The sequence below is a fragment of the Streptomyces sp. HUAS TT7 genome, assembly GCF_051550175.1.
Lineage (GTDB): Bacteria > Actinomycetota > Actinomycetes > Streptomycetales > Streptomycetaceae > Streptomyces.
Window position 1 is genome coordinate 112,753 of sequence record NZ_CP196175.1, and the last position, 57,671, is coordinate 170,423.

Consider the following 57,671-nt stretch of genomic DNA (forward strand, 5'->3'; position numbering starts at 1 on the left):
CGACCTCACCGGAGGCCGCTCCCAAGCCGTCAGCCGCATCGACACCCACTACACCTGCAACATCCACCCCCGCAGCGCCTACTTCAAAGCCCTCAACGCGAACGGCCTCGTCCCCATCACCGTCACCGACCTCACCCCGCTCACCATCCCCTATTGGGAACTGCGCGCCCGCTCCCACCTCGCCACCGGCATCGAAGATGCCTTCCTGACCGCCTACCGCGAAGGCAGCTTCCACTACCTCCTCATCACCGCCGACCGCACATAACCCAGAGGGCGCCAGCCTCCGGAGCTGCCTCTACCAACCGCCACGGTGGCCGTAGACCACCGCCACCTCACCCGCGACTACGATCGCAGGACACGCCACCCGGGCAGGCTTCCGACCTGCGCTGCCTTCCAGATCGACGTGACACCGCCGGGCCACAGCCACAGCCACAGCGGCTGACGGGTCGGCCCCTACTTGGTCGCCCCCGCGGGGATGCGAGAAAGCCCCGATCCTTGGCAGGGACCGCGTGGTTCACGTCCTGCGCCGCTGACGGCTACTACGCGAACGGCGCCAAGAAGGATGCCGCGGGACGTCCGGGCCGGATCCGTACGGGCGAAGGCGCTGACCTCGCAGAGCCGTGTCCAGGCCGACCGCCCCGGCACGCTCAACCGCACTCCGACGAAGCCGACTTCGACGAGCCGGGCAGGTCCGGGGCCCCGCCGGGAGCTTCCCCGATTTCCCCTGTGGGACGGACACCCCTGCGACCTCTGCCAGCACGGGCATGCGGTAGCGAACGGTCAGGGGGCATCCACTGACCCAGTGGTCATCCGAAGTCCGGCAGTGGGCCGCCACCGAAGAAGAACCACCACAGCAGGTGCAGGAGCTTCCGCAGGAGCCTTGCGAGCTGCGACAGGGTGTTGACCCAGAACGTCACGTCGTCCTTGTGGTCCTGCAGCCAGCGAAGCGAGCCGCTGTTCGCACGCAGCCAGGCCCAGGCTCGCTTCATCTGGATCTTCAACCACACCCAGAGGGAACCCTCGCGGACCTCGACGCGTGTGAGCGCGAAGTCCGCGGAGTCGGCGAGCCCATGTAGTTCGCGCTGGAAGCGTGAACCGAGCGCCTGGTAGCGGCCCCATAGACTCGGCTCCCGCGCATCGGTGATCAGGATGCCGATCTCCACGGTGTCGTTGCTCACGAACCCCTCAACGGCCGGTCCCTCACCGGTGCTGCGCGCCGTCACCACACGGGCGTCGCCGATCCCCTCGTGATGCCCGAGGGAAACCAGAGATCTGAAGTCCGAGTCCCGGAAGAACGGCTCCACGGGAGTGGGCGGTACCTGAGATGTGTTGCCAGGCGCCCGGCCCAGAGCCTGCCCAAGGACGTGCTGGAAAACCTCGGGAACTGCCCCGCTGATGGAGATCCCTCCCTCGATGGAGAGTCCCCGACGAGGATCGATCGTTGCCATGGTGTCCCCCCCCCAGCCCAGGAGTCGTTCCGTCTCAAGTCATCTCCAGAAAACGCCAGTTGAATCCGAATCAAGTGATGCGCGCGAGGCTTCACTTGATCCGTCGGGAACCTTGGGCGCGGCCAGATCCACGAACCGACCGGCCCCAGTCCGCCAGCCGCCGCAATCCGGGCGGCAAGGGAAGGGGGGGCCTGGGCCCTGAGCGCCCTCTTCCTCGCCGGTTTCACCAGCGCCGTCCGCAAAACCTGAGCCGCAGACGAGGGCCGGGCCTGCAGCCGAGAGCCCCGGCCCGACGGCCTCGGCCGCGCTGGTGCTGCTCATCGGCTGTGCCGGAGCGGGACCTGGTGGTCTATGCGCCGCCGGAGGAGGCCGGTGGGTGGAGGTCGGTGCGGGCGCCGCGTCCGGGGCGGTGTGTGTGGGCGGCGGTGATCTGGTCGGCGGCGTAGAGGGATTCGCCGCCGCGGCCGGGCCCTCGGCCTTCGGGAAGCAGCCCCCAGCGCGAGAGCTGCTTGCGGGTGGTGCCGGTGGCGGAGGAGCCGGTGTAGCCGAGGTATTCGGCGACCCGGCTCACCGGCCGAAGCTCCCGGCGGCGACCGGCGTAGCGGGCGAGGGTGTCGGGGTGCCACTGGGGCCGCCCGTCGACGTACCGGTCCGGGGTCGGCAAGGCCCCGGTGTCCTTGAGGGTGTCCCAGCCGGTGAGGCTCATGGGCAGCCGTGCCCCTCCATGAAGACGGCGAAACCGTCCTGGGTGACCGCCTGGTCGGCGGCCGCCGCAGCGACGATGTCCGCGGGCAGACGCGGGCCGTGCGCGGGACCGACCGGGTAGCAGTCCATCGGGAAGGTGCGCACTTCGCGCTCCAGCCACTGGGCGGTGCTCAGCGCACTGTCAGCGGGGAATCTCGCCCAGGAGGTCTGGATGGCGGACTGGTGCTTGGCGCCTTCGATGTCCGCCTTGGGGCCGTCCCCGTGGTGGTAGGCGAAGTTGGGGCCCTCGCGCACCAGGGCGTCGCGCTCCAGGCGGACCGCGCCCTTCCCGTGGCCGGGACAGCCGTGGAAGGCCAGGGCGCGGGCGCGGGAGTCAGGGCATCGACGTCGATCTCCTCGGGGCGGACCAGGACGTAGGTGAAGTCGTCCTCGCTCGTGCCGTCGGCCCTCGCAGAGCCGGCGCACGTCGTCGCGGAGCTTCAGCGCGACCAGGTGAGGCACGGCAGGGAGCCCTTTCAGTCCTCGTCCGCGAAGTGGGCGCGGAGCTGCTCGGCAAGGTCCAGGACGAGGTCGTAGTGGAGGCGGCCCTGGTCGGTGTAGGTAGTGGCCGGGCGGCACTTGTCGCGGTAGCGGGCCAGGGAGGGGTCGAAGACGTCGTCCGCGTCCTCGGCCCGGTCACTGATCGTGATCCTTGCGGTGCGCAGGAGTTCGAGGACGTGCAGGCGGTCGGCCTGATCGCTGATGGCGTCGATGTGGCCGGCGAGGAGCGGGGCGAGCCCGAGGTCGGCGTCGGCTTCGGCATCGAGGTCGACGGCTGACGTCGGCGACCCGCTCCGACTGCCGAGCGGGAGGGCCGTGGGTGTCGGCGTGCCGCTTGGTCCGGCCTCGGGTCCGGAGGGGAGTTGACTCTGGCCAATCCCGGGCCGTGCAGGGGCCATGCGAGGTGGTCGGGAGTATGTTCCAAGGGCACTCGTGGACGTCGCGCCGTGAGCCGGGGTTTCTGCCGTTCCGGCGGGCCCTGGTGACCGGTGCGGCGGTCGCCGCAGAACGAGGCTGCACCGAGAACCGGGCCAGAACCCCGCCCTGCCGGCGCCGACCGAAAAGGGGTCGGTGCCACCTTTATGAGGGCGGGTTCGAGGCCCCTCCCGGATGTCTTCCGACTGCGCCCATCGCCATCGGCTCTGCCGGTGACGCAGCGATTCCCTGCCTCGATGAAAGGGCATGGACGGAAGGTGAATCTGGGACCCCAGCAGGTAGTCGAACTGCCAACCAGTGTCTGCTGGTTGTGGGACGGCCGCCGCCCGGTCATGGACGGTGCGGCGGCGGCCGCCTGCGCGAGGAGGTGGACTCCCCTCCGCACTCTCCTCGCTCCCACCGTCCTCACCGGCGCCCGGGACTTGCGCGAGCGACCCCGGCTCGAACAACGCCGTGAGGAAGAAGGGCCGGAGCCGCCGTATGTCGGTGCGGCAGCTCCGGCCACCCCATGAACGGGGTGGACGGTGAACGCAGGCCCGGGCGCCAAGAGGGCGGCCGGCTGGACCGGTTGGCGCACGATGCCCAGTGCCGCCGCCCGGGTATCTCCTTCGCATCGTAGGCCGCAGGGGCGGTGAGGAAACCGTGCCGATCCGGCCGGACCGGCGGAGACTCGCCTTCGCGGCGCCGCCCTCGCACACGGCGCCGCAAAGGTCTCTCCAGGGCGTTCCGGTCCGCACGGGGCCGGTTCGGGACAACACCCTTTCCAGCACGAAGGCTTGCCCGGCCGCCCGGCGTGGGAGGGAGATACGGCCGGCCCGCTCTTCGAGCCCGTACCCACCGTCCTCCCGGCGCCCCCGGCCGGCCAGCCGCCGAATGGGCCCGTCCATGGGGCCGGTCGGCCTGTGCACGGAGGCCGAATGGCCCCATCCAGAAGGACAGGCGGCCCCGGTGCCGTACAGCCACAGCCGCCGCACGGGCCGCCGCGAAGAAGACCATGATGAAGACGGCCGCCATGATGCAGCCCGCCGCGTCCAGCGACAAGAGGGGCCGCATGAACTGCATCGGAGACAAGATGGGCGAGGGAGCCACCTTCGGCCTCCTCGGTGCCGCCCTGGGCCAGCCCGAAGCCGTCCTGGGCGGAGTCTTCGGCGGCCTCATCATCGGCCTCGCCCAATGCACCAGGCGACCTGACCCACTCCTGAACGAAGCGCCCCCGTGCCTGTAACAGGGCGAGGGGACGCTGCGTTTCCGGAGAAAAGCCCCCGCCGGTAACGGTCCTTCCTGCCCTCCACGATTCTGGTGCTGTCGTACAGCGTGTGCGGACGGACGGGCGGACCCCGCCCGTCCGCACGGTGTCCCGGGTCACCGGCTGCGGGGCGGCTCGCCCGTCGGGCTCCCGCGCGCGAGAGCCGTATTCACCGCATCGGCCCTGACCGCGCCAGAACCATCAACGGTGACAACTCCCTTGATCTGTAGGACGTCGGTCGCCTCAGAGAGCCAGGGCCGGGTGCTCCGCCCAGGCGCGAACGGGTGAGTCGGGGGCGAAACGGATCCGCGTAGGGCTGGACGATCCGCAGTTGGTGACCGCGCGTCACCCTGAGGCGATGCGCGGTCACCAGCTGCGCCAGTAGCCGTTCGCAAGGCATGGACATCCGAAGGACCGTCGCGGCGTTCGCTCTCGCAGCAGCCGCACCGACTCGTAAGTAGTGGTCTCGCCGCAGCAACTCCTGCATCGGCAGGCGCGTCGGAGAGTTCCCATCTCCTGCTCGGCGGGCCTCTCGTCAACCGCTGTCGCCGGGGCCGCGCAGGGTCTGGGCGTCGGCCAGTTCCCGGTAGGTGGCGCTGCGGTCGAGGAGTTCCTCGTGGGTGCCGGCCGCGATGACGCGGCCGGCGTCGAGGACGTAGATGCGGTCGGCGTTCTGCACGGTGGAGAGCCGGTGGGCGATGACCAGCAGCGCGCACCGCCGGGCGATGTCGCGCATGACCTGGCTGAGGGCGGCTTCGTTGATGGCGTCCAGATGGGAGGTCGGTTCGTCAAGGAGGAGCAGCGACGGCCGGGTGAGCAGGGCGCGGGCGAGGGCGATGCGCTGGCGTTCGCCGCCCGACAGGGTGGTGCCGCGCTCGCCCAGGACGCAGGAGAGGCCGCCGGGGAGCCGGTCGACGACGTCGGTGAGGTTGGCCAGGCGCAGCACTCCCCGGACCTCGGCCGGGTCGGCGCCGGGCATCGCGTAGGTGATGTTGTCCCACAGGGTGCCGTGGACGACGTGGGTGTTCTGGTCGACCAGGGCGATGCGGGCCCGGCACTCCCGGCGGGTCAGTTCGGGGGCGGGATGCCCGTCGAAGAAGACGGCGCCCGCCTGGGGTTCGTAGAACCGGGCAGCGAGCGAGAAGACCGTGGTCTTGCCGGCGCCCGAGCGGCCCACGAGCGCGACCTGGCCGCGATGGGGCACGGACAGGGACACGCCGCGCAGGACGGGCCGGCCGGGCAGGTAGCCGAAGTGGACCTCGCGGAGAGCGAGCGCGTCGGCGGTCCGGGCGGTGGCCTGGCGAGGGCGGCGGGGGCGCGCAGGAGGGCGCGGGGAGCCGGCGGGTTCCTCGGGGAGCGCCAGGGCCTGGTCGACGCGCTGGTAGGCGCCCATGCCGCGCTGGATGAGGCCGATGGCGCGGAAGACGGAGGAGAGCGGGACGACGAGGTAGGAGGCGTAGAGGAGGAAGGCCACCAGTTCTCCGAGGGACTCGGAGCCCCCCACTCGCATGCCGCCGATGACCAGGACGAGCAGGAAGGAGCCCTGGACGGCGAGTTCGACCGCCGAGCTCATGACCGCGGCCAGTTTGGCGGTACGCACACCGGCGTCGTAGGCGGACTCCACCCGGGTGCCGATCCGCCGGGCTTCGCGGGCCTCGGCGCAGTGGACCCGCACCATAGGCAGTGCGCCGAGGGCTCGTTCGAGGTCGGCGGCGATGTCGCCGACGGCTCCCTGGGTACGTTCGGCGGCGGCCCGGATACCGGACAGCAGTGAGGCGACGACGACGGCCGCCGCGACGACGGTGGAGGCGACGAGGAGGAGCAGGAGAGGGTCGATCCATGCCATGAGCGCCAGGGCGCCGACGGAGACCAGGATGCCGGTCACCAGGTCGACCAGGGCCTGGGCTGCCGCCTCGCGGATGACGGTGGTGTCGGCGGTGACGCGGGAGATCAGGTCGCCGCTGCGGTGCCGGCCGTACTCGCGCATGTCGAGGCGGAGCAGATGGGAGACCAGCCCGTGGCGCATGGTCCGGATCACCCGTTCCCCCATGCGTTCGAGCAGGAAGCGGCCGACCGCGCCGGCAGCCGCCTCGGCGACGAACAGGGCGGCCAGGAGCAACAGCGGTCCCAGCAGGCGCTCATGTCCTGCGGCGTCCACGATGCGCCGGGCGACGAGCGGCTGGGCCAGGCCCATCGCCGAGCCGGCCAGGGTCAGAACGGAGGCGACGGCGATCGCGGACCGGTGGCCGGCGGCCAGACGCACCATGGTGACGACCGCCCCGGGCGCGCCCCGGCGACCGCCCTCGGCCGGGTCCGGCGGCGGAGTGTCGTCGCCGGACCGCGGGTCGGCGTCCGTGGCGACCTGCTCGGTCACGGCGTGTTCCGGGAGGCAGGGGGGACGCTCATCAGGCGGCTGAAGTAGTCGTCGGGGACGCCTTCGCCCATCGGGCGGCCGTCGACCTCGATCCAGGCGTGGGCACTGAAGGGGGGCACCACACGGACGCCGGTGCACCAGGTGGGCCAGACGCCCCACAGGCGGCACAGCAGCGCGGCGCCCAGGGAACGCGGCAGGCAGCCGCGCGGCCCGGCACAGAAGAGGCTCACCGCACACAGCGCGTCCCGGGCGGCCTGGGCCTGGCCGCGGGTGGCGGGCGCGGCGCCGCGCCGCAAGACGGTCAGCAGGGCCAGGATGCGGCGGGGCGGCAGCCGGGCGATCAGGTAGGCCGCGGGCAGGACGACGCGGGCGCCGAGGCGGTGCGCGCGGGGGACGCCGGTGGGGCGGGCCAGGGCGCTGGGGGTACTCATGCCGAAACCTCGCTGCGCTCGCTCATGCGGCCAGCCCCGAGGCCCGCAGTTGTTCGGTCAGCGCGGCGACGTCCCGCGCGGCCTGCGAGCGGTCGATGTCGAACTCGGCCATGAGCGCGTCGACCGCGTCCTCCTCGTCGCCGCCCTCCAGCAGGGTGTGGACGACGAGCGTGCCCGTGGGGTTGAGCTCCCAGTACTCTCCGTTGCGCTGGTCGAGCAGGACGGTTCCGTAGGTGGTCTCGGTGGTGCAGATGTCGGCGCTGAGCCGCACGGTCATGTGCTGTGCCCCTTTCTCCGCGTCAGGCTTCGTAGCCAGACCTCGCAGGCGATGGTGGAGTAGAGGATCGCGTCCTGCAGCCCGGGAGTTGCCGGGCGGCGGGCCAGGGCGCGCAGGACCTTTTCGTCGACCAGGCCCATGCGGGCCAGGTGGGAGTCGTCCCAGAGGGCGAGCAGGTCGCCGCGGTGCTCCCGCAGCCCGTTGGAGGCGTCCATCGAAGCGTGGGCCTTGTTGGCGCGGCGCAGGCACTCGTCGGGGACGATGCCGCGCATGGCCGTGGTGAGCAGTGGTTTGTAGGCCCACGGGGTGACCCGTTCGCGGGGCCGGACGGCGAGGGACGCCTCGATGACCCGGTCGTCGAAGAAGGGCGAGGCCATGGGCACACCCGCGCGGGCGGCCATGCCGTCCCACAGACGGACGACGCGGGTGCAGTCGCGGATGGCCTCCAGATCGGCGTGCAGGCCGCGGTCGGGGTGCAGCGGCCGCGCGGTCGCCGCCAGCTCGGTCATGGCTTCGCGGACGAGCCCTTCGGCCTCGGGAGTGACCCAGTCGAACAGGCGGGGCGGAGCCGACCAGCCCAGGGCCCCGGTGACGGTGAGGGGGAAGGGGTCGCGCAGGTGCGTGGCGGCGTCGGCCAGCCACCTGCCGTACGGCCGGGAGTCGGCCAGGGTCCTGGCCATGCCCGACAGGGGCCAGTCGAAGAGGACCTTGAAGCCGCGCAGCTGGCGCAGGGCGAACAGCGGGCGGCGGCGCAGCAGTTGGTGGTAGTAGGCCTCGGAGCACCAGGCGATGTGGTCGCCGCCGATGCCGGTCAGATGCAGCCGGCTGCCGCGTTCCCTGAGGCCGGGCAGGTGGTGAAGGACGCGGGCCCGGTCCATGACGCCGATGGTCGGCTCGTCCATGGGGTCGTCGATGTCCAGCAGGTCGGTGTAGACGAGCGGGGAGTCGTCGGCGTCCCACACGACGTGCTCGACGTCGGGCAGGTGGTCCGCGGCCCTCTTTGCCCATTCCAGGTCGTCGTCGGCCGGGTCGCGACCGGGCCAGGTGCTGGCGAGCACGCGGGCCGGGGAGCGGTCGGCCAGGAAGCACACCGAGGTGGAGTCCAGGCCGCCGGAGAGGTCGCAGCTGACCACGCCGCCCTGCCGGGTGCGGGCGTCCACCGCTTCGGCGAGCGCCTGCCGCACCAAGGGAGCACCGACGGCGAGGGGCTGCACCGGCTCGGGCGGTGTCCACCAGCGGGAGGTGCGCACCGTGAGCCCGTCGGACGCGAGGTGGAGCGCCTCGCCCGGGGGCACGGCGGTCACGCCCTGCCAGACGGAAGTCTCGTACAGGGGGTGGGGAACGGGCCACAGCAGGCGGACGGCCAGCTCACGGGGGTCGGGATCGGTGCCGACGGCCGAGGCCAGCAGGTCGGCGGCGGTGGCGGCCACGGTGACCCCCGCGACGTTCGCGTGGAAGACCAGCCGCAGGCCGGAGGCGGTGCCCTGGATCCTCACCCGGCCGTCCAGCGAGGCCACCAGGTGAAAGCTGCCGGGCAGGGTGCGGGCCAGTGTGTCGAGTCCGGCGAGGTCGTCCAGCCGCTCGGCGTGGCGCCGCAGGACATCGGGGTCGACGGGGCAGCAGCCCACCACGGCGAGCGCGGCCCTTCGAGTGGTGGCGGTGACGCACTCGTCATCGGTCCAGCTGCCGGTGATCCACGGCCTGCCGGAGGGGTGGTCGAGTGTCCGGATACCGGGGTGGCGAGGGAGGCGGCGGGCCGCGGCTGACGCGCCCCCGCAGTCCGGAAGGACCGCGAAGTACGCGCCGCCGCAGCCCGTGCCCGCATAGTCACGCGATGAGGGCATGGCCTGGGATCAGTCGCCCGGCCTCAGTTCTTGCTGAGGACGATGCGGTCGTTGCCGTGCTGCTTGAGCAGACCGGTCTTCGTCCGGAAGCCGCCGCGGCGGACCAGAGTGGGAGCCTCGTACGTCTTCTTCATGACGTCTCCTCCGGGGAAGAAAAGAAAGGAAAACCAGCCCCGCACCAGGCTCAACTCCCGCCAGGCGCAGGGTGGTTCACCGCTTGCGAAGAACGTAGCAACCCATCCCCTGGGTGTGACAATACGTATATATTCGCATCTATGTGTTCGATCGCACATTTATGCATAGATAGTCAGTTTGGCTGCCACGGGCTGGAGGTCGGCGTGCGCCGATGCTGTATCCGCACAGCCCCGCGCCCATGCGGACGGCGTCCGGCGCATTGCCCCCCCTTTCTTCGGTTCCGTGATCGGACCGGACACCGTGCGCCGCAACGCGCGACTGGTCCTGGCCGAAGCCGGGACCAGTCGCCCACGGGAAACCGGGGGGCTCGGTTCACAACACGTGTCGTCCCGGACAACGCCGCAGCACCCGTAAAGGTCGCTCCCGGTCCGGAAGCGGGCCCGTTCGCGCCGTAGCAGAGCCAGGTGCCCCACGAACACCTCGAAGGCGCCTACACCTTGGGGCAGTGGCTCTCGGATCACCGGCGGGCGGCGCGCCCGCCTGGGCACACGCCACCTGCCGGCCCCGGACGCACGGGCACACTCCCCCCTCGAAGCGGCCGAGGGCGTCGCCTTGCATGCCACCGACCCGGCCACCGTCTACCTCGCTGCCTCCGCGGTCAGCAGGGCAGTCCATGGGTGGCGGATCCCGCGACGGGCTCCGGGGTCGGGCACTTCATTCAGGTAGGCCCGCAGGTCAGCGATGGTTTCCGGTGCCACGGAACCAGAAGCGTCCCGCAGTTGATCGAGACAGGATGGCATGCGGGAGGGTGAAAGGGCAGGCGTGGACTCGCTCGGTGCTCATCCGGATTCGACACCCACATGATCACCAGCGGCCATGCCTGCACTGTTTCCAGGGCCGCCCACCGCGACGAGCCGACAAGTCGTCACATCCCGTGCTCGGCAGGCGAACCACCCGCATCGAGACTTCTCAAAGACCCTGGACCTGAAATCGCGACCGCTTACAGGAAGCAGCGGAGCATAATTCCGCCACGCATAAGATCGCGCCTTCACTCCGCTGCTGGCCCTGGGGCAGCTCAACCGTTCAAACCGCCGACGGCAGTACCTGAACCTGCTCCTGATCCACGCCGTCATGACCAGGATTGTGCGAACGCACGGGGCCGCGGCAAGCCCTACCGTGCCGCGAAGGCTCCGACCTTGAAGTCGGTGCCGCAGACGCTGAAGACGCCGCCCGGAGAGCCGTTCGCCTTCATCACGTTCACCGTGGTGCTCACGTCCTTGGGCAGCGCGACCTTGACGTGGGACGCCTGCACCGGGCAGGTGTAACGGGCCGACTTGGTGCCCTCGCCGTTCACGTCGTTGTACAGCACGTCCGCCACCACCGCGGCGCCCGCCGGGACGTCGACCGCGTCCGAGCCGTCCTTGGAGTTGTCCCCCGAGACCGGGCTCGCCTTGCCCTGGTCGTCGGCGGCGACCACGGTCGTCGGGCCGACGATGGTGCAGGGGGCCTCCGAGGTGTTGGTGATCTTGAGGGTGGCGTCGGCGGCCTGCGCGTCACTGGCGTGGCCCGAGGACTGGAGGAACGTCACCGAGGTGTTCTTGGTCGTGCAGGCCGCGGTGACGCGGCCCCCGCCCGTGCCGGAGGACGAGCTGCCTCCACCGCTCGTGCTCGTCCCGCCCCCGGACGACGCCGAGGACGAGCCCGCGGCCGACGCCGAGGCCGCGGCGGAACCCGACGGGGCGGCTGATGACGCCCCGGTGTCGGCGGCGCCGCCGTCCTTCGTGCCGCTGCCGTCGTTGCAGGCGGTCAGGGACAGGGCGAGCGTCGCGACGGCGCCGACGGCGAGCAGGGCGGGACGGGTGGTGGTGCGCATGGCTGGTTCCCCCGGTTCTCGTTCGTGGGTCGCGATCCTGCACGAGGTCGTTTCCCCTTACACGAAAGAAGGTGTCGCGGCGCGCTGGCAGATCACTAACGAGCGCCGGCGGCGGCGCTAACGCCCGGCTAACGCTCCCGGATCCTGGCGTGTGCCGCCGCGTGCCGGCGCCGCAGTTCGGGCAGTGCGTCCTGGTCGGCGATGCGCAGTAGGGCGTCGAGCGCGGTGACGGCGCCCGCGTCGTAGCCGGTCTGCTCGGCCTCAAGCGCGGCCTGCGCGAGGCGGCGCCGCCCGGCCGTGGTGTCGCCGAGCCCGGCCAGCGCCTCGCCCTGCCAGGTACGCAGGAGCACGCGCCGGGCGACCGCCTCGTGCTCGGGGCCGAGGCCGAGCGCCACTTCGGCCGCCTCGTACGCCTGCTGGTGGCGGCCCACGCCGAGGTGGATGCGGGCCAGGTGCTGGAGCGCGAGCATCCGGGTGTGCGCGTCGTCGGCCTCGGTGGCGAGGGCGAGGGCTCGGGTGCAGGCCGTTTCGGCGGCGCCGGGTTCGTCGTCGGGGAGGGCCGCGGCGAGGTTGACCAGGGCGGTGGCCTCGCCGAGTACGTCGCCTGCGCGGGCCGCGAGTTCGGGCGCGACACGCAGGTGCCGGACGGCCTCGGCGGTGCGGCCCTCCTCGGCGAGCACCCAGCCGAGCAGGGTCAGGACGCGGGCCTCTGCATAGGGGTCGGCGCAGGCGCGGGCGTCCGCGAGGGCGGCCTCCAGGGTGGGCGCCCAGTCGGCGAGGACCCGCCAGACCACCAGCGGCCACTGAGTCACGGCGATCCGCCAGGCCCGCTCGGGCCGGTTCTCGGCGCGGGCCGCAGCGGCGATCAGGGCGAGGTCGTCGCGCTCGGCGGCGAACCAGCCGAGCGCCTCCTCGCGGCTGGTGAAGTCCCGTACGGCGGGAGGCTGTTGAAAGTCATCGGGCTGTACGAAGGCGGGCTCCCCGCCAGGTTCCGCGGCCTCGGACGCGGACAGCGCGGTCGCCACGCAGTGGTCGTACAGGCGCAGCCGGGCGGCGGTGCGGGCGGCCGGGTCGTGGCTCTGGCCACGCGCGTAGAGCCGGACCAGATCGTGCAGGGCGTAGCGGCCGGGGGCGGTCTCGGTGAGCAGGTGCGCGGTGACCAGGCGGTCGAGGGCGCGGGCCGCATCCGGCGGGGTCGTGCCGGCGAGGGCGGCGGCGCTGAACCGGTCGACGTGCGTGCCCGGGTGATGGCCGAGCGCGGTGAACAGCTGCGCGGCGTCGGCGGGGAGGTGGGCGGTGGTGAGCCGCAGCGCGGAGGCGACGTCGATGTCCTCGGCGGCGAGCAGCGCGAGCCGCTGGCGCTCGTCGGCGAGCCGGTCGGCGAGGGAGGCGAGGCCGAGGGCGGGGAGTTCCACGAGCCGAGCGGCGGCGACCCGCAGCGCGAGCGGTAGTCCGCCGCACAACTCGGCTGTGCGGCGGGCCGCTTGGGGCTCGGCGGCGGTGCGGTGCTCGCCGAGGACGCAGGTGAGCAGGGCCACGCTGTCGTCGGTGGCGAGGACGTCGAGGGCGAGGACGCGGGCGGCGTCGGAGGCGACGAGACCGGTGAGGCGGGCACGGCTGGTGACGACGGTGACACAGCCGGGTCCCGTGGGCAGCAGCGGGCGTACCTGGGCGGAGGTGCGGGCGTTGTCGAGGACGACGAGCAGGCGCAGTTCGGCGGTGAGCGAGCGGAACAGGGCACCGGCGGCGTCCGCCGACTCAGGTATCCGGCACGGTGGAACGTCGAGAGCGACAAGGAACTCCCGTAGCAGCTCGGCCGGTTCGGGGTCCGAGGTGTCGCTGAACCCGCGCAGATCGGCGTAGAGAGTCCCGTCTGGGAATTCGGCGCGCCGGCCGGCCGCCCAGTGCACGGCCAGTGCGGTCTTGCCGACCCCGGCGGGGCCGGTGACCACGACGACCGGCCCGTCAGGTCCGGCCGCGGCCGCGGTCAGCGCGGCGCTCTCGGCGGTGCGGCCGTGGAATCCGCGCGGGGTACGGGGCAGCAGGTCGGGCCGGAACTGCGCTGGTTCCCGGGCGGGTTGGGGCGTATCGGCCGGGACCGCGGGGGCACTGTCGGGGCCGAGGGCGAGGGTGAAGGCTGCGGTCAGCTCGGCGCCCGGACCGACGCCGAGCTCGTCGGCGAGGACCCGGCGGGCGCGGTGGTAGGCGTCCAGGGCCTCCGAGGAACGCCCCGCGTGGTGCAGCGCCTCGACCAGCCGGGCGGCCAGCGGCTCGCGCAGCGGATGGGCCCCGGTCTCCGGCCGCAACAGCTGGACGGCGCGCTCGTGTTCACCGCCCACGACGTACGTGTCGGCGAGCAGCTCGACCGCGGCGAGCCGCGCCTCGTCCAGGGTGTGCGCGGCGGAGCGCAGCAGCGGCGACGGGTAGGCGCCGACCAGCGCGGGGCCCTGCCACAGGGCGAGCGCCTCGGTGAGCAGCGCGGCCCTGTCACCGGGGTCGGTGGCGCGGCGGGCGAGCGCCACAAGACCCTCGAAGCGGTGGGCGTCGAGCAGCATCTCCGGCAGTTCCAGGTGGTACGCGTCGCCGCGCGTGCTCAGCTCGACGCCGTACGCCGATGCGTCGACGCCCGCCAACAGTGCCCGAAGGCGCGAGACATGACCTTGGATCACGGTGCGAGCGTGCAGGGGGGGTTCGTCGTCCCACAGCGCCTCGGTGAGTGTGTCGACGGAGACCGCGACATTGGCCCGCAGCAACAGCATCGCGAGCAGGCTGCGCCGCTTGGCGGGCCCGAGCGGCAACGGCCCGTCGCTCCCGCTGACCGACACGGGGCCGAGGACCTGGAACTCCATGGACAGAACCCTATCTTCCGGGGGCTACTGGGGATCGGGACGTCTCGTCGTACGGATACAGCGCAAGACGTCAGCGGTGCGCAGCAGGGCGAGCAGGGCATCGCGGCCATGCGGTGGCCTTGAGAGGTCGATGACGGCGCTGCGCTTGTTGCGATTCAGGTTGAGTGCCGTGCCACCCATGCTGTGGTGGCGCCGCGGCGGGTAGTGGCGCGTCATGTCGCCAGTGGGCGGCTCGACTTTGATCACGTCAGCGCCAGGTCGCCGAGTTGCTGGGCAGCGTACGGAGCCGTGATCACGCCGGCCAGTTCGATGACGCGGGCCCCGGCGAGAAGTCCGCGGCCGGACGGGCCGCCTGGTTCATCGGACATCTTCCGGTGCCTCCTGGGGGGTGGGGCGGGCGAACGGTGGTGCGGTACGGGCGGCGGCGGACACGTGGTGCCGTGCCGATGGGGTCTCTCCTGCTCGAGCGAAGCCGAGAGCTTGGGGAAGGCGGGGGCCCACGAAGATCGGGGAGACACCCCCTAGCGCCACTGGAGCGCGGCAGACCCGAGCGGGGTACGCCGGCCGGGCTGGGGGACCGTGCGCCCGCTGTACGCGAACGGTGTCGCCGGTTCGGTGAGCGGGCCGAAGTCGGTCCCGGTGGTCGACAGCGCGGCGAGCGCGTGCCCGGGCCGGGGCAGGGGCAGGTCGAGTACGTCCTCCCGTGCCAGCAGGCCGAGTTTCTGCACCCAGTGACACACCCCGGCCAGGGTCACGCGGATTTGCCAGGAGCCGCCCTCCGCCGCGCGTCGGCGCAGGACCGTCGCGACGGCGGCGGCCCCGAGGTAGGCGGCGAGGTAGTCGTTGAGCAGGTACGTCGGTGGCAGCGACGGCCGGTCGGTCCACTCCTCGATGGCTAACCCGGTTGCCGAGCAGGCGAGTTGGTCGAACCCACCGCGTTCACTCCAGGGGCCTTCGGCGCCCCAGGCATGGTATTCGAGGGTGATGAGTCCGGGGCGGCGCCGGACGAGCTCCTCGGTCGACGCGCCGTGCCGGGCGAGTCCCCGATAGGCGTTCACGAAGACGTCCGCGTCCTGGAGCGCGTCGTGGAAGGCCGCACGGTCGTGACCGTCGCGCAGGTCGCAGTAGGCGTTGCGCTTGCCGCCGCCGGTCATCGCGATCATGGGGTTCGGGTCGGGGCGGTCGGGACGCGACAAGTGCAGCACGTCGGCGCCGAACTGGGCGAGGAGCCGGGCCGCGACGGGTCCGGCGATGACGTGAGTGAGGTCGAGCACCCGTACGCCCGCGAGTGCCTCATCGGCCTCACCGATCGGCTCCAGAGGCCGGAGCGGTCCGTCACCGACGCGTTCGATCTCGACGACCGGGCGCTGCGCGACATACCGCCCCGCGGGGTGCGCGAGCCACTCGTCACGGCTGCGCACCACGCAGGCGACGCCGCCCCGCGCGCAGATGGCCTCCTCCAGCGTGAACGCGTCCCAGCCGGCCGCGGCCCGCGCGATCCCCACCTTGTCGAGCACGCACCCCAGCACGGAGTGGACCGCGTCCCGCAGATGCGGATAGGTGGTGATGATGAAGATCCACCGGCCGTCGCGGGCCCGGTAGAAGTCGTTGTTGCCGAGCAGCGCCGGATCGTCGAGCAGGACACCGATCGGGCGCCCCGACAGTGTGGTGTGATACGTGGCCATGAGCTGGTCGATCGCGGCCTCGGCCCGCACTTCCACCCGCTGGTGCCGGTGGCCGCGTTGTTCGCCGAGCGCCGCCGTCTGCCGTCCGAAGACACCGATCGCGGCGGACATGGCATCGGCGAGGCGGTGCACCGAGGGCACCAGGGGGTCGGCCCCGACGACGGTGATGTCCTCGGCTCCCCGGGCCGGATCGGGGTCGCCGAGGGTGTGCAGCAGCCGGGAGACGATCTCGCCCGTGGGCGGCAGCGGTGTCGTCGGGTCTGTTGTGGTCAGCGTGTTCGAAGTCATGCCGGGATGGTCGTTCCCCGCACCACCCGAGCACCTGGATTCACGGATATCCGCGAATGGATGCGGACATCACGTCCGCGTCTCCTTGATGTGCGCGAGGAGCCGGGCCGCAGCCCGGTCCAGACTCAGCCGCTCCGAGCGGCCGCGACGCCGGTGAATCAGGGCGAGGGCTCCCGTCACGACGGGGCCGTCGGTGACGGGGATCGCGAGTGCGCTGGCCTCGGGGTCGGCCAGACCCTCGCTGCGGCTGATCCGCGACGCGCGGATCCCCGGAAGGGCGGAACGGAACTCCGCGACTGCCTCGGGGTCGTGGCGGGCGAGCTCGTCGAGCAGCCCCTGGCGCTCCGCCCCGTCGGTGAAGGCCAGCAGCAGCCGACCCGCGGCGGTGCGCAGCAGCGGGCGGGCGACGTGGCGGTCGGCGAGCGGCACGAGGCGGGGAATCTCGTCCTCGCCGCCGCGCGCGAGGTACACGGCGTCGAGCCCGACCCGTACCGTGAGCAGCACCGGGGTTTCCGCGACACGGCTCAGTTCGTTGAGCTCGGCCTGACTGATCCGCGGGACGACCCGGCCGGCGATGAGGTTGAGGACGTGCGGGGCGGGCCCGAGCCTGAAGCGCCCGTGCTGTTCCAGCAGAAACCCCGTCGCGACAAGGCCGTTGACCAGGTCCTGCACCGAACTCGCCGGCGCCCCGACCGTCCGCGCCAACTCGGCCACGGTCATCCCGCCCGGCGCCCGCGCGGCAGCCTCCAGGATCCACGCGACCCGGTCCACCGTACGGTGACGCCGCCGTCGGCCGTGCTCGCTCATCCCGCCCCACCTCGTCCTTCTTGCTACGCCGCCGGCCACTGGCGCCGACACGGCCCGTCGATCCTTTCCCGCACCACCCCGGCGAGCAAGCCGGCCCCGGCCCCCGCAGACGTAACCGGCCCGGCAGCAGAAGGTGGTTCACGCGAAGGCGGAGGGACCGTCTCCAGGGCGAAGCCCTCCGCCTCGGCGAGCTCATCGAGGTGACGGCACGTTGCGCAGTGGACTTCCCGGGCTCCGTCGAGTCCCTTGCCGAAGAACCCGCCGCCACACCCGCGTCGAGGCGGACGCCGACAAAGGGACATGATCGTGAGACACGTTGCCGTGGCCCCTGGATGAGACACACTGGAAACACGCAGGCCGCCGTCACGGAACGGGACATTCCAATTGAGGGCCTACATCACCTGTGGGATCTCAAGTTCGGCTGCACGTTCTCACGGCTGACTTCATATCGGCTGCATTTGTGAAGCGGCCGTGAGACAGCGCAGGTCAATGACTGTGCCCTTCGGCGCGGCCTAGCCCGAGGCGTGGCGGCCGTTGACAACGGCGCGTACGGCCCGGTCGCCGCGAGGGTCGGCCATCAGGCGGGCGATGTCCCACCACCGCAGCAGCAGCGCCGGGTAGTGCGGCGGGATCGCGTCCATGAAGTCCTGGTCGAACCGTGCGCGGACGCTCTCGTGGCGCAGGGCGGCGCGGATGTCGTCCAGAGACGGCGGGGCGTGGCGGACGGCGGGTGGCAGCGTGGCCTCGTACGCCGGCGCCAGTTTGCGGCCGGGCTGGGCCATGATGTTCCCGCCCAGCGCGGCGGCTACGTCGTCCTCCAGTTTCTCCTGGGCCTGCACGGCACGCTCCCACCAGTGGTCCCGGAAGGCGACGACGGCCTCGGGGTCGGCCAGGTCGAGGGCATCGCGCTGCTCGTCGAACTCCGCACACTCATCGCCGGGCAGGGCTTCCCGGATCGCGCCGGGAGTTACTCCCGGGTGTCACTGTGCGGTTGCCTCGCGCAGCACCGCCCCGGCTCCGGGCCGCGCACCGTGAGCTGCGTCTATGCCACCCGCAGTCCCGCCAAGGACCGCAATCTGGCCCGCTGGTGGTACCAGGCGCCCGGTGGAACCTCCCGGGTCGGCGGGGGCTGGCGCGGGGGCCGGACGGTCAAGTCCTGGACCGAGATCAGTGCGCCATGAGGCGCCTTGTCGTATCCCCGATTCAGTCGGGAGGAACTTGGAGGGAGGTTCTTGGGTCTGATGGCTTACCCAATCCGGAAACGGTGATGGGGACCAGAGCATGCCAGGAAATTGACGACCGGGCTCAGGTATCGGAGACGGGGCGTCGAGGGACCCGCGTGACACGGTGAAAGCTGCACTGCCTGAACCCAAATCCCCAGAAGATCGAAGGTCCGATCCGCCGGAAAGATACCCGAAACCGGCGCCGTGCTCTGCGGCGGCTTTGTGATTTGGTCGACGCAACCTCCAGAGTGCGGAGCGATGCCCAACGAGGGCATTCAAGGGGATGAGTTGGGCACCTACATCACGCTAGAACGTACGACAAGGACGAACATGGGATCGCCTACGGGAAGAGATCTTCCTATGGCGACGGAGGCCCTGTAGTAGTCGCCGGAGTTACGACCGGCCAAGGAGGACGGGAAAGCGGTCCGCATCGGGCGAAGGGGGCCAGGTGATCGGACACCACAGAGTCGGGAGGTATGCGCAATGCAGAACGCCGAAACGGTGCTGGGTGTCCTCCGTGAACGCGGCAGGCGTGGCCTGCCGTGCAACGAACTGTATCGACAACTCTTCAATCCGCAGTTGTATCTGCTGGCCTACGGGCGTTTGTACTCCAACAAGGGAGCCATGACGCCCGGGGTCACCGGGGACACCGTGGACGGCATGTCGCTGGGCAAGATCGAGCACGTCATCGACGCGCTGCGCCACGAACGCTACCGGTGGAGCCCAGCCCGCAGGGTCTACATCCCGAAGGGGCGGGGCAGCACGAAGCTGCGGCCGCTCGGCCTGCCTCCCTGGAGCGACAAGATCGTCGGCGAAGTGATCCGCCTGCTGCTTGAGGCGTATTACGAGCCGACGTTCTCCACCTCCTCGCACGGTTTCCGGCCCCGACGGGGCTGCCACACCGCCTTGCGTGAGGTGGCTAATACCTGGACGGGCACAGTCTGGTTTGTCGAGGGAGACATCGCCCAGTGCTTTGACCGGCTTGACCATTCGGTCATGCTCCGGATTCTGGGCGAGAAGATCCACGACAACCGGTTCCTTCGGCTGGTGCGGAACATGCTCAAGGCCGGATACATGGAAGACTGGGTCTGGAACGCCACGCACAGCGGTAGTCCGCAAGGCGGGGTTGTTTCACCGATCTTGTCTAATATTTACCTGCACAAGATGGACGAGTACGTCGAGAAGGTTCTTATCCCGGAATACGCCCGGGGCAGGATCAGGAAGCCGAACCGCGCCTTCTTCAGGGTGCGGTCGGCTATGCAACGCGCCCGCAAGCGCGGCGACCGCATCCAGTGGCGGGAACTGCGCAAGCAACTCCGCAGCATGCCGAGCATGGATACTCAGGATCCCGGCTATCGGCGACTGCGGTATGTGCGCTATTGCGACGACACCCTGCTCGGGTTCGCTGGACCAAAGGCAGAAGCCGAGGAAATTAAACAACGGCTGGCGCAATTCCTGCGTGACGAACTCAAGTTGGAGCTGTCGCCGGAGAAAACCCTCATCACGCATGCCCGCACCCAGGCGGCGAGGTTCCTCGGCTACGACATCACCGTGCACCACAACGACCGCAAGATCACCGGCGGACGGCGCTCCGTCAATGGGGTCATCAGATTGCGCGTCCCTCGTTCGGTGGTAACTGCCAAGCAGGCCCAGTACATGAAGCGCGGCAAACCCGCGCGTCGGCCCGAACTGCTGAACCAGGAAGACCACATCATCGTCAGCACCTACGGGTCGGAGTACCGCGGCATCGTCCAGTACTACCTGCTGGCCGGCGACGTCTTTCGACTCGCCAGGCTGCAATGGGTCATGGAGACCTCGATGCTGATGACGCTCGCCAACAAGCACCGCTCGTCGGTGTCGAAGATGGCCCGCAAGTACGCGGCCACCATCGAGACTCCCTACGGGCCGCGCAAGTGCTTTGAGGCCCGCGTCGAACGCGTCGGCAGGAAGCCGCTGGTCGGACGGTTCGGAGGGATCCCGCTGCGACGGGAGAAGAAGACGGTCATTAACGACCGTCGGCTGGCCCCGGTCAACACCAAACGCAAGGAGCTGGTCACCCGGCTCCTCGCCGGACGGTGCGAGTCCTGCGGGCGGATCGACGAGGTGGAAGTCCACCACGTCGCCAAGCTCGCGGACCTCGGACGATCGGGAAACCGGCCGCCGTGGGCAGATCTCATGGCCGCACGGAACCGCAAGACCCTTGTGGTCTGCGGAAGTTGTCATGCGGACATCCACGGCCAAAGGCCCGTCGCAGCACTCACGGAGTAGTCACTGGAAAGCGACGTGCGGTGAAAGTCGCATGCGTCGTTTGGGCTGGGGGCCGTTGGAAAAGGACCTGCTCAGCAGGCACCTCGCCGACGGCCCACCAGTACCCTGGGGATCCGGCGGCCACGACCGCGTCGGGCCCGGCCTCCCCGCGGGCAGCCGGATCTGCGCCGAGTTCAACTACGGCGCCACCACCCGGCCCTGCATCACCCTGCGGTAGACCAGCCTTACCCTTTCGGCCTGGCGCGTGGTCTCGGTGCGGTTGCTGGCACTGCGGCGACCGCTCGTGCAGCGCCGCACGCACCAGGAGGTCGGCGATCGGCGCGCCGGGCTGGGCCGCTTCCCGGCGCAGGGCTTGGCAGGTGGGGCAGTTCTTCTTCACCCGTCGCTTCCCGGAGTGTCACGTCTGGTCTGGGTTCAGGCGCAGCCATGCGGTGAGGGCGGCGTGCAGGTCGAGGACCTGGGCGCGGTCCAGTGGGGAGGCGCTCGGCGCCTCGGCACGTCGCCCGCGGCGGTCAGCCGCAGCCTGGCCCGGCTGCGCCGTGCGGTGGGCGATCCGCTCCTGGTCCGCGCCGGCCAGGGCATGGTCCCCACCCCCAGAGCCCTCGAACTCCGCGAGGAGGTCAGTGCGTTGCTGCGCGGCTGCGACAACGTACTGCGGCCGGGTGCCGGATTCGAGGCCGTCCACCTCCAGCGCACCTTCACCGTGCAGGCGACCGACCTGATCCTGGCGGGCGTCGCTTGCCCTTTGACCGACCGGATCCGGGCGGCGGCCCCGCACGTGGACGTGGTGTTCCTGCCCGAGGCGCTGGAGGACGGGCCCGCGCTGCGCCAGGGCACGGTGGACGTCGAGCTCGGCGTCCTCGACCACCTGGAGCCGGAGATCCGCACCCGGCACATCACACAGAAACAGCTGGTGGGGATCGCTCGTGCCGGGCATCCCTCGCCCTCATGCTGTTCACGACGCGGTACACGGACGCCGCGGTGAACCACCTGCGCGCGGACGGCTTCAACGTCCGCGACGAGGACGTGGCTCGCCTCTCACCGTTCGTGCGGCACCACATCAACATGCTCGACCGGTACTCCTTCCAGCTCCCTGACCTGCCCGGCGGCCTGCGACCACTGCGTCATCCGGACGCCGCCGAGGCGTGAGCCGCAGGCACCGTCGCGGAGGGCCGAACGCTGTTCTCCGCACTACACGGCTCTGCGGTCGGGGGCTGGGGTGCGCGATCGTAGGCGCTCTCCCTGCGGCCCGAACATGATCAGGTATTCGACCGGTCCGCCGCGTCCGGCGTTCGCGACTCCGTGGGCAGTGCGGGTGTCGAACTCGGCCACGTCCCCGGCGCTCAGGACGAGGTCCTGCTCGCCGAGGGCCAGCCACAGCCGCCCGTACAGGACGCACAGCCATTCGTACCCGTCATGGGAGACCTGCCGCGGCCGCGCCGGCGGCGCCTCGATGGCGGGCAGGACGTGCTTGTGGACGTGCAGGCCCCCGACATACCGGGTCAGCGGTAGCACCGCCTTTTCGTTGCCGGAACGCTGCGGCACCGGGGTGCGCGGTCCGGCCGCCGCGGCGGGTGCGGTGCCGACCAGCTCGTCCAGGGAGACGTCGTACGCCTTCGCGAGCTGCAGCAGCACCTCCAGGGTCGGCTTGCGCCAGCCGGTCTCGATCCGCGACAGCGTGCTCAGCGAGATGCCGGTCGCACGGCTGACGCCGGTGAGTGTGGCGCCGCGCTGCTCGCGCGCGGTCCGTAGCCGGGGGCCCATGGCCACCAGCGTGTCAGCTATGCCGTCGTCCGTCACCGTCGCCCCGCTCCCTGCGGACGTGCCGCCTCCACCGCCCTGTCCTGCCAGTTTGCCAGGATGGCAAGAGTGCTCGCGCCGCGCGACCGTCGCGCCGCATGATCGGTGGGTAACCGCGGCCGCCCGTGAACCGAGGAGAAGCGATGCACCAGCCCGCGCCGTCCGCCGACCTGCGCCACCGCACCATCGAGGCACCCGCCGGGCGCCTGCACCTGGTCGAGCAAGGCACCGGACCGCTGGTCCTGCTCGTCCACGGCTTCCCCGAGTCCTGGTACTCCTGGCGCCGCCAACTCCCGGCCCTCGCGGCGGCGGGGTACCGGGCCGTGGCGCTCGACGTGCGCGGCTACGGCCGCTCCTCCAAGCCGGCCGCGACGGACGCCTACCGGATGCTCGACCTGGTGGAGGACAACGTCGCCCTGGTGCGCGCCCTGGGCGAGGAGAGAGCGGTGGTCGTCGGGCACGACTGGGGCTCCAGCATCGCGGCGTCCTCCGCCCTGCTCCACCCCGAGGTCTTCCGCGCCGTCGGACTGCTGAGCGTCCCCTACGCGCCGCCCGGCGGCCCCCGCCCCAGCGACATCTTCGCGCAGATGGGCGACGACCAGGAGTTCTATGTCTCGTACTTCCAGGAGCCCGGCCGCGCCGAAGCAGAGATGGAGCCCGACCTCCGGGGCTGGCTCGCGGGCTTCTACGCGGCCATGTCCGCCGACACCATGCCCACCCAGGGCGAGCCCGACCCACACTTTGTGGCCCGCACCGGCGGCAAGCTGCGCGACCGCTTCCCCGGCGGCAAGCTGCCCGCCTGGCTGACCGAGGACGACCTCGACGTGTACGCCGGGGAGTTCGAGCGCACCGGCATAACCGGGGCCCTCAACCGCTACCGCAACATGGACCGCGACTGGGAGGACCTCGCCCAGTACGGCGGAGCCCCGATCAAACAGCCGTCCCTGTTCATCGGCGGCGCCCTGGACGCTTCCACCACCTGGATGGCCGACGCGATCGACGCCTACCCAGCCACCCTCCCCGGCCTGGCCTCCACCCACATCCTGGACGGCTGCGGGCACTGGATCCAGCAGGAGCGTCCCGAGGAGGTCAACCGCCTGCTGACCGCCTGGCTCGCCTCCCTCCAGGGCTGAATCGGCGGGTGTGCCGGCCGGCCTCCCTCGCAAGAGAACCCCGGTCGGCACACCCGAGGGCAGCGCCCGGCCGGACTCGGGCCAGAGCAACCTGTTACCGAGACGCGAACTCACCTCACACACGGGTCACGTCCGTGAGGTCTTCCACCTGGTCCGGCCCGCACTCGCAGAGCCTCCGTCGTAGGCGCATCCGCGCGTACGACGAGCACTTTGAACCGTGGCGGGTGGCGCGCCGATGATGTGGGGAGGCTGACGACGGCCGAACCCCGGCTTGAAGATGCAGGTCATGCCCGGCTCGATCTCCTGGGTGGTGTGGGGTGTTACGTGAATTTCGGCAGTCTGCCCAGCAGCTCGACAACGCTCAGTGGGCGGCTGGCGGGGCTACGCAGCCGGTCTCGGGGTAGTGGCCGTTGACCTCAGCCCGAACGCAATCCTTGGTGACGGCCCCGGTGACGCAGGCCGTGTTGCCGATCCAGATGCCGTAGTTGCTGCCTGGCGGCGTAGCGCTTGAGTCCTCTGAGTCAAGTCAGGGGGCTGTGAGGCGTTGGGCAGCGGGGTGGCTGTAGGGGTCGTAAGGGGTGGCGTTGTGCCAGCAAGCCCATATGACACGGAGCCATGCGCGGGCGACGATCCGGGTGGCGTGAGGGTTGCGTTTTCCGCGTGCGCGGGCGTTTGCGTAGAGGCTGGCGGCCCAGGGTGATTGCATGCGGGAGTTGTGAGCGAAGGCAGTGATGGCCTTGCGGGCGCGTGTGTTGGCGGCCCACCGGAAGTAGACGCCGCGTGTTTTCCCTGATGCCTTGGTCACTGGTGCGGCTCCGCACTCGGCGGCGGCTTGTTCGGCGGACTCGACGCGGTCAAGGACCGGGCCGACCTCGGCGAGCAGCTGTGCGAGGTTGATGGTGCCCACGCCGGGCAGCTCGGCAAGAAGGACGGTGCGCGGGTGCCTGGCGAGGCGGTCTTTGATGGTCGTCTCGAGCTGGGCGATGGTCGTCTGCAGGCTGCGCAGGAGCTGGACTTGCGCGGTGATGAGCGCAGTGAGGACGTCGGCGGGGAGGTTGACGGGGGCGACGGGAGCAGAGCGGAGCCGGGCCAGCAGTGCGGATGCGGACTTGCCGCCGCGGTAGGCATGGCGCTTGCAGAAGGCGGCCATGCGGGCTTCGCCGAGTCGGGCGGCGGACTGCGGGGTGGGGTAGTCGGTCAGGAACTTCAGGGCGATGTCGGAGACGAGCGAGCAGAACAGGTTCTTGGGTCCGGGCCAGTGCTGTTCGAGCAGAGCGCCGAGCTGGTTGCCGGCGGCGGTGCGTGCACGAACGTGATCGTCGCGCAGGCGCACGAGGGCTTGGAGTTCTCGCAGGCCGCTGTCGACAGGCACGAGGCGGCGCAGGCGGTGGCCGTCGGTGCGTAGGTAGTCGGCGAGTTTGTAGCTGTCGCCGGGATCGGATTTGGCGCCGGAGGCGCCCCATCGAGGTCGGGCGGCGTGAAATGCGGTGGGGTGGACGGGCACGACCGGGTGTCCGGCCTCGAGCAAGCGGTCGACGACCAGCCCACTGGAACGTTCGATGATGACGGGCAGTTCAGCCGGGGTGCCGTGGCTGGACAGTCGGGCCAAGGCGGCCGAAAGGTCGTCTTCGCTGTGCTGGAAGGCCCAGTGGTCGATCACGATGCCGCGGTCATCAATGACGGTCACGTCGTGGCTGGCGCTGGCCCAGTCCCATCCGACGAACATCAATCTCGTCCCTTCTGCCGGAGTTGCTGGTTGACTCCGCAGGTGACGAGACCCGGCTGCCGGTTCCTCATTGTTCGGCCCTCGGTGGGGCATGTCCTTGACGCCGGTCTGGGGCCTCGGCGTGTCAGGGGCGGCAATACTCAAACTGGCCGTCGAGCGCGGCACGGCAACGAGGCCGTCCCCCGACACTCACCGGGGAATCACGGCCCATGGGTTGGGCCGCAGCATCGATACTTCCCCAATGAGGCAACGGACGATTTCGCGCCGGGTCTTACCCTCCTTGATCCGACGCTCGTAGTAGTCCTGCGTGCGCGGGTCGACCCGCAGCCGGGTGAACACAATGGGATGGAGCGCGGCATTGGCCTGACGATCGCCACCACATCAAGCAGCTGCGGAGCATGACGCTTGACGAGGCGAGCCAGGCGAGCGTCCACATCCCGGATCTGCTCGGAGAGCTGGCCGATCCGGCACGCCAGCAGACCCAGCTTGATCCGCGTGGCCTGCAGCACCCCCACTTCACCTCCCTCTTCCGTGCCGCCCGCGTCCTCTTCCGTGCCGCCCGCGTCGGCGAACCGAGCGCAGGCCCGCCCGCTCAATACGGCTCGCGCCGCGTTCTGGGCATCGAGCGGATCTGATGTGCCGCGCCGACGGCGATCCGCCCGGTCCATCCGATTCACATCGATCACGTCGATGCCCTGGGCCAGTAGATAGCGCGACAGGGACGTCCCGTAGGAGCTGCTCCCCTCCACTCCGGCCCGCCGCACCGTTCCGGACTTCCTGGCTCACGTCAGCAGGGCGCGGTATCCCGCCGCAGTGGCCGGGAACCCCGCAGTGGCCAGCGCTGTCCCCATCACGGAGAGCACCGCAGCCACATGGGCATCCCGGTGCGTGTCCACCCCCCACCGCCTCCCCCACCGAGCGACGACGACGGGCTGCACTGCAGGCGGCGTACTGGACGTGGTCGAACTGGGCATGCCGATCCCCTTCCGGTCCGACGGCGCGTCGAGTTGCCGGTACCGGGCCACGCCGGACGGTCAGAATCGTGAGACGCCACAACGAACGGCAAACCCCTATCGGGCCACGCCCGGCCGGCCCGGCACCGAGAACGCACCATCCCCGACCATCGGGGTCGCTGTCATGCCCTCGTCCATCCAGCCGGTCGCGCCGCGCAGGGCGCAGGCGGACGCGCTGTCGGCCCGCGCGTAGGCGGCCGGTGTCCCCAGCAGGAGCAGGAGCAGGGCGGTGACCAGCGCGGGCAGCAGCGTGCTGCGTGCTGCCGTCCATGCAGGAACGGAACGTCTCTTGGTTTCGCGTCCCCTTGATTAATGGCGTGTGACATTTCACAAAAGGCTGAAGGGGTACACCTCTGCCGAAAGCTGTCGCCGGTCCATAACATCCGCTGCCATGGACTTCGAGGTACGGCACCTGCGGGTGGTCTGCGCGATCGCCGAGGCCGACAGCCTCACCAAGGCCGCCGCCTCACTGTGCATGACCCAGCCCGGACTCGGCGCCCAGCTGCGCCGCATCGAAGCCATGCTCGGCGGGGCGCTCTTCGACCGCCGACAGGCCGGCGCGGTCCCCACCGACTTCGGCGACCTCGTGCTCGCCCGCGCCCAGTCCATCCTGCCCGGCATCGACAGTCCGCTCGCCGAAACCGCCCGCCACACGTCCCCCGTGCACCGTCTTCGCCTGGGCTCCGCCGGTGCTCCCCTGTCGCCCATCTCACCCTGGCTGCAAGGGAGTTGCTGCCGAGCGCCGAGGTGACAACCCGCTGCCACCACTCCCCTGTGCCGCTCCTGGACGACCTGGCGGCAGGCCGACTCGAAGCAGCCGTCCTCGGTGACAACCCCGACCAGGAACTCCTGCCGCGCGGCGGCGTCGTCCTCGCCCCGCTCGTCACCGAGCCCGTGTTCGCCCTGCTTCCGCGGCCCACCCGCTGTCCGACCGGGAGCACGTCTCCCTCGACCAGCTGCTCGACGAGGACTGGGCGGTCCCACGCCCCGACCGGGACCGCACCCGCGAGTACTGGTCCTCCGTCTGCGCCGCGACGCACCGCGTCCCCTTCACCCCGTACGAGGCCGAGGGCAGGCAGCTGATCGAGGTCGTACGTGCCGGACTCGCCGTCACGCTATGCCAGGCCACCTTCATCGAGGTCCCCGGTGTCACCGTCCGCCCCCTGACCGGAAACCCCCTCTGGTACCGCCACATCGCGGCCTGGCACCGCGCCGGACCGCTCGCCGCCCATGGCGCCGAGATCCCGGCCAGGCCGCGAGGGCTACTACCTGGACGCCTGCGCCGGCAATCCCGCCTACCCCCGCCGGCGCAGGCGGTTCCCCCACCTGGCGCGGGCGGCCCGGGCATGCCAGTGCTTCGCATAGCCCGCCGACACGCCATGAGCACGTACGAGGAAGGACTCAACCTGCGGGCGGCGTGTTACCACTGGCTGGGGTCGTCCCGTGGACGTATGTTTCGCAGCGGAATACGCCTGGCCGGGCACAGCAAGGTGCCAAAGGAAACAGGAAGGGAGTGCCCGCGATGACCGAGCAGCGCACCGTCACCGTCTTCGGCGCGACGGGTAACCAGGGAGGCTCACTCGTACGGGCGATCCTCGCGGACCCGGACAGCGGCTTCGTGGTCCGCGCGGTGACCCGCCGGCCGGACTCGGACCGGGCCAAGGAGCTGGAGCGGCTGGGAGCTGAGGTGGTCCGGGCCGATCTGGATGACGAGGAGAGCCTGGTCGCGGCACTCAACGGCTCGTACGGGGCGTACTTGGTGACCAATTTCTGGGAGGACATGGACGCGGCGCACGAGAAGGCCCAGGCCGCGGCCCTGGCTCGGGCCGCGGGGCAGGCGGGTGTGCAGCACGCCATCTGGTCCACCCTGGAGGACACCCGCGAGTGCATTCCGCTGGACGACAACCGGATGCCCACGCTCCAAGGCACCTACAAGGTCCCGCACTTCGACGGCAAGGCCGAAGCCGACCACTACTTCACCGACGACGGTGTACCGACCACCTTCCTGCGCACCACGTTCTACTGGGAAAACCTGTTCGGCGCGTTCGCCCCGCAGCGAGGCGAAGACGGCACGTTCGAGCTGAACTTCCCGATGGGCGGCAGCAGACTCTCCGGCATCGCCGTTGACGACATCGGCAAGTCAGCTCTCGCCATCCTCAAGCGCGGCACCGACTTCATCCCCGCCACCGTCAGCATCGCGGGCGAGCACGTGCCCGTCGCCGACATGGCCGCGGCCATGTCCGAGTCACTCGGCCAACCCGTCCGCTACCGGCCTCTGACACCGGACGCGTTCCGTGCTCTCCCCTTCCCCGGCGCCGACGAAGTCGGCAATATGTTCCAGTTCTACGCCGACTGCGAGGCCCGCTTCACCGGCGCCCGCGACCTCGACGCCGTCCGCGCCCTCAACCCCGCCCTCCAGGACTTCTCCACCTGGCTGGCCGCACACCGGGACAAATTCCACTTGAGCTGAAGGCTGCGAGCACCACCAGGTCTTCGCGCCCAACCCGAAACCGGTCCACACGCCATGAGCATGGATCCGGCCCGAACCGCCGCCAACGGCCGTTGCCCGGCACGCCGTTTCGACCAGCTGCGGCTCGAAGCGGTCAGGTCATCAGGACCGCCGTCATGCTCCCGCTGGCCGCGCCGGCAACCAGCGCCAACATCACGAGCCGCACACGCTGCACCCGTCCGGCACCCATCCGGCCGACTCAGCCAACTCCCCAGCACTGCGCCACGCACCAAGTCGCACCGCGCGCCGTATTCGTCATCGGGCCACCGCCGAGGAATCACCGGCCGACAGGTACGGGGCGCTCCAGCTCGAAGCTCGGGCGCCGTCGAGCCGAAGGCGCTCCACCGTGTTGTTCTGTGCGTTCACCACCGGAGCCGACCAGACCGGTGTGCTGGGGATCGACCCGCAGACCAACGCTCTTCGCGGGCCGTTCCGGTGTTCGTCAGCGTCAGGCCCACGAGCCCCTCGCGGTTTGTGTCCACAGCCGAGGTGGCTCACTTGATCACCGGCCTGGAGACATTGCGGGCGCCCACGGGGTCCACGGCGTCCACGGCGTCCACCGGAGAGGCCAACCGGTTGATCGCCTGTGCGGCGGCTTCCTGTTTGCGGCGTGATCGACAGTGCGCCGAGTAGTCTGCCGGCGTCCTTGCAGGCATCCCCCGGAGGGAAAGCCATGTTGACGGTCCGTCGTGTGCTGGTCATGGTGCTCGCGCTCGCCCTGCTGGGCACGGCCGACTTCGCTCTGTCCGGCGCGGCTGCCGTCGGTCCCGCCTCGGCGGATCTGCGGATCGCCTCCAAACGCCGCTATTACAACAACAACCTTCCGTACGGGCAGAGCGAAACCATCACGCTCTACCTGTACAACGCCGGACCGGACACGGCCCGCGGTGTCACCGCCGATGTGGGGTACGCGCCGTCGATGGACTACGAGCGCGCCGCCCCGTCGGTCCGCAGGGCGAGTGTCCTCGACGTCCGGCCGTCGGAGCTGCTCACCACGGGAGCGGTGCGCTGGGGAGACCCGAGTTCGGCCTCCCCCTGCGTGATCCCCTCGAAGGGCGACTTCCTCACGTGCCCGCTGCCCGATCTCGGCCCGGAGGAAATGCTCGAACTGAGCGTGCGCTTCCCCATGACGCACGACACGTCCTACCGGGACCGCACGGTGGATGCGACGGTGAACTCCGCCACTGCTGACCCGAATTCGACGAACAACAGCACCCACTACACCATCACACCCAACCACGGCTCGGACCTGAGCAATACGGCGTACTGGAACACCCCGGGAGACCTTCAGCAGCTGGACCCGCCCGGCGCGGAACTGACGGCGGTCGCCCTGACGGACCTGCGGATCGCCTCCAAGCGGCGCTACTACAACAACAACCTTCCGTACGGGCAGAGCGAAACCATCACGCTCTATCTCGCCAACTCCGGGCCCGCCGTTGCCCGCGACATCAGGGTGCGCGCGGAGTACACGCACTCACTGAACTATGACGCGGCAGCAGCCGATCCATCCGTGCGCGGCATGACGGTTCCGGTGGGCGCGCCCGTCAGCGAGGTGCTCACCGATGCCCGGGACGTCGACTGGTCGCCACCCGAGAGGACGGCGGCATGCAAGGTGGACGGGTGGAAACTCGACTGTCCACTACCGGACATGGGCCCACAGCGGGCTCTGGAGCTGCGGCTGACCTTCCCGATGACCCATGAGTGGTCCTACGACGACGATGACCTGACCGCGTCGGTCACCACGAGCACCAGCGACACTGACCCGAACAACAACTCCACCCGGTACACGTTCACGCCCAACCACGGAAGCGATCTCAGCAACAAGGCGTACTGGAACACCCCTGGGGAGCTGGACCAGCTCGACGGATCCGACATCGGGGAATCCGGCCGTCCCTGCGAGAACGGCTGGAGCGCCGACACCACCGCGATCGTCTACGAGAAGAACGGCACCAGGCCCGTCACCCAGACCCTCTCCAACCTCCGCAGCACACTCGGCAGTTCGTCGTACCAGGTTCCCACCCTGGACAAACGGGGATTCCCGGCCTCCGCCCCGGCCACGCTGACCGACGTCACCAAACCGGCCCGGACCGACGGCTACCGCCTCAGCTTCTCCCTCGACGACCATCCCGACGACGAACAGACCTACGTCGCGGCCCCCGACACCCTGCTCTACCTCGACCCGGTCCACCACCCTGGTCTCGGGCCCGGACCGCCCGAGCCGTTGATGGGGCGGTGGCTTCCCGTACGGATGCTCTGGCCCGGGGCCATGGTCCGCGGCCTCAGCGCCAACCGCAGGCAAGTCACGGCGCACATCACCCGGCTCCGCACCGTCGAATCGGGCGATGTTGGCTCACTGCTTCAGCCGACCGTGCTCAGCCGCAGTCACAGCTACGTCGTCGGCACCGCCGACCGCGGCGGGATCTTCACCCACAACGGCGGCCCCCAGCAGTGCGGACCGGCCAAGGGCCCCGCCCTCCTCGCCGGCCTCCAGCGGCTCGCCAACCGTCTGGTGGCCACCACACCGCCCCCGACCACCACCACGCCCCGCCCCCGCCCGCATCTGCGCCCCCGCCCCTACCCCGCGCCCACCCCGCCACCCCGCCGGGCCTGTCCCCCGCCGCTGCCCGTGGGCGTGCCCCGCCGAGACGAGGACGGCAATTGGCTGATCTACCTCTACGAAGCGGCCACCCCCGACGTCGTGGCCAACGCCCGCGCCGCCGTCGCCAACGGAGCGCCCTGGCGGCTCACCTACTCCCCCGGTGTCGACCGCAGACGCCTCTCCCTGCGCGGCTCGCCGGCTCAGAGCCAGCTGTTCAACCTCTCATCCGCGGAAACTCAGGGCCCACAGGGCAACCGCCTGGGCCAGCTCGACCGCGACGAATACCCGCCCAACATCGCGGCGGAAGGCGGCGTCACCGCGCAGGTCATGTACATCGAGGCCACGGACAATCAGGACGCCGGACGCCTGATGGGCCAGCAACTCCAGTGCTACACCGGCGCCGGCTCCCAGGGCGGGGACACGGCCCGCCCCACCGACCCACCGGCACGCGTCACCGACGGACGCGTCCGTATGCAGCCCGGCGACACCTTCCGCTACGCCATCATCGACGAGGCATACGAGGTCGTGGAATACCTCGGCGACGGCTACACCGACGACACCCAGATTCCCCCACCGCCGCCATCCTGAACTCCCTGCCAGCACCAACTGACGACCGAGGTACGAGCATCAGCAACGAGACCGGCAGGATCATGCCAGCCGCCTGAGAAACGGATGCCCCGGCTCTTCACAAGAGCCGGGGCTCTCCATTCCGGCGATGCTGTATGAGGTCGTCTTCGTGGTGGCAGGACAGTTCCCGGGTGTCTTCGGCCGCGGTGACGGCATTGAGGCGGTACGCGTCGGTGGGGGTACTGGCGGCGGCGAAGCGGTCGTGGCAGGGACGTCGTTGAGCGGGGTCGGGTCGGCCTGCCAGGCCTGAAGCGGGGTGGCGCCGTGCAGGCCGTCGGGGCGGTGCTCGGTGTTCCGCCAGCTCACCCAGGTAGCAGCTCCTCCGCGATGGCCTGGAGCCTCATCGACGGTACAGCGGTGGGCTGTTGGACGGGGCGGCGGGTGGTAGCGACGGTGTCGTGACCAAGAACGAGAGCGGCGGCCAGGTCGAGTACCGATACGGCGCTGACACCTCTTCCGGCCCTGGTTCTTCCGGCCCTGGTCTACGGCAGATGGCGGACGGGGCTTGTGGAGCCCAGCCCCGGTCAGCACGCTTGGCTCCATGACCCCACCCGACCCCGCTCCGGTCCGGTCTCCCGGCGCGGCCCGGCCGCCCGGACCCCACCGGGCACTGCTGGCGGGATCCGTCGGCAACTTCATCGAGTGGTACGAGTTCGGCGTCTACGGCTATCTCGCCACCGTCATCGCCGCACGGTTCTTCACGCCCGAGGGAGGCAGTGAGACCGAAGGGCTCGTCAGGACGTACGCGTCCTTCGCGCTCGCGTTCTTCTTCCGGCCTGTCGGGGCCGCCGTGTTCGGAAGGCTCGGCGACCGAGTCGGCCGCCGGCCCGTGCTCGTCCTGGTCATCTGCCTGATGACCGGCGCCACGACCCTCATCGGCGCGCTGCCGACGTACGCGTCCGCCGGCGCCGCCGCGCCCTGGCTGCTCACCGTGCTGCGCGTCGTCCAAGGGCTGTCGGCAGGTGGGGAGTTCGGGGGCGCCGTGGCGGTCATGACGGAGTTCGCGCCGCCGGGGCACCGGGGACGCTACGGGGCGTGGCAGTCATTCACCGTGTCGATCGGTCTGCTCGCGGGCGCCGGCACCACGGCGCTCCTGGCGACGGTTCTGACCACCGAGCAACTGGACGGATGGGGATGGCGACTGCCGTTCCTGCTCACGCTGCCCCTGGGACTCGGCGCCCTGTGGCTGCGTCTCCACCTGGACGAAACACCCGCCTTCGCCGCCTCGGCCGTGACGAAGGAGAGCGAAACCCTGAGGCATCCACCCGCCCGTCCACCCACCGGAGAAACGGTCAAAGCGATCGCGCTGGGCGTTGGACGGCTGACGGGATGGTCGGCCGCCGGATACACCTTCCTGGTGGTCCTGCCCTCCTACCTCCAGCACACCGCGAACGTCTCGTTCCAGCAGGCGCTGCTCGCCACCGTGCTGGCGAACGTCGGCTTCGCGGCCACGATCCTGCCCTCGGGCGAGCTGAGCGACCGGATCGGACGACGACCGGTGATGCTGGCCGGTGCGCTGCTGGTCACCGTGTTCGCGCTGCCGCTACTCAACCTGGTACAGGACCCCGGCACACCCTCGTACGTGAAGGGGGCCCTGCTCCTGGTCGCGGGCGCCGCGGTCGGCCTGATGGCCGGGCCCGGGCCGGCGATGCTGGCCGAGATGTTCCCAACCACCGTGCGCTACACGGGACTCGGGCTGGCGTACGCCCTCTCCAACGCCGTGTTCTCCGGATGCGCCGGCCTGATCATCACCGAGGCCATCCAGCGGACCGGGGACGCGGACATCCCCGCGTACTACGCCTCGGCCGCCTGCACCGTCAGCCTTGCCGCGCTGCTCACACTGAGCGGAGACGCCCACCAAAGGAGCCTGCGGTGAACGCCCGGCGCAACAACGGCCCCCCGACCAAGGCCCCGTATACAGCCGACTCGCACCCGGACAGACCCCGGACGAACGCCCTGCGGGTGATCGGCCTGATGTCCGGAACCTCGTACGACGCCATCGACGCCGCCGCAGCCGACGTGGCCCTGGAAGGCAACACGCTGGTCCTCACCCCGCTGGGCACGATCAGCACACCGTACGGAGACGAACTCCGCACGGAACTGGCCCGGTCACTCCCACCCGCCGGCACCGACCTGGCCACGGTGTGCAGGCTCGATACGCGCATCGGGCAGGAGTTCGCCGCGCTGGCCGTCCGGGCCGACGCCGAACTGTGCGACGGACGGGCCGACTTGATCGCCTCGCACGGGCAGACGGTCTACCACTGGGCCGAAGACGGCCGGGTGCACGGAACCTTCCAGATCGGCGAACCGGCCTGGATCGCCGAGGCGACGGGCCGCCCTGTCGTGTCCGGCTTCCGGACCCGCGACGTGGCCGCCGGGGGCCAGGGCGCGCCTCTGGTGAGCATCGTCGACGTCCTGTGGCTGCGCGGCCGTCCAGGCGTGCCCGTCGCGCTCAACCTCGGTGGTATCGCGAACGTGACGGTGGTGCCGCAGGGAGCGGCCGGCTCGCCGCTCGCCTTCGACACCGGCCCCGCCAACGCGCTCATCGACGCGGCCGCAAGAGAGCTGGCGCGACCCGACTCCTCAGGCCCGGCCCCCTCCATGGACACCGGCGGCGCGCTCGCCGCACGGGGCAGCGTCCACCAGCCACTGCTTCACCGGCTGCTGGCCGAGCCGTACTACGCGCTGCCCGCCCCCAAGACGACGGGCAAGGAACTGTTCCACTGGCCCTATCTGCGCACCGCGCTGGCCGCGTGCGGGCCGGTGCCCGTCGAGGACGTCCTCGCCACGGTGACCCGGCTCACCGCACGGACCGTCGCCGACGCCCTCCGGCCCTTCGGCACCACGGAGGTGATCTCTTCGGGCGGCGGAACCCGCAACCCGGTGCTGATGCGGTGGCTGGCGGAGGAAATCGCCCGGCACAAGGACGCCGGCCCCACCGTGCTGCGAACCTCGGACGAGCTCGGGCTGCCGTCGGGCGCGAAGGAGGCCTATGCCTTCGCGGTGCTCGGCTGGCTCACCGCTCACAGCCTCCCGGGAACGATCCCCACCTGTACGGGCGCGCGCCACCCGAGCATCCTCGGCTCGATCACCCCCGGCAGACCGGGCCGCGGGCTACCGCAGCCGCCGACGTCACCACCCACCGAGCTGGTTGTCCGCCCCTCACACACACCCGACTGACAGCGCCCCCGGTCCCCGGCACGGCACCGGTCGGCGCGGCGGGTATGGCGATCCGGGACCCGGTCCGGGGCCCGACGGCTGCGGGGTTCGGCCACCGGCTCGGCCACCGGCTTCGCCGGCGTCGACATCAAGGACGCCGACCACACCTCCAACCCCATCCATCGCGGCCACGCCCAGCCCCGCATCATCACCCTCAAGCCCGGCGACGCCGCCGTCTTCGACCTCTCCTACACCATCGACACCAGCGGCAACAGTCTCGCCCACCCCACCAACATCCAGGTGACGCCCCCGAACGAGACCCACACCGTCACCCTGAACTGGCCCACCGGCGCAGGACAGATCAAGGGCGCCTACACCGACGTCGAGGTCTACCCCACCCACACCACCAACTAGTCCGTACTTAGCGGGTCGTCGTTCAAGTCTGTGGCCGGCGGGTGGGGGTGACACGTCATGCCGGGGGTGTGCCTTCTACCGGTGTGGCGGGCCGCAGCAGGGTCCGGCCTGTCCAGGAGGCAGGGGTGCTGGCCGGGGCCGAGGCCGCGCCGTTATGGCAGTGTCTGGCCGTCCAGTGATCGAAGGACTGGCCTGCCCGGGTGGGAGTGAAACGGGTGCGGCTCCTTCGGCGGGAGGGGTTGAGCTGCGGTGTGCCAAGTCCGCTGTCCGGAGGAACGCTGAGAATGAGTACCCATCGAGTCGTGCAGGTGGCCGAGGCGAACGGCCCGCTGGAGCCGGCCGAGCGTGAGGTGGCGCAGCCGGGCTCCGGCCAGGTCAGGATCGCGGTGGAGGCGTGCGGCGTCTGCCACTCCGACGCCCTGTTCGTGGGCGCCGGAGTGCCGGGCATCTCGTTCCCCGAGGTGCCGGGGCACGAGATCGCGGGCCGCATCGAGGAGTTGGGCGAGGGTGCCCGCGACCGGGGCTGGCAGGTCGGCGACCGGGTCGCGGTCGGCTGGTTCGGGGGCAGCTGCGGCCACTGCCGGTCCTGCCGGGAGGGCGACTTCATCGCCTGCCGGAACCTGAAGGTCCCCGGATGGGCGTACGACGGGGGGTTCGCCGAGAAGGTGATCGTGCCCGTGGACGCCCTGTCCCGGATCCCCGACGAGCTGGCGGCGGCCGATGCCGGGCCCATGGCCTGCGCGGGCGTGACCGTCTTCAACGCCCTGCGCCGCAGCTCCGCCTGGCCTGGCCAGCTGGTCGCGGTGCTCGGCCTCGGCGGCCTCGGGCACCTGGGAGTGCAGTACGCGGCGGCGATGGGCTTCGAGACCGTGGCGATCGCCCGCGGCCCCGAGAAGGCAGGCTTCGCCAAGCAGCTCGGCGCCCACCACTACGTCGACAGCACCTCCGCCACCCCGGTCGGCGAGGGGCTCAAGTCGCTCGGCGGCGCCGATGTCGTACTGGCCACGGCCGGCAACTCGGGGGCCATCACCGCCACCGTGAACGGCCTGGCCCCGCGCGGGGAACTGGTGGTCATCGGAGCGGACACCGAACCCCTGGCCATCAGCCCGGCCCAGCTCATCGCGGGAGTGGCGGTCGTCCGGGGCCATGCGTCCGGCACCTCGCAGGACGTGGAGGACACCATGGCCTTCAGCGTCCTGCACAACATCCGCCCGATGACCGAGATCGTCCCGCTGGACCGGGCCGCGGAGGCCTATCAGAAGATGCCGGCCGGCAAGGCACGCTTCCGGATGGTGCTGACGATGGACTGACGACCCATCAATGGGCACCGTTTCAGGGCCAGTTGGTGAGTCCGGGCAGCCCGGGCCACCGCCCGTTCCCCGGGGCGCCCGGAGGTCCGACCTTCAGGATCCCCCATGACGTTGCGCACGCCCCGCCGGACAGCTGTTTGCACACATGCGCAAACAAGGGTCTTTGGTCCCTGGCCGGGGCTCCCCCGCCCCGCTTACCATGGAGACACCCGGTTCACGTGAACCGGACACACCACGGAGCCGAGGAAAGGAGGCGGGATCATGGACATCAGTCCGAGTCCGAGTCGCGACCGACTCCTCGCACGCACGCGCCCCCACCCGTCTCCTTCCGGCACCCGCTGACGCCCGCGAATCCGCCGCGCCCGCGCAGCCTCTGCCGCCGCCCGCACCACGGGAGGCCGCCATGGCTTTCACCTACGCCGAGCCCACGATCCGGCTCAACCTCGACGGAATCCCCACCACCTACCTCCTCGCCACCCCGGACACCGGCTCTGGCCTGGTCCGGCCCCTGCCGTACGGCCTGGTCTACGACCCGCGCGTGCACACGGCGTACGTCCTCGCCCAGCAGGGGCACCGAGCCGCATGGCTCGCCCACGCACCTCGACCTGCCCCGCGACGCCGCCCGCCGGATCGTCGCGCTGGCCCGCCCCACCCCGGTGCCGCGCCCGCTCACCGACAGGGTCTTCGGCATCACCTACTGACACCAACGACACACCCCTTATGGAGGTGACAACATGACTCATGTACACACCGCAAACACTCCGCACCGTCCCGGCGGCACCGCCCACGACCACCGGCCGGGCTTCCGCGACGCCCTGGCCGCCCCCGCCGCTGAGCGCCGGTACCGGCGGACCCGTCCCGAACTGCGGACGCCCGCCCCCGCCTGCGCGACCGAGCAGCCCAAGGCCCCCTGCCATCGCATCGGCCGCCTGGTGGTGGACGGTGGCCGCCGCCGAGCCTGGGTCGATGGCCGCCAACTGCGCCTGACCTGCATGGAGTTCGAGCTCCTCGCCCACCTGGCCGCCAACCCGGGGAGGGGATTCACCCGCTCCCGGCTCATGGAGCTGGTCTGGCAGCGCAGCGCCCCGGGCGACCTGGAGACCGTGGACACCCACATCGACCGCCTGCGCGACAAACTCGGCACCGCGCACCGGCCGCTGATCCGTACGACGTCCGCCACTGGATACGCCCTCGCCGCCGACGCCTCGGCCCCGGCGGCGTAACCGCGTCACCGCCGCCGGAGCCCGGCGTGAGCGTTGCGCGGCGATCCCGCGCAACCATGCCCCCATCCCTGGCGCCGCCCTCGGGCGGCACGAGTCCAGGGATGAACTACCCGGCATCCGGCTGCGGTTGATGGCTATGACGTAGTCGAGGGCACCTGCGAGCGGCTCGCCCTGGCCTCCGGCAGGGCGTACCAGCCGATGGGCGAGCCGAGGTCACCGCGGTGGTGGTCCGCACCACGAGCCGCGATGACGGCCAATGCCACCGAAGACAGAACGGCTGTGGGCACTCCCCCGAATGTGAGACAGGGCCGAAGCCTTACAGACCCGTCAGGTGCGCGAAAGGTGCCGGGAGCCGAGTTCGGACGGTTCGGGAGTCAGGATTGCAAGCATGGCTGAGCAGGCATCCGCTTTCCGTACTTGATCGATTGGACGAAACCAGCCTCATTCTCCTCAGCTGCTGCTTACCCGGTTCGCGGCGTCACGCGACCCGGCGACGGCCACGAAATACCAAGTATTCGGTCGTCAGAATCGAGCGCCAGGAAAGGTTTCGCGGCTGTGAGGTAACGGCCCGCGAGCGTGAGCGCATACACCTTGCCGTGAAGGCCAAAGCTGTCGGCGAAGTCCCGGACCACGGAAAGGAATTGGTCCGGGTTCTCCACCTGCGGCATTCGGCCGGAACCCTCAAACAGCCGGAACTCGGCACCGGGTATCGCGCGTACGCTCGCCCGTACTCGACATCGACCACCTGCTCGCTCGCGCCCCACGCGACGAGCGTCGGCGAGCCGTCCTTGGCGAGGCGGTCGTTCAGGGTGGGATCGACCATGGCGTACACCCCGCATAGACCGACTGGCGGCATTCGGTGGCTGCCCTGCATCGATCCCCGTCGGGACAGGGTGAGGGCCGCGCCGGGCCTCCCGCTCGGTCGAGTCGCTACACCGCTGGTTGCAGCAAGTGGTGCGCCTCACCCAGGAGGTTGACATGACCGCTACCGCGCTGGTCTGACGACGCGCCCAGCATCGCGCTCCTAGCCTCGTGGCAGTTCGCCAGGGGCCGGCGCCGTCACTTCGTGGCCGACGCTCGCCCGAAACCACGTGCACAACGAACGGGAGTACCGATGAAGGCGAGTCTGAAGAGGGTTCTGGTGGCCGGTTCAGCCCTGGCAGGGCTGGGTGTGGCGGCGCTGGGCATGCCGGCCAGTGCCTCAGCGAACGGGGAGCTCCAAGTCACCGTCCACACCAACTACTCCGACAACATTCAGGTGTGGGGCACGAACCAGTACGGCAACGCAGTCCACACCGACTGGGTCGCGACACCGCACGCCTGGACCCGGGTCAACGGCTGGTGGTGGCGTGGCAGCGTGTCCATCCACAACGTGGGCCGCCACAACGGCCGTACGATCGACCAGTGGACGTCGTGCAACATCGTCCCGGGCGGTACTCCCCACTTCGCGGACTGCTGGGCCATCTGACCTCCGCAAGGGACAATGCCGTCAGACGGAGCGACGCTTGGGGCACCGCAGACCGTGCGGTGCCCGCTGCCGGCGTCGCTTCGGAGCCCCGGCGGCATTTCCTGCCCGTGCCCGCCAGAACCACTCCGGCGTCGCCGACCGTCGACGACTGCGCGCCAGGCTACCGCCGGGCCACGAGGCGGCCGCCCGGTCACCGGGTCAGGACGGTGGGCATCCGGCCATGAAGTGGCAGGGCGCCCTCGGCACCGGGCCACACCGTGACCCGGACCGGGGTGCCCAGGTCGGAGAGGGATAGGGCGAAGACGGCGTGGGTCGCCTTTTCAAAGGACCCGCACCCAGCTTCAGTTGCCACGGTTCGCACTCGGATGTGGCTGCGCGAGCCTCCGCGCGGCTGGCTGCCTTCGGTTGCTGCCGCCGTAGCGGCTTCACGTTCGGCTGCTCGTGCTGCTGTCACATTCTCCTCCCCCACCCCGTAGGACCAGCTCGATGCGCTACCCCTCGTCGCGGGCCGAGATGCCCGGGCGTGGGGCATCGTTGCGGCCGCCCTGCTCGCGGACAGCCATCACGCCCCGGTGGTCGTGGCGGAACCGCCAGCGATGACGCGTGCGTCATCCAGGACACGCATGTTGTTGTCGGCGACAGGGGAGAACAATGGCACTGTTCGGGCGAGGGAAGCGGCGCGGCGCGGTCCCCAGTGAGGGCTGTCCGGATCACACCCCGTGCAGCAGGCTGGCCGGGATCCCGGTGCAGGACCTCGACTCCCGACTCCGTCTGGTCGTCACCCCCGTTGCTGATCTCGGCTCGGACTCGATCACCGCGCAGCTCGGCGGGGGCCTGGCCGCGCTCCTGGTCGCGATGGGCGCACCCGGCACGGCCAGTGCCCATGCCGTCCCCGCGCACTTCACGCCCCGCTGGAACAGCACACCGCCCGACCTGCTCGCCCGCGCGTTGCGGACCATGGAGCGCGACCGCCTGGCAATCGAGACCATCGCGGGCGGCAGCGGCGGACCCGCCCTGTACGTCGTCACCGGCCAGGACGGCCTGCCGGGCGCGGCGCACGTCCTGCGCCTGGAGCAGGTGCTGGGACAGAAGCTGCCGCACGGCGCGCTCGTCGCGATGCCGAGCAACAACCGCTTCTACGCCGTGCCGATCCACAGCGGCGACGACCTGAGCCTGCTCGACCCCATGGTTTCCGCGGTCCGGGGCCTGGCCGAGCACGGGCCCGTGCTGAGCCAGGATGCGTTCTGGCTGCACAACGGCCAACTGGACCCGCTGAACGCCACCGTTGAGGACGGCGCGCTGCGCTTCTTTCCGTCAGACGCGTTCAAGCAGCTACTGCCGCAGCTGCGCCGCGACAGCACCCGCTGAGCCGACTGCAGGGACCGGACGAGCCTCTTGCGTTCTGCGGGACATGACCAGCCAGAGCACGCCAACGGCCCCAGCCGATACGGAACATGGGAGTTTCGCGGCTCCGAACACCCATGCTGCGCGCGGTGGATGATCTCGTCACGGCATACCGCCAGGGGGTTTACAGGTGCTGTCGGTCGGAGGACCGCGACGCTCACCCGTCACGGCGGGCGATCACTCGGTACGCGTTGGAGAAGCGGGTCCGCCGCACCAGCGGGTTGATCAGCTGGTCGAGGCCGTACACCGCGATCAGCACCGGGACGGCCGCCCACACCAACACGAACCGAACGGCCCTGGAGGCCCGGGCCGGGCGGCGGGGCCGCCAGGGTGCGTCGTCGCGCGGCAGCAGCCGGTCGAACAGGAACCAGGTGGCGCACGCCAGGTCGGCCGGGATATGGGCGTCGCGGCGCTCGGCCACCTCGACGGTGAAGCCGAGCTCGCGCAGCCGTCGGCACAGATTGCCCATCGGGACCATGTTCAGATGCTGGGGCTGGAACCAGGGCAGCCAGAGCCAGCCGAGCAGCCGTCCCGACAGCGACTCGGGGTCAGGGACCTCTATCAGGAGATGGCCGCCGGGCGCCAACGCCGTGTGCGCGGCGGCGAGTTCGCGGTGCGGGTCGAGGGTGTGCTCCAGGTAGTGGAACATGCTGACCGCGTCGTAACGGCCCGCCATCTCGTCGGCGAGGTCCACGAAGAGCCCCCGGTAGGCCTCCTGGATGCGGCCCTCCTTGGCGGCGTGCTCGACGCCCTCGCCCATGTCGAGCCCGTCGAACTCGGTGTCGGGCAGGACCTCCTTGGCTGTGGCGCAGAAGTGGCCCAGCGAGGTGCCGACGTCCAGCCACCGGCCGGGCAGGGCGACCCGCCGCAGGGCCCGGGCGCTGCGGCGGAACCGTTTCTTGCTGCCGTTGCCCTCGAACATCTTGGCGGTCGTCTCGGCGCCGAGCCCGTCGTAGAAGTCCCGGTAGTAGAAGTCCAGGCCCTCCTGGCTCAGCCTCGGGTTCTGGAAGATGTGGCCGCAGGCCCGGCACTGGTCGAGGACGAACTCGCCCGGCTTGCCCTGGATGAGGTCCGTGGTGCGGAACTTGCGGCGCAGCTCCGTGCCCTGGCACCACGGGCAGTCGGTGCGTACCGGCAGGAAGAAGCGGCTCGTGCCACGGGTCAGCTCGTCCTGGTACGAGGGGCGGAGCTGGGCGATCCGTTCACTGTCGGGCATGTGCGTCCCTCTCTGTGGGGGCTCTGTCGGGACTGTGCGGGGACGTCATCGGGGGTGTCCGGCGACGGGCGTGGCGGCGGCGAGTTTTTCCAGGTGCGCGGCGGCAGCCGACTCGCCGCCGGCGGCGCGGAAGGCGTCCCGGACGTGGCGGGCCGCGTCCCGGTAGCCGGGCTCGGTCACCACCGCGTCCAGGGCCGCGCCGATCTGCTCACGCCCCGCCCGCGCGAACTTCACCCTCAACCCGACCCCGGCGCCGACCACTTGGGCCGCCACGACCGGCTGGTCGTCGCGGATCGGGGCGACCACCAGGGGCACCCCGTGCCACAGCGCCTCGGTGACGGTGTTGTGCCCCGCGTGGCAGACGACCGCCGACATCCGCTCCAGGACGGCGACTTGCGGCAGGTCCGCCCTGACCAGCACATCGGGCCCGGGCGGCACCGCCCCGAGCAGCCCGCCGGGATCGCAGACCACCGCCCGCAGCTGTCCGGCGCGGGCGCGGACCGCCGCGACGCTCTCGGCGAGGAAGCGGCCGCCCGCGTCGCTGTTCGCGGTACCCAGCGTGACCAGGACGGTCGCCGTCCCCGGCGCCAGGTCCAGCCACTGCCAGGGGAAGTCCCCGCAGGCGGAGCGCCGGGCGGCCAGCGCAGGTCCGACGAAGCGCAGGTCCGTCTCCGGTGCGGTGTACGGGCCGGTCAGCTCGGGCGTGGTGAAGGCGAGGGTGAGCGCCGGTGAGAAGCGCGGGTCGTACGTGGCGGCCGGATCGCCGATGCGCTCGCGCAGCTCCCGGAGCAGCCCGGTGAGCCAGCTGCGCACGCCCGGCATGGCGGCCATGCTCTCGGTGAGCTCGGCCGATGTGGTCGACGAGGTCGCGAAGGGAACGCCGAGCCGCTCCGCCACCAGGGCGCCCGCCACGGTCTGCTGGTCGGCCACCACCACGTCCGGCCGGAAGGCGGTGATCGCCGCTGCCACCCCGGGGGCCATCGCCTCGGCGAGCGGGCCGAGGAACTCGGCCCACAGGAACTTGAGGGCCGCGAGCCCGCGCAGTCGGGGCGGCCGCCCCGCGAGGTGGTCGGGCCCGGCGCACACGTACACCCGGGGCCGCTCCCCCACCAGCCGCTCGATGATCCCGGGCCGTCCCGCCCATGCCACCTCGTGGCCGCGCGCGGCCAGCTCGGCGGCGACGGCGGCCGCCGGGTTGATGTGCCCGGTCAGCGGCGGCACGACGAACAGGAAGCGGCTCACCGGACCGGCCCCGGTCCACTGGGCTCGGGCGCGGCCCCGGCGTGCTCGGTGACCCAGTCCAGGGCGAGCCGTCCGACCGCGTCGGAGGCCTCGACCAGGACCGAGTGCTTCTGCCCGGGCACCACCGCGACCGAGCAGTGCGGCAGCAGCGACCGCAGCCGGGCGGATTCCGCGGCCACCAGGCCCTCCTGGCCGTTGATCAGCAGCACCGGGCAGCGGACCCCGCCGAGTTGTTCGTCGGTCAGCACCCGTCCGGTGGGCATGTCCTCGGCGATGGTGGTGGAGCGTACGAGCCGGGCGGCGGCCCGGCCGAGCCGGCGGATGTGCGCGTCGTGGCGGGCGTCGCCGGTCCGGGTCGAGGAGAGCGTCCCGTACTGCTCGGTGAACCACGCCAGCGCCTCGTCGTCCCCCATGTCCCCGGCGTGGCGCAGGGCGGAGGTCATCGTGTGGGACCAGGCCCGGCTGGCGGGCCCCGACTCGACCACGGTGACGGTGGCGACGCGTTCGGGCCGGTGGACGACGAAGTCGAGGGCGACCGTGCCGCCGAAGGAGTTGCCGACGAGGTGGACGGGGTGGGAGATGCCCAGTTCGTCGAGCAGCGCGTCGAGATCGGCGGTGAAGTCCTCCAGGGCGTAACCGCTGGGCGGGCGTTCGCTGCGGCCGTGTCCCCGCAGGTCGTACATGACGGCGTCGAACCCGGCCTCCGCGAACCGGGGGCCGAGGGTGAAGTAGTAGCTGGCGAGGCTGTCGATGAAGGCGCCGTGGACGAACACCACCGTCGCGCACGGTTGTCGGTGGGTCGGGCGCAGCCGCTGGACGTGCAGGCCGAGACCGTTCGCGCGAATCATGACCATGGGGCTGCTCCCGCTTCCGGGGCCGCGCCGAGGCGGTGCAGCACATGGTCGACGAGCCGTCCGACGGACAGCTCGATGACCTCGTCGATCTCCAGAGAGGCCACGAACTCGGCGAAGTTGACCTGGTCGCCGTACCGCTCCTGGAGGTGTCCGGACAGCATGACGAGGTCGATGCTCTCCAGCTCCAGGTCGTCGCCGAACAGGGTCTCGGGGCGGATGTCAGCGGGGTCGGGGGCATAGTCCCCGAGCACCTCCACGATCAGCCCGGCGATCTCGGCCAGGACCTTTTCCGCGTCCGGCGGCGCAAGGGGGGCGGGGCCGGGGGGCCGTTCGCTGGTGGTCACTGAGTGCTCTCCTTGAGGGTCGTCGCAGACGTGGTCCAGGCCACGACATGGGTGGGGTCGACGAGGGTGCAATGAACGTGGTGGCGGCGGCCGTCGACGGTGACGGTGAGGGAGTCGGGGGCCGCCCCGGTCACTTCGAAGGCGTGCGGCCGCCCGCCGAACCCGGTGCCCTCCGCCTTGGCGGCGGCTTCCTTGGCCGCCCAGAACCGGGTGAACCACAGGGCCTCGGACTCGCCGGAGCCGACGGTGACGAGCCTGTCGAGAAGGGCGAGTTCGCGGGAGCCGAGGGCGACGCGGCGGGTCTCGGGGGTGCGGTCCGCGATTTCTTCGATGTCGATGCCGACGCCGTGCGCGTACGGGCTGTGCCCCGGCGGGCGTACTAGTGCGACCGCGAGGTCGCCCCGGTGGGCGAGGGACAGGTCCAGCGTCGGGAGCCTGCGCCCGTGCACCCCCACCGCACGCGGCCGCCCCGACTTCTCGTTCACGATCTCGATCTCGGCCGGGAACACCGCGCCTTCGCCTCGCTCCCACAGCCACCGCCGGACCGCGTCCTTGGCGGCGATCCGGCCTAGCAGCCACTGCCGCCGGCCGCGCGGCGGCCGCGCCTCGTACGCCTCCCGCTCGGCCCGGCCCAGTTGCATGCGCATCAACAGGTCGCGGGAGGCCAGGTCCGGCCATGCGTCCCGCAGCAAGCACCAGCCGCCGGGCTGTGCCTCGGCGAGGGCTCGGTGTTCCGGGTAGCCGCCGGACCTGCGCGCGTCGAGCCCGGAGAACCGGCGGTCGCGCCAGCCGGAGAGCTCCGCCCACACCGTCCCGTCGGGCAGGGTGAGCCGGGCGTCCGCGAGGAGGGTGTCCTCGGTGAGCGAGGTGATGACGGCATGGCAGTCGACGCGGGTGCCGGTGGGCGGGGGCGGCCCGTGGAAGCGGGCCCGCTCCAGGGCGACCGGGAAGATCACGGTCCGGGTGGGGTGGGTCGACATCAGCCAGTAGCCGAGGAGTTGGCCCACGTTGTCGAGGAGCGCGCCCGGCGCGGACGGCGTGGTGATCGTGCCTCGGACGTGGCCGGGCCCGATTCCGCGCAGCGCGGTGACGCCCCGGAACGCGGGCCCATGGAACATCCACCGGTCCTCGTACAGCTGGGCCGCCGCGATGTCGGCCGGACGCTCCTCGGCCGCGTCCAGCGGTGGCGCGGGCGGCGGGGCCGGGTAGGCGGGAGCGAGGTGGACGGTCGCGCGGGCGTACGGCCCGAACGTGACCGCCCACCGGCCGGGCCCCTGGGGCCGGGCGGTGATGGTCACGTCCACGGCCGGGATGGCGTTGACCCACTTCTCCAGCCGTACGTCGTGCACGGCGACCGCCCGCTGCCCGGGCGCGGCACGCTCGGCGGCGGCCATCAGGTGGTGCAGGACGGTGGTGGCGGGGACGACCGGGTGCCGGTCTGCGGGATCGGGCCAGCCGGGCCGCTGCGGGAAGAAGCAGTGGTCGAGGAGGTAGGGCATGGCGGTGGTGGAGACGCGGAGTCGGGTGCGGTGCTCGGCGGGTGGGGCGGCGCTGTCGGGTGCGGCCGGTGCGGCGGACAGCGTCGCCCTGGGCGGGGCCGTCGCCGCCTGCTCAGTCCCCGCCCCCTCCAGGACGGCCGTGACACTGTCCACCGTCTCCCGCATCAGCGCGTCGAGCTCTGCGGCGACGGGGTGGCGCCGGATGAGGGAGTCCCTCAACAGGCCTGCGGAGCTGGGGAGTTGAGCCTCCGAGTCCGCACGGGGGCGCAGTTCGGCGCGTAACTCGTCCAGGCGGTGGGGGTCGAGAGGGACCAGCGCGGCCGTGAGGTCGAGGGGCATCGGGGCGGAGGCGGAGCGCGGCTCGTCCGGCCGGGCAGGCGCGAGCGCGTACCCCTCCGCCCACAGCCCGGTCTCCACCCGCAGCAGCTGCGCGAGTCCGTCGCGCTGGGGCGAGTTGGCGGTGAGCGTGAGGTGGTCGCGGTCCTTGAGGGTGTCGTCGAGCAGCGAGGTCAGTCGGCCCGTGCCCACCTGGACGAAGGCGCGGAAGCCCGCCGCGTACATGGCGTCGACGAGTGGCCGGAACCGTACCGGTTCCAGGAGGTGGCGGACGAACAGGGCGCGGACCTCGTCCGGGTCGGCCGGGAACGGGGCAGCCGTGGTGCCGGACCAGACCGGGACGCGCTGCGGAAGGATCTCCGCCGCGTCCACGCCCCGCTTCATGGGGCCCAGGTACGGGGCGAGCATCGGTGTGTGGAAGCCGGAGCGGAACGGGAGAAGCCGGCAGATCACGTGCTCGGCCCGGAGCTTCGCCGCGAACTCCGCGACCGGCTGTTCCGGGCCGCACACCATCGACTGGCTGGGCGAGTTGTCGTGCGAGAGGACGAGATCCGGCCAGTCGGTGAGCGCCTCGCTCACCCGGGCCGCCGGGGCGCCGATCGCCGCGAACGTCAGCCCCGGCACCCGCAGCGAGTCGGGGTCGAAGGAGGCGAAGAAGTCGTCCGCCTTGTCGGCCGCGAACATGCCGCCCGCGATCATCGCCGTCCATTCCCCGACGCTGTGCCCGGCGACCCCGTCGGGCCGGACGCCGAGCGCGCGCAGGGCTTCGTCGAGGACCCGGCCGACGTGGAGCACACCGAGCCCGTGCCGGGCGACGTCGGTGGCCTCGGTGTACGCACGGCCCGGCAGGCGCAGCCCGTAGTGCTCGGCCACCTCGTCCACCCGGGGGGCGAACTCGGCCTCCAGACCGGGGAAGACGAACGCCACCTTGCCCCCGCCCGCCGCCCCGAGCAGCGGGCGCGGAGCGAACCACACGTCGCTGCGACCGCGCCACGGACGGCCCTGGGCCACCGCCCGGCGGGCGAGCGCCAGCCGCTTGGCGGTCGGATCGACGATGCCGAGCCGGGCCGCGAGGGTATCCGGAGTGCCCTGCGCGTACGAGGCGTCGCCCCGCTCCCGCACCGTCGTGTCGTCCACGTCCAGGAGCCGCGCCAGGCCCTCGGCCGTGTCGGCGCTCAGGCGCAGCACCCGCTCCGGTTCGCGCACGGCCGCCCGGCGCGGAGCGGCCACGGCGCCCGGCGCCTGCTCCAGGACCACATGGGCATTGATCCCGCCGAACCCGAACGCGTTGACGGCGGCCCGGCGCAGCGGTTCGTCCCACGGGCGGGCGAGGGCCGCCGGGCGGAACCGGGTGCGGGCTAGGGCGGGGTGCGGCTCGTCGCAGTGCAGGGTCGGCAGCAGGGTCGCGTGGTGCACGGCGAGGGCCGCCTTGACCAGTCCGGCGACACCCGCGGCGGGCATGCAGTGGCCGATCATCGATTTCACCGAGCCGATGACGGCCGTAGCCGCGCCGTCCGTGTCCGGCCCGAACACCTCGGCCAGCGTGGCCAGTTCAGCCGCATCACCGGCCGGAGTGCCGGTGCCGTGCGCCTCCAGGAGGCCGAGGGAGCCGGGGGCGCGCGGGTCGAGGCCCGCTGCCCGCCAGGCCTGCCGGACCGCGCGGGTCTGACCGCCCGGGTCGGGGTTCAACAGAGCGGCGGCGCGGCCGTCGCCCGCGACGCCGGTGCCACGGATCACGGCGTAGACACGGTCGCCGTCGCGCTCGGCGTCCGCGAGTCGCTTGAGGACGACGACACCCGTCCCCTCTCCGATGAGGATGCCGTCGGCCGCCGCGTGGAAGGGGCGGCTGCGCTGACTCGGCGAGAGGGCGCGCAGTTGAGCGAAGACGCTCCACAGGGTGATGTCGTGGCAGTGGTGCACCCCGCCCGCGAGCATCGTGTCGCAGCGGCCCGCGGCCAGTTCGCCCACCGCCTGGTCGACCGCGATCAGCGAGGACGCGCAGGCCGCGTCCACGGTGTACGCCGGGCCCCGCAGGTCGAGCCGGTTGGCGATGCGGGACGCCGCCAGATTGGGGACGAGTCCGATGGCCGACTCCGGGTGCTCGGGTCCCAGCCTCTCGGTGAAGGCGGCCCGGACCCGGTCGAGCTGGTCCGGGGCGAGGTGGGGCATGAGCTCGCCCAGGGTGCGCGTCAGCTGGTGGGCGGTGCGCACCCGTTGGTCGAGGCGGACGAGGCCCGGGTTGAGGTAGCCGCCCCGGCCCAGGACCACCCCGACCCGGCCGCGCTCGGGCAGCCGCTCCTCGCCGCCCGCGTCCGCGATCGCCCGTGCTGCGACCGACAGCGCGATGAGCTGGTCGGGCTCGGTGCCCGCGACCGAGCTGGGCATGATGCCGAAGCGTGCGGCGTCGATCTCGGCGAGGCCGTCGACGAAGCCGCCGCGCCGGCAGTAGATCCGGTCGGCCGCGCCGCCCGGGTCGCCGGGCCGGTAGTAGGCCGGGTCCCAGCGCCCCTCGGGCACCTCCCGTACGGCGTCCACACCGTCGACGAGGTTGTGCCAGTAGGCGTCCAGATCCTTGGCACCGGGCAGCAGGACGGCCATGCCGACGATGGCGACAGGGATTTGACGCCCCATCAGGTCGGCTGTGGCCAGCGCCTCGTCGGCCATGTCACCACCCCGATGCCGTGTAGACGACGGACGTGGCCGACTCGTCGCCCCAGGCCAGCTCCCGGAGCAGGGCCAGCGCACCCTCCTCGCGGTCGATGAGGGCCACTCCGCGCCGGGCGTACTCACGGGCGAGGTGCGGGGTGACCATGCCGCCGTGCGCTCCGGACGGCGCCCATGGCCCCCAGTGCACGGTCAGCGCCCGCCGCCCGGTGCGCCGAGCCCACCGCCCGCCGACGCGCGCGAGAGCGTCGTTGGCTGCGGCGTAGTCGCTCTGGCCCCGGTTGCCGAGTACGGCGGAGATGCTGCCGAACAACACGGCCGTCCGGGGGCCGTGGGGCAGCTGGGCCGCGGCGTCGAGCAGCGCGCGGGCGCCGTCCACCTTCGTCGCGTACACCCGCCGGAACGACTCGGGGTCCTTCTCCTCCATGAGCCGGTCCTCGATCACGCCCGCCGCGTACACCACCACATCGATGCGCCCGTGCTCCGCCTGGATTTCCTTGACGGCCTGGGCCCCGGCCGCGCCGTCGCACATGTCGGCGACGCGGTACGCTGCCGGGCTGCCGAGCCTCCTCAACCGGTCGAGGGTGTGGGCGACTTCACGGCCCGCGAGGACGTTCCTGACCTCGCGCTCGATCGCGGCGGGGGTCCGCTCGCCCCGGGCCGCGAACAGCGCCCGCAGCTCGGTCGCGCCGGCGGCACCCGCGAGCTCCGGAGCCTCGGGCCCGGCCGGCAGCGGAGTCCGGCCGAGGAGCTCGATCCGGCAGCGGGAGGCCGCTGCGAGCGCCTCGGCGAAGTCCGCGGCGATCCCGCGTGCGCCTCCGACGAGCACAACCACGGAGTCCCGGTCGAGCCCGAGCGCCGCCGCTTCGGCGGCCCCGTCCCCGGCAGGCCCCGCGCCGGTCGGCGCCAGGCCGCGCTCCACGAGCGCGTACCCGTACCGCCCGGCCTCGGTCCGCAAGACGACGGGGGCCCGGTCCTCGGCGTACAGCTCGGCCAGCAGGAAGTCGGCCCGCCGGGCGGCGGTGGCCTCCGGGTCGAGGTCGACGACGCGGGCGGCGATGTCGCCGTACTCCCGCGCGATGGTCCGGAACATCCCGTGCAGCCCCGCCCCCGCGTCCTCTCCGGCACCGGGCGCGGTCCTGCCGCAGATCAGCCAGCGGGGTGCGAGGCGCAGGGCGGCCCGGAAGACCTCGAACGCCCCGGGGAGCAGCGCCGCGCCTCCGTCGGACGGGGCGGCGGGGACCACGGCCCCCAGATGGAAGACCCCGTCGAGCGGGCCGTCGGCCGGGTCGAGCCGCCGGTCGGTGTCGTACGCGACGACCTCCGCGCCCCTGTCCACCAGCCGGGCCGCGAGCTCCTCGGCGGTCGCGCCGCCGCCGAGCAGGGCGAAGCGCCGGCCGTGGAGGTCGGGGTCCGGCGGGATCGCCGGCAGTCCGAAGGGCGTCTGCTCCAGGAGGCAGCGGCGCGGGGCCACGCCCTGAACGGCCTCGGGCTGGGGCGTGGCCGGGGTGGCCGACACGGGCACGTCAGGGGCCGCTTCCGGCTCGGCCGGACTCTCGTGCCCCGTGATCCACGCCGTGATCGCGGCGACCGTCCGGGCCCGGGACAGCTCCTCCATCTCCGCGTCGTCGAAGGTGCGGGTCCCCGCGAGGTGACGGGCCAGCTCGCCGACGATCTCGGTGCGTTTGATGGAGTCGATGCTCAGGTCCGCTTCGAGGTCCAGGTCGGGTTCGATCATGTCGGCCGGATAGCCGGTCCGTTCGCTGATGACGGTGAGCACGGCCTGCTCGATGTCGACTACGGCCGGACGCGGGGCCTGTACGACCGGGGCCTCCTCGGCCACGGCCACCCGCGGAACGGCTTCCGTACGAGGAGGGAGATGAGGCACCTGCGGCGGGGAGGCGGCACCGCCCGCGGCCCCCAAGTGCGCGAGCAGGACGTCCCGTTGGGCGGCGACCAGCTCGCGTGTCGTGCGCAGGAAGTCCGCGATGAGTTCGCGCTCGTCGTGCTGGGAGTCGCTGTCGCGCGTCACTGTGCTCGTCTCCAGACTGACCCGTCGGGCCGGTTTCAGGGCTCCGGGCAGCAGGTCGCCGGAGCGGGTGCGGACGAGTTGGCCGTCCACGGTCCAGCCGGGCGGCTCCGGTCGCGCCGTCACCGCGCCCCGGCCCTGGAGGAGCCGTCCGGCGCTTACCGGCACGCCCGCGACCGCGAGCTGCGCCAGACACTCCAGAAGGCCGCGCAGCCCGGCGCCGGGGCGCGGCTCGCAGGCGACCGCCCGGTGCGGGCGGTCGCCCAGGATCTGGCCGACGAGGCCGGTCAGGACCGTGCCCGGGCCCGCCTCGACGAAGATCCGCGCCCCGGCCGCGTACATCGCCTCGACCTGTTCGGCGAAGCGCACCGGGGACCCGATCTGCGCTGCCAGTTCGGCTCGAACGCCATCGGGCCGGGCCGGATAGACGGCTGCCGTCCGGTTGGCCCAGACCGGAAAGTCGGGCGCCCTGACCGTGTGCCGGGCCAGGACCGGGGCGAACCGCGCGCCCGCGCCCGCGACCAGCGGACTGTGGAAGGCGCAGGCGACCGGGATGCGCCGCACGCTGTGTCCCGCGTCCCGGAGATGCTCCAGCGCCTCGTCCACCAGCGCGGTGGGGCCGGAGACGATGGTCTGCCGGGGGCCGTTGCGGTTGGCGGCCACGACCCGGCCGTGCAGCCCGGCCCCGGCGAGGGTGCGCTCCACGTCGGCGGGGCCGGCCGTGACCGCCGCCATCGCGCCGGGGTCGTCGCCGAGCGAATCCAGGATCGACTCGGCCCGGTGGGCGCTCAGGTCGAGCAGCGCGTCCGGGGTCAGGGCTCCGGCGGCTGCCAGGGCCACCAGCTCCCCGTAGGAGTGGCCGCCCGCCATGTCGGGGTGTACGCCTGCCCACTCCAGTATGTGAAAGTTCGTCAGGCCCACGATTCCGAGGGCCGGTTGCGCCATGCGCGTGTCTTTCAACGCCTGCTGCTGGCGGTCGGCGGCACCGGGGCCGAAGGCTTGCGGCGGATAGAGCGCGGATGCGTACGCCCCGCCCTGCCGCACCAGCTGGGCGGCCTCGGGGAACGCGACGAGGAGCTCGGCGAGCATGCCGGGGCGCTGGCTGCCCTGACCGGGGAAGAGAAAGGCCACCTTGGGGTCGGCGCCGAGGCCGCCGACATCGGACCTGTCCGTATCGAGCCCGTCCGCCCCGGGGCCGCCGGAGAGCCCGCCCGACTCGCTCCCGTCCGTCCCCGGCTCATCTGCTCGGAGCCCGCCGGAAAACCTGTCCGGCTCGCCCCCGTCCGTTCCGGGCCCGTCCGCCGCATACACCCCCCGTCCCCGCTCCCCGTCCGCCGCCTTCCGCAGCAGCCCCCGCAGTTCACCCACGCTCTCCGCGACGACCGCGATCCGTACCGGGCCCGGCCGGGTCGCGGCGCGCCGGGCCGCCACCAGCGCCGCGTCCCGCAGCCGCAGGCCCGCGCCCGGACCGTCCAGCTCGCCGAGGAGCCGCTCCGCCTCCCGTCCGGCCGCCGCGGTATCCGTGCCCCGGAACAGGAACAGCTCGGCCGGCCACGCCTCGTACCCCTGGGCCGGGGGCCCGCCCGCGTCGTGGGCGGTGAGCACCGCGTGGAAGTTGGTGCCGCCGAAGCCGAACGCGCTGACCCCGGCGATCCGTTCGGCCGCCGGGGCCGCCCACGGCCGGGCCTCGCTGTGGAAGGCGAAGGGACTGGTGGCGGGGTCCCAGGCGGCGTTCGGCTCCTGGAGGTGGAGGGTGGGCGGAGTGATCCCGGTGTGCAGAGCCATCGCCGCCTTGATCAAGCCCGCCAGGCCCGCCGCGCACTTGGTGTGGCCCAGCTGGGACTTGACCGAGCCGAGCGCGCAGCCGCCCGGCACCGCGCCCGACTCGGTGAACACGGCCGTCAGCGTGGCCAGTTCGGTGCGGTCGCCGACCACGGTCCCGGTGCCGTGCGCCTCGACCAGGCCGACCCGGGCGGGCGAGACCCCGGCCGCCCGGTAGGCCCGTTCCAGCGCCGCTCGCTGGCCCTCGGGCCGGGGCGCGGTGAGCCCGAGGGAACGGCCGTCGCTCGCGCTGCCGATGCCCTTGACCACGGCGTACACGCGGTCGCCGTCCCGCTCGGCGTCGGCCAGGCGCTTCAGCGCCACGCAGGCCACCCCCTCACCGAGCACGGTGCCGTCGGCACGGGCGTCGAACGTACGGGAGCGGCCGGTCGGCGAGAGCGCGCGCACCGACGAGAACAGCAGGTAGTCGTTGACCCCGTTGTGCAGATCGGCGCCGCCGCAGAGCACCAGTTCGCTGGCGCCGGAGGCGAGTTCCTTGCAGGCCACGTCCAGCGCGGCGAGGGAGGAGGCGCAGGCCGCGTCGACGGTGTAGTTGGCGCCGCCGAGGTCGAGACGGTTGGCGATCCGGCCCGCGATGACGTTGGCGAGCATGCCGGGGAAGGAGTCCTCGGTGAGCTTGGGCAACTGCTCCTCGACGGCGGGCGGTATCTCCCCCAGGTAGGCGGGCAGGACCGTGCGCAAGGTGGTCGCGCCGGAAAGGTCGCTGCCGGACTCCGCCCCGAAGACCACGGACGTACGGGAGCGATCGAAGGGCCGGTCGCCGTACCCGGCGTCCTCCAGCGCCCGCCGGGCCGCTTCGAGGGCGAGCAGTTGTACGGGTTCGATGCTGCCCAGCGAGGCGGGCGGGATGCCGTAGGCGAAGGGGTCGAAGGGGATCGGCGGCAGAAAGCCTCCCCACCGCGACGCGGTCGTACCGGACCGCTCGCCCGTGGCGTCGTGGTAGATCTCCGGGTCCCAGCGGTCGGCGGGGACTTCGGTGACCGCGTCGACACCGCCGACGACATTCGCCCAGTAGGTCGCCAGATCGGAGGCCTGGGGAAACATGCAGGCCATGCCCACGACAGCGATGTCCAGCGGCTGCGGGGCAGGCCCTTCGACGGCGTCCTCGGCAGCTCCCAGCGCCTGGGCCAGTTCAGCCGCTCGCCGCTCGGCGAAGGCGGCGGCGCCCCGGCTCACGGAGTCGTGCAGCGCGCCGACGGTCGTGGCGGCCGAACGCAGCACGGCCACCTCCCCGGCCATGAACATGCCTGCGTCGAGCTGGCGTTGCTCGGATACGGGCCGCAGCTCGCCGCCCTCGCGCTCCACCCCCTTGCTGGCGATCCGCAGCCGCCCGAGATTCAGCCGCTCCAGTTCCTCCCAGGCCTGGCGGTCGGGAGTGCCGTCGGCGCGCAGACGCACGCGGGCGGCGGCATAGTCGGCGGTGTACGGGCTGGCGACGCAGCGAGTGGCGTGGCCCGGGGCGCTCTCCAGGAGCGCGGTGGCCCTGGCGGCGATCACCTGGCGCTGGAAGACCGGCTGGATCGCTCCGCACTCGACCGCCTCGGCCGTGAAGAGGTAGGCGGTGCCCATCAAGATGCCGACCGCGACCCCGCGTGCGGCGAGCGGGGCAGTGAGCGCGGCGACCATGGCCGAGGAGCGTTCGTCGTGGATGCCGCCCGCGAACAGCACCTGGAAGTCGCCCGCGGTGGCGGGCGCGCGAGCCACGTACTCCTCGACGACCGCCAACTGCGCCTCCCAGAGCGGAAAGCTGTTGCGCGGTCCGACGTGTCCGCCGCATTCGGCTCCTTCGAAGACAAATCTGCGCATGCCCATGTCAATAAACTGCTTGAGCAACGCGGCCGACGGCACGTGCAGAAACGTCTTGATGCCGGACGCCTCCAAGTCGGCCGCCTGGGAGGGGCGGCCTCCGGCGATGATCGCGTGCGTGGGGCGGACCGCTCGTACGGCCGCCAGTTGTTCGGCCCTGATCCCGCCGTCCGTGAAGCCGAGGATGCCCACGCCCCAGGGCCGCTCGCCCAGTTCCCGGCGGGTCCGCTCAAGTAGGGCACGGCTCTGCTCGCCGTCGGACAGCGCGAGTGACACCATCGGCAGCGCTCCTTCGCGCGCCACGGCCGCCGCGAAGCCCGCCCGGTCACTGACCCGGGTCATCGGGCCCTGCACGAGGGGCAGGCGAGTGCCGAGGGCGTCCGCCATCGCGGAGCCCGCCGCCAGGGTCCGCAAGCCGTCCGGGTCGTCCAGGGCGGCCAGAATGGCCTCGCGCACCCCGCGCACGGCACTGGCCACGGTGCCCCACCGCTCGGCGAACCGGGCGGCGAGGAACCCGTCCTGGCCGACGGGGAGTTCGAGACCCGACCGGGCATTCCGCACTGCCCGGACGCCATCGACGACACTCGTCTCGGACCCGTCCATCGTGCGCAGCGCAGCCGCCGCCTCGTCCGCGATGCCGGACTCCACGAGCAGGGCGAGCTGGATGTCGAGGACGACCCCGGCCGCGCCGCCGACCACGGCCGCCGCCGCCGTACGCGGGCCGATGCCCCCGCAGGCCCACACGGGCAGGTCGTACGCCGGGTCGGCGAGCAGCGCCTGGAGCAGAACGAACGTGCCCAGATCGCCACCGCGACCGCCGCACTCGCTGCCGCGCGCCACGAGCCCGTACGCGCCGTCCGCCGCGGCCCGGCGCGCCTCCTCCCGGTCACCCACCTCCACCAACACCCGGCATTCATCGGCCAGTTGGCGGACCTTCCACTCGGCGTCGGCGGCGAGCAGCACCACGGACGGGAGGGAGCCGCCGCACTCCTCGGCGACATCCTCGGGTGTCAGTGCGCAGGACGGCCCGACACGGACGGCGAACGCGCCCGCCGTCCAGCGCCGTACGCGCGCGAGCGCCTCTCTGGCACGGCGGTCGCCCGCCCCGAGATCCAGTACACCGAGTCCGCCGGCCCGGCGTACCGCGGCGACCGGACGCGGGTCGGGCAGGCCCAACGGGCTCAATCCGATGACAAGTTCAGGGTTCGGCGCTACGGGCGTCATGAACACTCCGAATCAGACCGGTGAAGCTGCGAGGGGGGTGACGGCAGCGGTGAACCCCGGACGGCCGGGGGCGGACCGTCCGGCCGGGCCGGGCCGCGGGTGGAGCTCGTACCACTGCCGGGACGTGCGCTGATGCGGGGAGGTGCGCTGCCGATACAGGGACGTGCACTGAAGCGGGGACGTGTGCTGATGCCGGAGCTCATACCACTGCCAGGACGTGCGGGGGCCGACCTTACCGACCGCGAGGTGCGGCTGCCAGTGCGCCTTGCGCCCCGGCAGCCGCACGGTCCCCCGCCGTACCGGTTTCCCCATGGGCTCCCCCCTTCCCTGACGTTCCGTCATATCTGACTCTCCGTCATATTGCAATCGCTCCCGAGCCGTCGGAGGAGGCGCCGGCTCACGCCGCGAGAGCGGGCTCGGTCTTGGAACTTGAGTTCCAGGTCGACGACCTGCTCCATTCGAGGGTGGCGATCCGGGCCCGGAGCTGTTCGGTGTCGCCGGGACCGCCGATGCCGGACTCGCGCCGGACCTGCTCACCCAGCGCCTCGCCGGGCGCCGGCGCCCGGTGCGCGCTTCCTCCACCCACCCCGCGCCTCAACCCATCGGCCTTCAGCCGACGCCGTCCACGGCTGGGCCAACTCCTCGACCAAACGCGTCAGATGTGCCGTCGAGACGCCCGTGAACAATGGATGCGCCAGTAGCCGCCCGATCAACCGTGCCCGTCACCAAGAGCGCATGCCCACCGGCAATCACTCACCAACTCGTAAGGGCTCGCAGAGAATCAACGTGCGGGTTTGATCTTTGCCTGGACGCTGTCGGCGGCGAGGAAGGCCATGACGTCCGAGGGAGTGCGGAAGCGGGCCGTTGAAGCGGGGATGTGGTGGCCGTGCCGCTGGAGGAGCGGGCCGGCTTCGCGGACCGCGTGGGTGATGGTGGTTCTGCCCACCTTGAACAGCTGGCCGAGAAGCTCTTGGGTTCCGATCTTCCGCAGGTAGAGGACCGTGGCCAGGATTCGTTCGGCTGGCGGGAGGCTGTCCTTGCGGCCGGCTCCCCGGGCACGGAGGCGGGCACCACCGCGGTGTTTGTGTCGGGAGTGTTCGCGCTGTTCATCCAGCGCGGGGGTCAGCTCGCGGACCAGGCTTTCGAGCTGCGTGACCGTCAGGCCCGTCAGCTCGGGGGCCTGGAGGCAGACGGCGTCGAGGCGGCTCACCGGCTGGACCAGGACGGTGTGTGCCTGGCCGCGGCTCGTGCGCGTGCTCCGGACGGCGTTGTCGGTGTGCAGGGTGTAGTTCCAGTCGCCATGGAAACGGTGCCGGCTCATCGCCAGGGCGTCGATCTCGGCGTCGGTGACCTTCAGCCCGGTGTCGTAGGTGCGGGTGTCGAGTTCGGCCTCGACTGTCAGCCCAGTGCGGGTAGTGGTTGCCGCGATGCTGTTCACGATGACTTCGTGGCTGGTCAGCGGCCTGCCACGCCAGTTCATGGAGATGTGGGAGAACAACCGGTGCTCCACTTTGTTCCACTTCGACGTCCCCGGCGGCAGGTGACAGACGGTAATGTCCAGGCCCATCTCAGCAGCCAGAGCAGCGAGTTCACTCTTCCAGGCGCGGGTGCGGTATCCGTTGGAGCCGCCCGCGTCGGCGGTGATCAGCAGCCGGGTGGCTTGCGGGTAGTCGGCCTGACCGCGGGCCTGCCACCAGCGGCGGATGGAGGCGACGGCGAACGCCGCAGTGTCGTGATCGGTGCCGACGCTGACCCAGCCGGTGTTCGCCGCAACGTCGTAGATCCCGTACGGGATTGCCTTG

The 57,671-nt window shown here is 71.6% G+C and carries 47 protein-coding genes and 2 pseudogenes (2 of these 49 only partly in view); 22 read left to right on the forward strand and 27 right to left on the reverse strand.

Annotated elements, in window-relative coordinates:
* Window positions 1-265: pseudogene (locus tag ACSHXC_RS00595) on the forward strand (geranyl diphosphate 2-C-methyltransferase); it begins 600 nt to the left of the window's first position.
* A gap of 541 nt (window positions 266-806) precedes the next feature.
* Here ACSHXC_RS00595 and ACSHXC_RS00600 read toward each other — a convergent pair.
* The 4 genes from ACSHXC_RS00600 to ACSHXC_RS00615 form a co-directional block, all read right to left on the reverse strand.
* Complete coding sequence (locus ACSHXC_RS00600; protein WP_438289604.1) at window positions 807-1,178, reverse strand: hypothetical protein; 372 nt, start codon at window positions 1,176-1,178, stop codon at window positions 807-809.
* A 619-nt stretch (window positions 1,179-1,797) separates the two neighbouring features.
* Window positions 1,798-2,154, reverse strand: coding sequence for a hypothetical protein (locus ACSHXC_RS00605; protein WP_438289605.1), 357 nt, complete (start codon window positions 2,152-2,154; stop codon window positions 1,798-1,800).
* Window positions 2,151-2,654, reverse strand: coding sequence for a hypothetical protein (locus tag ACSHXC_RS00610; protein ID WP_438289606.1), 504 nt, complete (start codon window positions 2,652-2,654; stop codon window positions 2,151-2,153). Before ACSHXC_RS00610 ends, ACSHXC_RS00605 begins: the two co-directional genes overlap by 4 nt.
* Window positions 2,655-2,668: 14 nt before the next feature.
* A complete protein-coding gene (locus ACSHXC_RS00615; protein ID WP_438289607.1) occupies window positions 2,669-3,091 on the reverse strand; it encodes a hypothetical protein in 423 nt (140 codons plus the stop codon).
* Window positions 3,092-4,122: 1,031 nt separating this feature from the next.
* On the opposite strand from ACSHXC_RS00615, the gene ACSHXC_RS00620 reads away from it, so the two are divergent.
* Window positions 4,123-4,353 (forward strand): hypothetical protein, encoded by a 231-nt coding sequence (locus ACSHXC_RS00620; protein WP_438289608.1) that lies wholly within the window; start codon window positions 4,123-4,125, stop codon window positions 4,351-4,353.
* Between the two features lie 556 nt (window positions 4,354-4,909).
* Here the strand turns inward: ACSHXC_RS00620 and ACSHXC_RS00625 are convergent.
* From ACSHXC_RS00625 to ACSHXC_RS00680, 12 genes are all read right to left on the reverse strand, one after another.
* Complete coding sequence (locus ACSHXC_RS00625) at window positions 4,910-6,640, reverse strand: ABC transporter ATP-binding protein (protein ID WP_438296365.1); 1,731 nt, start codon at window positions 6,638-6,640, stop codon at window positions 4,910-4,912.
* A gap of 104 nt (window positions 6,641-6,744) precedes the next feature.
* Entirely contained in the window at window positions 6,745-7,179 is a 435-nt protein-coding gene (locus ACSHXC_RS00630) for a lasso peptide biosynthesis B2 protein (RefSeq protein WP_438289609.1), read from the reverse strand.
* A gap of 22 nt (window positions 7,180-7,201) precedes the next feature.
* Window positions 7,202-7,456: a lasso peptide biosynthesis PqqD family chaperone gene (locus tag ACSHXC_RS00635; protein WP_438289610.1), complete on the reverse strand. Its 255-nt coding sequence runs from the start codon at window positions 7,454-7,456 to the stop codon at window positions 7,202-7,204.
* Window positions 7,453-9,300, reverse strand: coding sequence for a lasso peptide isopeptide bond-forming cyclase (locus tag ACSHXC_RS00640; protein WP_438289611.1), 1,848 nt, complete (start codon window positions 9,298-9,300; stop codon window positions 7,453-7,455). The genes ACSHXC_RS00635 and ACSHXC_RS00640 overlap by 4 nt, the downstream gene beginning before the upstream one ends.
* A 23-nt stretch (window positions 9,301-9,323) precedes the next feature.
* On the reverse strand, window positions 9,324-9,434 hold the full coding sequence (locus ACSHXC_RS00645) for a keywimysin-related RiPP (protein ID WP_438289612.1): 111 nt from the start codon (window positions 9,432-9,434) through the stop codon (window positions 9,324-9,326).
* 1,172 nt (window positions 9,435-10,606) lie between these two features.
* The gene (locus ACSHXC_RS00650; RefSeq protein WP_438289613.1) at window positions 10,607-11,308 is read right to left on the reverse strand and encodes a DUF4232 domain-containing protein; all 702 of its coding nucleotides are present in this window, start codon (window positions 11,306-11,308) and stop codon (window positions 10,607-10,609) included.
* A 128-nt stretch (window positions 11,309-11,436) separates the two neighbouring features.
* Window positions 11,437-14,157, reverse strand: coding sequence for a BTAD domain-containing putative transcriptional regulator (locus ACSHXC_RS00655; protein WP_438289614.1), 2,721 nt, complete (start codon window positions 14,155-14,157; stop codon window positions 11,437-11,439).
* Between the two features lie 24 nt (window positions 14,158-14,181).
* Window positions 14,182-14,373 carry a CoA transferase gene (locus ACSHXC_RS00660; RefSeq protein ID WP_438296366.1) on the reverse strand — a complete coding sequence of 64 codons (192 nt, stop codon included), beginning with the start codon at window positions 14,371-14,373 and terminating at the stop codon, window positions 14,182-14,184.
* 26 nt (window positions 14,374-14,399) lie between these two features.
* On the reverse strand, window positions 14,400-14,525 hold the full coding sequence (locus ACSHXC_RS00665) for a hypothetical protein (RefSeq protein ID WP_438289615.1): 126 nt from the start codon (window positions 14,523-14,525) through the stop codon (window positions 14,400-14,402).
* Between the two features lie 153 nt (window positions 14,526-14,678).
* Window positions 14,679-16,130, reverse strand: coding sequence for a CoA transferase (locus ACSHXC_RS00670; RefSeq protein WP_438289616.1), 1,452 nt, complete (start codon window positions 16,128-16,130; stop codon window positions 14,679-14,681).
* Between the two features lie 69 nt (window positions 16,131-16,199).
* Window positions 16,200-16,937, reverse strand: a complete 738-nt coding sequence (locus tag ACSHXC_RS00675; RefSeq protein ID WP_438289617.1) for a helix-turn-helix domain-containing protein — start codon at window positions 16,935-16,937, stop codon at window positions 16,200-16,202.
* Window positions 16,938-17,449: 512 nt separating this feature from the next.
* Window positions 17,450-17,776 (reverse strand): hypothetical protein, encoded by a 327-nt coding sequence (locus ACSHXC_RS00680; protein ID WP_438289618.1) that lies wholly within the window; start codon window positions 17,774-17,776, stop codon window positions 17,450-17,452.
* A 15-nt stretch (window positions 17,777-17,791) separates the two neighbouring features.
* On the opposite strand from ACSHXC_RS00680, the gene ACSHXC_RS00685 reads away from it, so the two are divergent.
* The 5 genes and pseudogenes from ACSHXC_RS00685 to ACSHXC_RS00705 form a co-directional block, all read left to right on the forward strand.
* Window positions 17,792-18,118, forward strand: a complete 327-nt coding sequence (locus ACSHXC_RS00685) for a hypothetical protein (RefSeq protein ID WP_438289619.1) — start codon at window positions 17,792-17,794, stop codon at window positions 18,116-18,118.
* Between the two features lie 525 nt (window positions 18,119-18,643).
* The gene (locus ACSHXC_RS00690; RefSeq protein WP_438289620.1) at window positions 18,644-20,428 is read left to right on the forward strand and encodes a reverse transcriptase domain-containing protein; all 1,785 of its coding nucleotides are present in this window, start codon (window positions 18,644-18,646) and stop codon (window positions 20,426-20,428) included.
* A 31-nt stretch (window positions 20,429-20,459) separates the two neighbouring features.
* Window positions 20,460-20,645 (forward strand): hypothetical protein, encoded by a 186-nt coding sequence (locus tag ACSHXC_RS00695; RefSeq protein WP_438289621.1) that lies wholly within the window; start codon window positions 20,460-20,462, stop codon window positions 20,643-20,645.
* A 225-nt stretch (window positions 20,646-20,870) separates the two neighbouring features.
* The gene (locus ACSHXC_RS00700) at window positions 20,871-21,413 is read left to right on the forward strand and encodes a LysR family transcriptional regulator (protein ID WP_438289622.1); all 543 of its coding nucleotides are present in this window, start codon (window positions 20,871-20,873) and stop codon (window positions 21,411-21,413) included.
* Window positions 21,371-21,577, forward strand: a pseudogene (locus ACSHXC_RS00705) (Tn3 family transposase); the annotation flags it as partial. The gene ACSHXC_RS00700 and the pseudogene ACSHXC_RS00705, both read left to right, overlap by 43 nt.
* Before the next feature lie 42 nt (window positions 21,578-21,619).
* On the opposite strand, the gene ACSHXC_RS00710 reads toward ACSHXC_RS00705, so the two are convergent.
* Window positions 21,620-22,192, reverse strand: a complete 573-nt coding sequence (locus ACSHXC_RS00710; protein WP_438296368.1) for a helix-turn-helix domain-containing protein — start codon at window positions 22,190-22,192, stop codon at window positions 21,620-21,622.
* 179 nt (window positions 22,193-22,371) lie between these two features.
* Here ACSHXC_RS00710 and ACSHXC_RS00715 point away from each other — a divergent pair, with 179 nt between their 5' ends.
* Window positions 22,372-23,361, forward strand: a complete 990-nt coding sequence (locus tag ACSHXC_RS00715) for an alpha/beta fold hydrolase (RefSeq protein ID WP_438289623.1) — start codon at window positions 22,372-22,374, stop codon at window positions 23,359-23,361.
* Window positions 23,362-23,887: 526 nt separating this feature from the next.
* On the opposite strand, the gene ACSHXC_RS00720 is transcribed toward ACSHXC_RS00715, so the two are convergent.
* Window positions 23,888-25,087 carry an IS110 family transposase gene (locus ACSHXC_RS00720; RefSeq protein ID WP_438289624.1) on the reverse strand — a complete coding sequence of 400 codons (1,200 nt, stop codon included), beginning with the start codon at window positions 25,085-25,087 and terminating at the stop codon, window positions 23,888-23,890.
* A gap of 398 nt (window positions 25,088-25,485) precedes the next feature.
* Between ACSHXC_RS00720 and ACSHXC_RS00725 the strand changes: the two genes are divergently transcribed.
* From ACSHXC_RS00725 to ACSHXC_RS00780, 12 genes are all read left to right on the forward strand, one after another.
* Window positions 25,486-25,722 (forward strand): hypothetical protein, encoded by a 237-nt coding sequence (locus ACSHXC_RS00725; protein ID WP_438289625.1) that lies wholly within the window; start codon window positions 25,486-25,488, stop codon window positions 25,720-25,722.
* A 769-nt stretch (window positions 25,723-26,491) separates the two neighbouring features.
* Window positions 26,492-26,851: a LysR family transcriptional regulator gene (locus ACSHXC_RS00730; protein WP_438289626.1), complete on the forward strand. Its 360-nt coding sequence runs from the start codon at window positions 26,492-26,494 to the stop codon at window positions 26,849-26,851.
* A gap of 205 nt (window positions 26,852-27,056) precedes the next feature.
* Window positions 27,057-27,626 carry a hypothetical protein gene (locus tag ACSHXC_RS00735; RefSeq protein WP_438296369.1) on the forward strand — a complete coding sequence of 190 codons (570 nt, stop codon included), beginning with the start codon at window positions 27,057-27,059 and terminating at the stop codon, window positions 27,624-27,626.
* Window positions 27,623-28,570, forward strand: a complete 948-nt coding sequence (locus tag ACSHXC_RS00740) for an NmrA/HSCARG family protein (protein WP_438289627.1) — start codon at window positions 27,623-27,625, stop codon at window positions 28,568-28,570. Before ACSHXC_RS00735 ends, ACSHXC_RS00740 begins: the two co-directional genes overlap by 4 nt.
* 712 nt (window positions 28,571-29,282) lie before the next feature.
* Complete coding sequence (locus tag ACSHXC_RS00745) at window positions 29,283-31,796, forward strand: hypothetical protein (RefSeq protein ID WP_438289628.1); 2,514 nt, start codon at window positions 29,283-29,285, stop codon at window positions 31,794-31,796.
* 127 nt (window positions 31,797-31,923) lie between these two features.
* On the forward strand, window positions 31,924-32,085 hold the full coding sequence (locus ACSHXC_RS00750) for a hypothetical protein (RefSeq protein WP_438289629.1): 162 nt from the start codon (window positions 31,924-31,926) through the stop codon (window positions 32,083-32,085).
* Window positions 32,086-32,376: 291 nt separating this feature from the next.
* Window positions 32,377-33,711: an MFS transporter gene (locus ACSHXC_RS00755; protein WP_438289630.1), complete on the forward strand. Its 1,335-nt coding sequence runs from the start codon at window positions 32,377-32,379 to the stop codon at window positions 33,709-33,711.
* Between the two features lie 80 nt (window positions 33,712-33,791).
* On the forward strand, window positions 33,792-35,015 hold the full coding sequence (locus ACSHXC_RS00760) for an anhydro-N-acetylmuramic acid kinase (RefSeq protein ID WP_438296371.1): 1,224 nt from the start codon (window positions 33,792-33,794) through the stop codon (window positions 35,013-35,015).
* 78 nt (window positions 35,016-35,093) lie between these two features.
* On the forward strand, window positions 35,094-35,408 hold the full coding sequence (locus ACSHXC_RS00765; RefSeq protein WP_438296372.1) for a DUF4232 domain-containing protein: 315 nt from the start codon (window positions 35,094-35,096) through the stop codon (window positions 35,406-35,408).
* 284 nt (window positions 35,409-35,692) lie between these two features.
* Complete coding sequence (locus ACSHXC_RS00770; protein ID WP_438289631.1) at window positions 35,693-36,718, forward strand: alcohol dehydrogenase catalytic domain-containing protein; 1,026 nt, start codon at window positions 35,693-35,695, stop codon at window positions 36,716-36,718.
* Window positions 36,719-37,121: 403 nt separating this feature from the next.
* The gene (locus tag ACSHXC_RS00775) at window positions 37,122-37,448 is read left to right on the forward strand and encodes a hypothetical protein (RefSeq protein WP_438289632.1); all 327 of its coding nucleotides are present in this window, start codon (window positions 37,122-37,124) and stop codon (window positions 37,446-37,448) included.
* 4 nt (window positions 37,449-37,452) lie between these two features.
* A complete protein-coding gene (locus ACSHXC_RS00780; protein WP_438289633.1) occupies window positions 37,453-37,941 on the forward strand; it encodes a winged helix-turn-helix domain-containing protein in 489 nt (162 codons plus the stop codon).
* 134 nt (window positions 37,942-38,075) lie between these two features.
* Here ACSHXC_RS00780 and ACSHXC_RS00785 read toward each other — a convergent pair whose 3' ends face one another.
* Window positions 38,076-38,228, reverse strand: a complete 153-nt coding sequence (locus ACSHXC_RS00785) for a hypothetical protein (protein ID WP_438289634.1) — start codon at window positions 38,226-38,228, stop codon at window positions 38,076-38,078.
* 827 nt (window positions 38,229-39,055) lie between these two features.
* Between ACSHXC_RS00785 and ACSHXC_RS00790 the strand changes: the two genes are divergently transcribed.
* Together ACSHXC_RS00790 and ACSHXC_RS00795 are read left to right on the forward strand one after the other, a co-directional pair.
* Window positions 39,056-39,409, forward strand: a complete 354-nt coding sequence (locus tag ACSHXC_RS00790) for a hypothetical protein (RefSeq protein WP_438289635.1) — start codon at window positions 39,056-39,058, stop codon at window positions 39,407-39,409.
* A gap of 651 nt (window positions 39,410-40,060) precedes the next feature.
* Window positions 40,061-40,777, forward strand: a complete 717-nt coding sequence (locus ACSHXC_RS00795; protein ID WP_438289636.1) for a hypothetical protein — start codon at window positions 40,061-40,063, stop codon at window positions 40,775-40,777.
* Between the two features lie 193 nt (window positions 40,778-40,970).
* Here ACSHXC_RS00795 and ACSHXC_RS00800 read toward each other — a convergent pair whose 3' ends face one another.
* From ACSHXC_RS00800 to ACSHXC_RS00835, 8 genes are all read right to left on the reverse strand, one after another.
* On the reverse strand, window positions 40,971-42,029 hold the full coding sequence (locus ACSHXC_RS00800; RefSeq protein WP_438289637.1) for a class I SAM-dependent methyltransferase: 1,059 nt from the start codon (window positions 42,027-42,029) through the stop codon (window positions 40,971-40,973).
* A gap of 45 nt (window positions 42,030-42,074) precedes the next feature.
* Entirely contained in the window at window positions 42,075-43,271 is a 1,197-nt protein-coding gene (locus ACSHXC_RS00805) for a glycosyltransferase (protein WP_438289638.1), read from the reverse strand.
* Window positions 43,268-44,125 carry an alpha/beta fold hydrolase gene (locus ACSHXC_RS00810; protein ID WP_438289639.1) on the reverse strand — a complete coding sequence of 286 codons (858 nt, stop codon included), beginning with the start codon at window positions 44,123-44,125 and terminating at the stop codon, window positions 43,268-43,270. Before ACSHXC_RS00810 ends, ACSHXC_RS00805 begins: the two co-directional genes overlap by 4 nt.
* A complete protein-coding gene (locus tag ACSHXC_RS00815; protein WP_438289640.1) occupies window positions 44,116-44,469 on the reverse strand; it encodes a phosphopantetheine-binding protein in 354 nt (117 codons plus the stop codon). Before ACSHXC_RS00815 ends, ACSHXC_RS00810 begins: the two co-directional genes overlap by 10 nt.
* Window positions 44,466-48,968: a type I polyketide synthase gene (locus ACSHXC_RS00820; RefSeq protein WP_438289641.1), complete on the reverse strand. Its 4,503-nt coding sequence runs from the start codon at window positions 48,966-48,968 to the stop codon at window positions 44,466-44,468. The genes ACSHXC_RS00815 and ACSHXC_RS00820 overlap by 4 nt, the downstream gene beginning before the upstream one ends.
* 1 nt (window position 48,969) lies before the next feature.
* On the reverse strand, window positions 48,970-55,869 hold the full coding sequence (locus tag ACSHXC_RS00825; RefSeq protein WP_438289642.1) for an SDR family oxidoreductase: 6,900 nt from the start codon (window positions 55,867-55,869) through the stop codon (window positions 48,970-48,972).
* 397 nt (window positions 55,870-56,266) lie between these two features.
* Window positions 56,267-56,455: a hypothetical protein gene (locus ACSHXC_RS00830; RefSeq protein WP_438289643.1), complete on the reverse strand. Its 189-nt coding sequence runs from the start codon at window positions 56,453-56,455 to the stop codon at window positions 56,267-56,269.
* Between the two features lie 195 nt (window positions 56,456-56,650).
* Window positions 56,651-57,671, reverse strand: partial view of an ISAzo13 family transposase gene (locus tag ACSHXC_RS00835; protein WP_438289644.1) — the 3' portion only. Its footprint extends 677 nt past the window's final position; 1,021 of the gene's 1,698 nt are visible here — the last part of the coding sequence; its start codon lies beyond the right edge, outside the window; the stop codon is at window positions 56,651-56,653.

Excerpts from the sequence above, each read along its gene's own strand:
- ACSHXC_RS00745 (WP_438289628.1), top strand. The coding sequence starts at position 29,283 with ATGTTGACGGTCCGTCGTGTGCTGGTCATGGTGCTCGCGCTCGCCCTG.
- ACSHXC_RS00775 (WP_438289632.1), top strand. The coding sequence starts at position 37,122 with ATGGCTTTCACCTACGCCGAGCCCACGATCCGGCTCAACCTCGACGGA.
- ACSHXC_RS00810 (WP_438289639.1), bottom strand. The coding sequence starts at position 44,125 with ATGGTCATGATTCGCGCGAACGGTCTCGGCCTGCACGTCCAGCGGCTG.
- ACSHXC_RS00750 (WP_438289629.1), top strand. The coding sequence starts at position 31,924 with ATGCTGTATGAGGTCGTCTTCGTGGTGGCAGGACAGTTCCCGGGTGTC.
- ACSHXC_RS00625 (WP_438296365.1), bottom strand. The coding sequence starts at position 6,640 with ATGGTGCGTCTGGCCGCCGGCCACCGGTCCGCGATCGCCGTCGCCTCC.
- ACSHXC_RS00695 (WP_438289621.1), top strand. The coding sequence starts at position 20,460 with ATGCGTCGTTTGGGCTGGGGGCCGTTGGAAAAGGACCTGCTCAGCAGG.
- ACSHXC_RS00820 (WP_438289641.1), bottom strand. The coding sequence starts at position 48,968 with ATGGCCGACGAGGCGCTGGCCACAGCCGACCTGATGGGGCGTCAAATC.
- ACSHXC_RS00650 (WP_438289613.1), bottom strand. The coding sequence starts at position 11,308 with ATGCGCACCACCACCCGTCCCGCCCTGCTCGCCGTCGGCGCCGTCGCG.
- ACSHXC_RS00640 (WP_438289611.1), bottom strand. The coding sequence starts at position 9,300 with ATGCCCTCATCGCGTGACTATGCGGGCACGGGCTGCGGCGGCGCGTAC.
- ACSHXC_RS00665 (WP_438289615.1), bottom strand. The coding sequence starts at position 14,525 with ATGTCCGATGAACCAGGCGGCCCGTCCGGCCGCGGACTTCTCGCCGGG.
- ACSHXC_RS00635 (WP_438289610.1), bottom strand. The coding sequence starts at position 7,456 with ATGACCGTGCGGCTCAGCGCCGACATCTGCACCACCGAGACCACCTAC.
- ACSHXC_RS00730 (WP_438289626.1), top strand. The coding sequence starts at position 26,492 with ATGGACTTCGAGGTACGGCACCTGCGGGTGGTCTGCGCGATCGCCGAG.
- ACSHXC_RS00715 (WP_438289623.1), top strand. The coding sequence starts at position 22,372 with ATGCACCAGCCCGCGCCGTCCGCCGACCTGCGCCACCGCACCATCGAG.
- ACSHXC_RS00605 (WP_438289605.1), bottom strand. The coding sequence starts at position 2,154 with ATGAGCCTCACCGGCTGGGACACCCTCAAGGACACCGGGGCCTTGCCG.
- ACSHXC_RS00675 (WP_438289617.1), bottom strand. The coding sequence starts at position 16,937 with ATGAGCGAGCACGGCCGACGGCGGCGTCACCGTACGGTGGACCGGGTC.
- ACSHXC_RS00710 (WP_438296368.1), bottom strand. The coding sequence starts at position 22,192 with ATGGGCCCCCGGCTACGGACCGCGCGCGAGCAGCGCGGCGCCACACTC.
- ACSHXC_RS00825 (WP_438289642.1), bottom strand. The coding sequence starts at position 55,869 with ATGACGCCCGTAGCGCCGAACCCTGAACTTGTCATCGGATTGAGCCCG.
- ACSHXC_RS00790 (WP_438289635.1), top strand. The coding sequence starts at position 39,056 with ATGAAGGCGAGTCTGAAGAGGGTTCTGGTGGCCGGTTCAGCCCTGGCA.
- ACSHXC_RS00655 (WP_438289614.1), bottom strand. The coding sequence starts at position 14,157 with ATGGAGTTCCAGGTCCTCGGCCCCGTGTCGGTCAGCGGGAGCGACGGG.
- ACSHXC_RS00690 (WP_438289620.1), top strand. The coding sequence starts at position 18,644 with ATGCAGAACGCCGAAACGGTGCTGGGTGTCCTCCGTGAACGCGGCAGG.
- ACSHXC_RS00615 (WP_438289607.1), bottom strand. The coding sequence starts at position 3,091 with ATGGCCCCTGCACGGCCCGGGATTGGCCAGAGTCAACTCCCCTCCGGA.
- ACSHXC_RS00755 (WP_438289630.1), top strand. The coding sequence starts at position 32,377 with ATGACCCCACCCGACCCCGCTCCGGTCCGGTCTCCCGGCGCGGCCCGG.
- ACSHXC_RS00660 (WP_438296366.1), bottom strand. The coding sequence starts at position 14,373 with ATGACGCGCCACTACCCGCCGCGGCGCCACCACAGCATGGGTGGCACG.
- ACSHXC_RS00770 (WP_438289631.1), top strand. The coding sequence starts at position 35,693 with ATGAGTACCCATCGAGTCGTGCAGGTGGCCGAGGCGAACGGCCCGCTG.
- ACSHXC_RS00725 (WP_438289625.1), top strand. The coding sequence starts at position 25,486 with ATGACGCTTGACGAGGCGAGCCAGGCGAGCGTCCACATCCCGGATCTG.
- ACSHXC_RS00800 (WP_438289637.1), bottom strand. The coding sequence starts at position 42,029 with ATGCCCGACAGTGAACGGATCGCCCAGCTCCGCCCCTCGTACCAGGAC.
- ACSHXC_RS00780 (WP_438289633.1), top strand. The coding sequence starts at position 37,453 with ATGACTCATGTACACACCGCAAACACTCCGCACCGTCCCGGCGGCACC.
- ACSHXC_RS00670 (WP_438289616.1), bottom strand. The coding sequence starts at position 16,130 with ATGACTTCGAACACGCTGACCACAACAGACCCGACGACACCGCTGCCG.
- ACSHXC_RS00630 (WP_438289609.1), bottom strand. The coding sequence starts at position 7,179 with ATGAGTACCCCCAGCGCCCTGGCCCGCCCCACCGGCGTCCCCCGCGCG.
- ACSHXC_RS00620 (WP_438289608.1), top strand. The coding sequence starts at position 4,123 with ATGATGAAGACGGCCGCCATGATGCAGCCCGCCGCGTCCAGCGACAAG.
- ACSHXC_RS00720 (WP_438289624.1), bottom strand. The coding sequence starts at position 25,087 with ATGTTCGTCGGATGGGACTGGGCCAGCGCCAGCCACGACGTGACCGTC.
- ACSHXC_RS00740 (WP_438289627.1), top strand. The coding sequence starts at position 27,623 with ATGACCGAGCAGCGCACCGTCACCGTCTTCGGCGCGACGGGTAACCAG.
- ACSHXC_RS00795 (WP_438289636.1), top strand. The coding sequence starts at position 40,061 with ATGGCACTGTTCGGGCGAGGGAAGCGGCGCGGCGCGGTCCCCAGTGAG.
- ACSHXC_RS00645 (WP_438289612.1), bottom strand. The coding sequence starts at position 9,434 with ATGAAGAAGACGTACGAGGCTCCCACTCTGGTCCGCCGCGGCGGCTTC.